Below are 56,979 nucleotides of genomic sequence, written 5' to 3'. Positions count from 1 at the left end.
AACAACCAAGGTCAGAACAACGTAGTGGTCCAATCCACCACTCGCTTCTGATCCAGATCGGGCCTTGGCAACAAGGCCCTTTTTATTTCCAGTGTCCAACAGGTCATACGATCATGCGCCTCGTTGCCTTCTGCCTGCTGTTAGCACTCACCGGCCCGACCTGGGCAGGGCAAATGGCCGTGGTCATGCCCGGCGGTGGGTTGATCTACAAAAAGGTCGAGAGCATCCGCGAGCGCAAGTTCGCCAACCTGGTGGAACAGAAAACCGATTTCAGCTGCGGGGCCGCCGCACTGGCGACCATCCTGCGCCAAGCCTATTGGATGGACGTGGATGAAGATCACGTCATCAAAGGCATGCTGGCCAACGCCGACCAGGATCTGGTGCGTACCCAGGGCTTTTCCATGCTCGACATGAAGCGCTACCTGGAAAGCATCCACATGCGCGCCAGGGGCTACCGGATCACTCCGGAAGTGCTGATCACGGTCAAAGTGCCGGTCGTCGTGCTGCTCGATATTCGCGGCTACAAGCACTTCGTGGTGTTGCAGCGCGCCGACAAAGACTGGGTGTATATCGGCGATCCCGTGCTGGGTCACAAGCGTTATGCCAAGGACGATTTCATCAAGGGCTGGAACGGCATCGTATTCGCCGTACTGGGTGAAGGCTACGACAAGGCCAACGTCTTGCTCGACCCACCCACGCCACTGACTGCCAAGAACAAGCTGAACGAGTTCAGCCCGGTGCGCGACAGCGAATTGATGGACTTCGGTTTTATCCAGAGCGACTTCTTCTAGATAGAAGCGCAATAAGGGGTAGGAAGCTCCAGGAGCAAACGATGAATACTCTCCGTTGGCTGACAGTCATGTGCCTGGCAGCCTCAGCACCTGTTTATGCTTCATCGGCGTTCAAGCCGATTGAACTCAAGGATTCGGAAATGGCCGAGTTGCGCGGCCGCTATGTGATGCCGGGGCGGATTGTCAGCTTTGGCATTGTGATGAGCAGTACCTGGACTAACGCCGCCGGTGCCACCGTGACCGGCACTGCCAACATGCAAGTCAACTCCACCACCATCACGCCGCAATTTTACGTGCAGATTACCGGCAGCGATGGCAACGGCACGACCCAGCAGCCTACCGGCACCGGCACCGTCGTCGGCGGCTCCGGCCTCGGCACCGGCCAGGGCGTGGTTCAAAGCGTGCGCGCGGCGGGTGATGGCAACACAGCCACCAACGGCGTTGACATCAACGTCACCAAAGACGGCTTGACTCCGGCCAACTATGTGCAGTCAGGCCAGGCGTTACTGGCCGGCCAGCCGATTACCGGCAGCACTGCCGCTGGCCAGGTCACAGTGAGCGCCAAGAACGGCGGCCTGCAGATGGCGCTGCTGGCCAGCAACAATCAAGGCAACGTCGTGCAGCAAATTGGCGGCGGCAACGTCCTGCAAGGCACGGTCATCCAAGGGAACAGCAACTTCGTGAACAATCTGACCCAACTCAATGTAGTGATGGGAAACAGTGGTCTGAACAATATCACGCAAAATCTTAACCTAGATCAACTCAAAGGCCTTCGCCCTTCCGGTTATTGAACTACGCTGAGCCACGACACTTACGCATTAGGAATGGGACGGCTTATTTCATGCATCGATCGTTATCGTTACGTGCCGTGATTTGTTTGAGTACGCTCCTGCCGGCGTCCGCGCTATATGCCGCACCGGACACCGATATTGAAACCTTGAAACAGGAACTTCTGGAGCTCAAGCAACGTTATGAAGTGCAGCAAAAAGCACTGGCAGTATTGGAGCAACGCGTTCGACAAGTAGAAGACCAACCCGCAACACCCGCGCCTAGACGCTTGGTCAAGTCGCCTGCCGACTTGAGAAAAGGCGGCACCACCGTGGCCGGCAACGCGCCTGGGGTGGGCGCGGCGGCGGCATCGGGCGGCGCCGGCGGTGGCAGCTCCTATGGGCAAAGCCTGAAGGATGACTCGGCGCCGGCACAAAGCGTGAGCAACTTGTACAACGAGGCCAGTGGCTTCTTCGGCAATGGCAAGTTCAGCTTTGAAACCGGCGTCACCTATGCCCGCTATGACGCACGCCAGTTATCCCTTAACGGCTTTCTGGCACTGGACTCGATCTTCCTCGGTAATATCAACCTGGACCGAATCAAGTCCGACAGTTGGACCCTGGACCTGACCGGGCGCTACAACGTGGACAACCGCTGGCAGTTCGATGTGAACGTGCCGGTGGTGTATCGCGAGTCGACGTACCAGTCCGGCGGTGCCGGCGGCAGCGCCAACACCACATCGGAAGGCTCGGTTACCCGAGACCCAACCATCGGCGATGTGAACTTCGGCATTGCGTATAAATTTCTCGACGAAAGCGCCAGCCTGCCGGATGCGGTGGTGTCGTTTCGGGTCAAGGCGCCTACCGGCAAAGATCCTTATGGCATCAAGCTGATCGAATCGCCGACCAACACCAACCTCGCCGTGCCGGAAACCCTGCCGACCGGTAACGGCGTGTGGTCGGTGACGCCGGGTATCTCCCTGGTCAAGACCTTCGACCCGGCGGTGCTGTTCGGTTCGCTGTCCTACACCCATAACTTCGAGGATTCGTTCAGCGACATCAGCCCCAACGTCAACCAGAAAATCCCCGGCAAGGTCAGTCTGGGCGACAGCTTCCAGTTAGGGGTCGGTGTCGCCTTCGCCCTCAACGAGAAAATGAGTATGTCGTTCTCGGTGTCCGACCTCGTGCAACGCAAGAGCAAGGTCAAGCAAAGCGGCGCGGATTGGCAATCGGTGGTCTCCAGCGACGCCAACGCCGGCTATTTCAACGTGGGCATGACCATCGCGGCGTCGGATAACCTGACGATCGTGCCGAACCTGGCCATTGGCATGACGGATGATGCGCCGGACTTCACCTTCAGCCTGAAATTCCCGTACTACTTCTAAACCGCGCACAAGGAAAAGCCCCGCAACGATAAGGGTCGTTGCGGGGCTTTTCGGTTTACCCGCCCTAGCGGATCTGGTGTTTGTGCAACAACCGGTAGAACGTCGGCCGGGAAATCCCCAGCACACGGGCCGCGACACTCAGGTTGTCGCTGTGCCGGTTGAGCACATCGCACAGCGCCTGGCGTTCGGCGCGGTGTTTGTAATCTTCCAGTGTAGCCATCGGCGACGAAATTGCCTGCTGACCTTGCAAACCCAGATCAACGGCTTCGATTTGCCGCCCTTCGGCCAGTACCAGGCCCCGACGCACACGGTTGGCCAGCTCACGCACATTGCCCGGCCAAGGGTGGTGCCCCATGGCCACCAGCGCGTCTTCGCTGAAACTGCGCGGACGGCGCCCGGTTTCCTGGCTGTAGAAGCGCGCAAAGTGGTTGGCCAGCATGGCAACGTCGCCGTGGCGCTCGCGCAACGGCGCAGTGACCACTTGCAGTACATTCAAACGGTAATACAAGTCTTCACGAAACGTACCCTTTGCCACGGCGGCTTCCAGGTCGACGTGAGTCGCCGCCAGCACCCGCACATCCACCGGGATGGGCTGGCTGCCGCCGACACGCTCGATCTGTTTTTCCTGGAGGAATCGCAGCAGGTTGGCCTGCAGCTCCATCGGCAAATCGCCGATCTCATCAAGAAACAATGTGCCGCCATTGGCCGCCTCGATCCGCCCGACCTTACGCTGATGGGCGCCAGTAAATGCGCCCTTTTCGTGGCCAAACAGTTCGGATTGGATCAGGTGTTCGGGGATCGCGCCGCAGTTGATCGCAACAAACGGTTTGGCATGGCGCTGGGATTGGCGGTGCAGGGTTTTGGCCACCAGCTCTTTGCCAGTGCCGCTGTCGCCGCGGATCAGCACCGGGGACTCGGTGGGCGCCAGCTTGGATAACAACTTGCGCAGCTCGCGGATCGGTCGGCTGTCGCCCAGCAGCTCATGTTCGGGCTCGTCCACCGCGGTATAGCCCTTGCCCCGCAGCCTTGCCATGCCAAAGGCGCGGCCAAGGGTGACCTGCACCCGGGACACATCAAACGGCAAGGTATGGAAGTCAAAAAACCATTCGCAGACAAAATCCCCGACGTTCTGCAGCCGCAACACATCCTGGGTGAGCACCGCGATCCACTCAGTGCCGCTGCGGCTGATCAGCTCCTTGACGGCTTCGGGCCGCTCCAGGTGGTACGGCTGCAAACGCAGCAACCCCACATCGCAGGATCGATCACCCACGGCCGCCAACGTACAGCTGTCCACTTCCCATCCCGCCGCACGTAAGCCTGGCATCAGCTCATGGCAATCATCACAGGGGTCGACCACGAGCAAGCGGCGTTGCGCAGGTGTACCAATCATGACTATTCCTTGGCGCCAGAATTGCTAAAGTTATTTATAAACAACGATTTGCGATGTTTGTAAGTTACAGTATCAAAATCTTGACAGTTGCCTTGTATCGTTTTGCTATATGTCTTGGCAAAAAGCCACTCCACCGTCACTTCCCACAAAAAAAGCCGTTCCCGCTGAGTACCGTATTCGGCTTTCAAAACAGCCGCTTACATGATGCTAATCACGGAAAGTTGAAATTTGTTGCTCTAACATGTGACCCGTACCCCGTCATCGCGCATCAGTACAAGTAACTTGCCGCACGGTCAGCCCAACCGACGGCACTCACTTGATTGGGCATTTAGAGAGAAGACCTACATGAACGCCCCGCTCCGCATCAACGAAGCTCTTTTGATCGCAGACCGTGCTTTCCGGCCCTTCCAGTGCGTGGCCTGGCATGATGGCAACGGTGCCCTCAGCCTGAGCGTCATCGACCGCACCAATACCCGTATCGGCACTAAACAGCTGTCATCGAGTACCTATACCGATCCGGCGCAACTAGAAGACTTGTTGTTGCAGGCGCGCGCCGAGCTCGATAAAGATGGCCACCAGTTGCAGTCCTGGGCCATGCCGAAGTAATTCGAAACTGCAACTGGCGAGCACTGCGTTGTAAACGGCAGGGCTCGCCAGTTCAGTATTAAAACGCCGATGCTCTAACTTGGCGTATCGAACACGGTGTGTGGCACTTTGAGAATAAACCGCTCGATCGCTTGCGCCGCACCGTCCTCGAGATTGCTGCCGGTGACGACATCGGCTTGGCGCTTGACGGTTTCTTCAGCCTGGCCCATGGCAATCGACAACCCGGCCACATGAAACATCGCCGGGTCGTTGCCACCATCGCCGATGACCGCCGTCTGTGCCAACGGCACCCCGAGGTGCGCGGCCAAGGTTTTCAAGGCCTCGCCTTTGTTGGCCTTCATGGCGGTTACATCCAGGTAGATCGGTTGCGAACGCGACACTTGGGCCAAGCCCTGCACCTTGGGCTGCAATTGCGCTTCCAGCTCCACCAGCAATTGCGTGTTGCGACTGGCGGCGACGATCTTGTCGACCCGATCCAGGTAAGGTTCGAAACTCTCCACCACCAACGGCCCATACCCCAGGCCAGCGGTTTCAACCGCGACCATCGGCCCAGGCGGATCGCGCCGCAGCCATTCGCCGTCGGCAAACAGCCAGACCTCCACGTCCGGCTCCCCGGAAAACAGCGCCAATGTCACCAGCGCCGCCTCTGCCGGCAGGCGGTGCGCCACCAGCACAGTTCCGTCAGGGTTGACCAGCGTGCCGCCATTGAAGCCCGCCACCGGCACCTCGATGCCAAACGCTTGGATCATCTGCAACATGGCCTTGGGCGGACGCCCGCTGGCAAGGCTGAACAACACGCCCGCTTCACGCAAAGCGCGAACCGTTGAAAGGGTGCGCTGGGTCGGGGTGTGATCCGGACGCAATAAAGTGCCGTCCATATCACTCAATACAAACCGGATGGGATGATTCGTTGCATCACTCATCCGAGCGAGTGCCAGGCGCGGCCATCGCGGGCCAGCAACGCATCGGCCGCTGCAGGGCCATCTTCACCGGCCTTGTAGGCCTGAATCCCGTCGTCTTCCTTCCACGCATCGAGAAACGGCTGCACCGCACGCCAGCCGTTTTCGATGTTGTCGGCGCGCTGGAACAGGGTCTGATCGCCGGTCATGCAGTCGTAGATCAAGGTTTCGTAACCCGTCGACGGCTGCATTTCGAAGAAGTCTTCGTAGGCAAACCCCAACTCAATGTTAGCCATGTCCAAGGTCGGCCCTGGCCTTTTCGCCAGCAGGTCGAACCACATGCCTTCGTTGGGCTGGATCTGGATCTTAAGGAAAGTGGGTTTGAGTTCACTCACCTCGGTGTCGCGGAACTGCGCATAGGGCGCGGGTTTGAAGCAGATCACGATCTCGGTATCGCGAATGCTCATGCGCTTGCCGGTGCGCAGGTAGAACGGCACGCCTACCCAGCGCCAGTTGTCGATCATCACTTTCAGGGCGACGAACGTCTCAGTGCTGCTGTCGGGCGCGACATTGGCTTCTTCACGGTAGCCGGGCACCTGCTTGCCGCCAATCTCACCGGCAGCGTACTGCCCACGCACCGAATTAGCCCGCGCATCCGCTGCGGACCAGGGACGCACGGCACCGATCACCTTGGCCTTTTCACCCCGCACTGCGTCGGCGCCAAACGCCGCCGGCGGCTCCATGGCGACCATCGCCAGCAGTTGAAACAGGTGGTTTGGCACCATGTCGCGCAGAGTCCCGGTTTTTTCGAAGAAATTACCCCGGGTTTCCACGCCGACGGTTTCGGCGGCGGTGATTTGTACGTGGTCGATGTAATGGTTGTTCCAGAACGCTTCGAACAACACGTTGGAGAAACGGCTGATCAGGATGTTCTGTACCGTTTCCTTGCCCAGATAGTGGTCGATGCGATAGATCTGCTTCTCGCTCATCACCTTGAGCAAACAGGCGTTCAACGCTTCGGCGGTGGCCAGATCGGAACCGAACGGCTTTTCGATCACCACGCGGCGGAAGTGATCGTCGGTTTCCGTCAACAGACCGGCACTGCCCAGGCGCTGCACCACTTCACCGAAGAAGCGCGGCGCGGTGGCCAGGTAGAACACCGCATTGCCGGTGCCGCTGTCGGTGATTTTCTTGGCGATGTCGGCGTAGGTGCCGTCGTCGAGGAAATCACCCTCGACGTAGCTGATACCGTTGGCCAACTGCGCCCACAGCTGTGGGTCCAGTGCGTTGCCGGCATTGCCCTTGACCTTGCTCGCGGCTTCGGTGCGAATGAAGTCCTCGAGTTTCTTGGCAAAGTCGGCATCGCTGATAGCGTTGTGATCAACGCCGACAATGCGCAGGCCATTGCCCAGCAGCCCGTCACGACTCAGGTTGTACAACGCCGGCATGAGCAGGCGTTTGACCAGGTCGCCATGGGCGCCAAACAGAAACAGCGTAGTGGGGGGCGCGGGTTCGGCCTTGGATTTCTTGCCGTTGGCGGTCATTTTTTGGAAGTCTCTACGTGACCACCGAAGCCAAAGCGCATGGCAGACAACATCTTGTCACCGTAGGTGCTCTGCTGGCGCGAGCGGAAACGCGCAAACAAAGACGTGGACAACACCGGCACCGGCACGGCTTGTTCCATGGCCGCTTCGATGGTCCAGCGGCCTTCACCGCTGTCGGCAACCGAGCCGGAGTAGCCGTCGAGTTTAGGGTCGGTGGCCAAGGCGTCGGCGGTCAGGTCCAGCAGCCAGGATGACACCACGCTGCCACGGCGCCAGACTTCGGCGATATCGGCAACATTCAGGTCAAAGCGCTGGTCTTCTGCCAGGTTTTCCGAGTTTTTGGTCTTGAGGATGTCAAAACCTTCGGCAAACGCCTGCATCATCCCGTACTCGATGCCGTTGTGAATCATCTTCACGAAGTGCCCCGAACCCGCAGGGCCAGCATGAATATAACCGTGCTCGGCGCGGGGGTCAGCGACGGCGGAGCGGTCCTTGGTGCGTGGGATGGAACCCAGGCCCGGCGCCAGGCTGGCGAAGATCGGGTCAAGGCGCTGCACGGTCTCGGTGTCGCCACCGATCATCATGCAGTAGCCACGCTCCAGGCCCCATACGCCACCCGAGGTGCCGACGTCGACATAGTGCAGGCCTTTTTCCGACAGGGCCTTGGCGCGACGCACGTCGTCCTTGTAGTTGGTGTTGCCGCCGTCGATGATCACGTCACCATCGTCCAACAGCTCGCTCAACTCATTGATAGTGTTTTCGGTGGGGTCGCCTGCCGGCAGCATCACCCACACGGCGCGAGGCTTTTGCAGCCCGGCAACCAGCGCCTTCAAATCGGCGACGCCGGTGGCGCCCTCTTCGCTCAGGCCTTTGACAAATGCTTCGTTACGGTCGTAAACAACGGTGGTATGCCCGTTGAGCATCAGGCGCCGTGCAATATTACCGCCCATGCGGCCTAGTCCAATAATCCCCAGTTGCATGTGCTGATGCTCCTAACTACTAAAAAATGTGTGGCATAGTTTATAGCGCAACGAGGCTAATGAGGGTTAGTCCAGAGCGGATCGGTGTAGTTTCATGACAAAAAAGTAGCCAGCATTTCACCATCACCCCCGCAAAAGTCACACGACCACTAAAAATATAAAAGTTCCATTGATACTGAAAAGAATTCAGAATTGCTTCCGACTGATGCCGAGAATCTTGAATCATGCGTTCTGGCACCGCGATCTACCGGCTATTTGCGAGGTAAGCAATGAGCACAGCACAGATGACCCGCCCGCCACAGACCCTCTACGTCAGCATCCGTCGTGACGAGTTACGCCAATTGAAGGCCGAACGCGACCAACTGCAACAGGAAGTCTTGCGCCTGCGCTCACACCTGCAAGGCCAGTTGGATCAGCCTTCCAGCCCACAGCCCGCCCTCTGCTGAGTGACGTTGTAAGGTAATCCTTACAAAAAACTCACGAATTTTTCACATTCCCGTCACGATACTCCCGCCCGAAGGGCCGCCTCACACAAGGGCGGCCTCTGTTGCGTGCGTCCCTGCGCATCAGCTGAAAAATTATCGGGTTGGAGCGCTGGATGGCGATGTTCAAACGCAGCACTACGTCTGCGAAAGGTTTTGATTGGGCCGGCTTGGGTTGGCTGTTCCTGTTTTTCTGGTACTTCTCGGGTATTACCCAACTGCTGATTCAACTGACCGGCACTTCCGGTTTCAGTGGCTTTCGCCAAGCCTTCTTCATGAGCGCGCTGTGGTTGGCGCCTATGTTGCTGTTCGCGCGCCATACACGCCTGCTCGCCGCAGTGATTGGTGTGGTGCTGTGGGCTTGCTCCATGGCCAGCCTGGGTTATTTCTTCATCTATCAGCAGGAATTCTCCCAGAGCGTCATCTTCATCATGTTCGAGTCGAACATTTCTGAAGCGGGCGAATACGCCACGCAATATTTCGCCTGGTGGATCGTGCTGGCGTTCATTGCGCACACCGCCTTCGCCATCTTCCTGTGGACGCGCTTGCGCCCGGTTTACCTGCCTCGCGGTCAGTCGATACTGGCCGCGGTAGCCATTGTGCTGGCCGTCGTCGGCTACCCGCTGGTCAAGCAGATCGCCACGAGCGAAACCATGGAGCTGGCCATCGACCGCTTCGAAACCCGCATCGAGCCAGCTGTACCGTGGCAGATGATCGTCGCCTACCGCCGCTACACCGAGCAACTGGACAACATGCAAGGCATGCTGACCAGCGCCAGCCAGATCCCGCCGTTGAAAAACCTCAAGGACAGCATGGCCGGCCAGCCTTCGACCCTGGTGCTGGTGATCGGCGAGTCCACCAACCGTCAGCGCATGAGCCTCTATGGCTACCCGCGCAGTACCACGCCGGAACTGGACAAATTGCGTGACCAGTTGGCGGTGTTCGACAACGTCATTACCCCTCGCCCCTACACGATTGAAGCGCTGCAACAGGTACTGACCTTCGCCGACGAAGAGAACCCGGACCTCTACCTCAAGACGCCGTCGATTGTCAGCGTGATGAAACAGGCCGGTTACAAGACCTTCTGGATCACCAACCAGCAGACCATGACCAAGCGCAACACCATGCTCACGACCTTTTCCGAACAGGCCGACGAGCAGGTCTACCTGAACAACAACCGCAACCAGAACGCCCGCCAATACGACGGCGACGTGCTGGCGCCCTTCGCCAAGGCCCTGGCCGACACCGCCGAGCGCAAGCTCATCGTGGTCCACCTGCTGGGCACGCACATGAGCTACCAGTACCGCTATCCGCCAACCTTCGAGAAGTTCACCGATCGCCAGGGCGTTCCGGACGCTATCAGCGATGCTCAATTGCCGATCTACAACAGCTACGACAACGCGGTGCTGTACAACGACTTCGTGGTATCGAGCCTGATCAAGGACTACGCCAAGACCGACCCCAACGGTTTCCTGCTGTACCTGTCGGACCACGGTGAAGACGTGTTCGACTCCGCAGGCCACAGCACCCTGGGCCGTAACGAAGGCAAGCCGACAGCGCCGATGTACACCATCCCATTCATGGCCTACGCCTCACCGAAATGGCGCGAAAGCCACGACTGGAAATTTGCCGGCGACCTGCAACGGCCCTACAGCAGCTCGCAGCTGATCCACACCTGGGCTGACTTGGCCGGCCTGAGTTTCGATGAGCTGGACCACAGCAAAAGCCTGGTCAGCGACAGCTTCAAACCGCGCCCGTTGTTGATCGGCAACCCCTACGAGCGCCAGCAGAAAGCCCTGATCGACTTCAGCCTGATCAAACCGAAGACGGCCGACACTCCCAACGTGGTGCTCAAGTAAACAGGCTTCACAATAGAAAGTTAACAATCGTTCTCGTTTAAACCTAAAGTTCCGCGCCTCCTTTCGTCTTTGAGCCAAGGCCTTCTCTTACTGAGAAGGTCGCAAAGACGACAAGGAGTCTTCCGCGATGTTCGCGCCCTTTACCCGCTCCATGACCTTTACCCTCAGCCTGTTCAGCCTGGCGCTGAGCCCGGACCTGCTGGCTGAAACCGACCCCGAACAGATGCCGCCCCCCACGCTGGAGCTAGGCAGCACCAACATCACCGCCGAAGGCCTGGGTGCCAATACCGAACACACCGGGGCCTACACCACCGGCGCGATGAGCACCGCTACCCGGCTGAACCTGTCGATCAAGGAAACCCCTCAATCCATTTCGGTGGTCACCCGCCAGCAGATGGACGATTTCAACCTCAATACCCTGACCGACGCCTTGCGCCAGACCACCGGCGTGACGGTTCAGCATCTGGATTCGGACCGGGCCAGTTATTCCTCCAGGGGTTATTCGATCAATAACTTCCAGGTGGATGGCATGCTCAATACGTTCGGGCGCATGAAGTCCGACTCGGACACCATCATCTACGACCGTATCGAAGTAGTACGCGGCGCCACCGGGCTAACGACCGGTGCCGGCGATCCCTCCGCCACCGTCAACATGGTCCGCAAACGCCCGACCACGCAGTGGCAAGCCAAGACCGGCGTCAGCGGCTCCAGCCATGACAACTACTACAGCTACCTGGACGTGGGCGGCCCACTGGCCTTTGACGGACGCCTGCGCGGGCGCACGGTGATGGCTTACCGTGACAGCCAATCCTTTCGCGACAACTACGCGCTGCAACGGGAAGTGGGCTACGGCATTCTGGAAGCCGACCTGACGGACGACACCGTGGTAGCCGTAGGCTTCGACTACCAGAACAAACACGTACAAGGCACTTCCTGGGGCACCCTGCCCTACTGGAACAGCGACGGTAGCAAGGCCACTCTCTCGCGCTCGGCCAACCTCGCCGCCGACTGGAGTTCCTGGCCACTGAAGGACAAGACCACCTTCGCCTCCATCGACCACAACCTGTCGACGGACTGGCGCCTGAAAGCCGCCTACACCCATCGGCAAAGCGATACCGACGGCAAGGTATATTACGGCGGCGCCGGTTTTCCGAATGCAGATGGCAGCGGCATGACGGCCTGGACCAACCAGATGGTCGGCACCTCGAAAATGGATGCGGTGGACTTTAACCTGGCGGGTGCCTATTCGCTGTTGGGGCGCGAACATGAGTTGATGGTGGGTTATGGCGAATCCGAGCAGCGCGACACGTCCCCCTTCCAACGTTTTGTAACGCCCCAAGGCTACGAAACCATCGAAGACTGGAAGCACATGGGCGGCATCAGCAAATTCGCCGACCGCACCACCGGCCTCAAGGGTGAACACAGCAGCAAAAAACAGAAGGCCGGCTACCTCGCCACACGTTTGAGCCTGACCGAAAAGTGGCACGCAGTACTGGGCAGCCGATATGGCAGTTGGGAAACCGAAAGCGTCTCTCCCAAATACAACCTCGATAACCAGTTGACCGCCTCAACCAAATCCAGCCAGACCCACACGGATATGTGGACACCTTACGCAGGCCTGCTCTACGACCTGACGCCGGAATACACGGTGTACGCCAGCTACACCGATATCTTCAACCCGCAGGACGAGCGGGACGCCAGCAAAAAATATCTCGAACCGGTGGTCGGCAGTAACTATGAAATCGGCCTCAAGGGCAGCCTGCTCAATGAGCGTTTGAACCTGTCCACCGCGTATTTCTGGAGCACCCAGGATAACGTCGCAGAACTCGACAATGCGGCCCCGCCAGACCCGGTCACCCGCGAGCAGTTCTACAAATCCGGCGGCAAAGGCAACAAGGTGCAAGGCTTTGAAGTGGAGGTATCGGGCGAAATCATGCCGGACTGGAACCTCACGGCGGGCTACACCTACACCCATTCGCTCAACGGCGATAAGCAGCGCAACAACACCGACCAGCCGATGAACATGCTGAAGATGTCGACCGCCTATCGCCTGCCAGGTGCATGGCGCGGGTTGACGGTGGGCGGCGCAGTCAATTGGCAGAGCGACTTCTACGACTTCGCCGAGCGGCCGATCGGCGGTCGGGACCAGGATGGCTACCTGCTCACCGAATCCACCAAGATCAGCCAGCAGGCCTACACCGTGGTCAACCTGATGTCGCGTTACTCGTTCGACGAACATGTTTCGGCGTCGGTTAACGTCAACAACCTGTTCGATAAAAAATATTATGAACGCGTCGGCTTTTATAACGGTGTGTACTGGGGAGACCCTCGTTCGATCACCTTGGCACTGGACTGGAAACTCTAACCACCCGGCTCTCAAAGTTTGCGAGAGGGCTAACTTGGCGCCATTGAATGGCGCCTTTTTTGCCTGTGACTTATTACAACGGCTTATTCCAAAACAACATACGCCCATGGGCCGGATCAAATACCGAGTCGTCAAAACCGTACTTGCGGTACGCCGCTTGCGCCACAGCATTGCCCTCGAGCACTTCCAAAGTGATCTTGCAGCAGCCACGCTGACGGGCGATTTCCTCGACCTTCTGCAGCATTTTCTGGCTCAGCCCCAGGCCCCGAAACTGATTCATCACGGCCACATCGTGGACATTGACCAGCGGGCGGCAGGCGAAGGTGGAAAACCCTTCAAAGCAATTGACCAACCCCGCAGGCTCGCCGCCCACGAATGCCAAGACACTGAACGCATGCGGGCGCTTGGCCAGTTCAGCCGGCAGTTGTTGCAGCAGGTCGGCTGGCAGGCTGTGGCCGCCACCCATAGGGTCTTCAGCGTAATGATTGAGCACCAGGGCGATGGCCTCGGCATGCACAGGATTGGTGTAGCTGGCTTGCAGCACCAGGATGTCAGGGGTGTCCATTTCCTTCCTCGATAACGACAAACAAGGGAATCAGCTCCCTCTGAGGAGGACGATTGTAAGCGTGGAGCAGGCGCTAGATGAAGGAGATTAGCTACAAAAAGCTGCCGGAAAGCGCGAAGGTTTTCCGCATCGAAAGCCGCTATAGGCCTTGCACGAGGCTTTTTCCTACACCCCAAAGCGCTGCAATTGCATCTCCTGCAAGCGGCTCAAGGTTCGCCTGAAAGGGAATTCCAGATAGCCTTCGGTATAGAGGCTTTCCAACGGCACTTTAGCCTCGATGAACAGTGGCACCTTGCGGTCATAGCATTCATCCACCAGGGCGATAAAGCGCCGCACGCTGTCATCGTGTACTGACAACTCGGGCAATTCGCGATCACCGGCCGCCACCCGCTGGACACCGTCCTCGGTGCCTCGGGCGATCCGCCCCGGACGCTTTTGCGCACTCAGGTTGGGAACCTCACCCAGCAGGATCGCCTTGAAACGATCACACAGCAGCATGAAATCCATCGCCGCCAAAGGTTGCTCGCACAAGTCGGCATACCGGCACCACAGCACCGTGTCGCTGGCCTGCACCGCCACAATGCAGCGATGACCGACACTGACCACCCCGTGGCGCACCGCTTGGCCCTCGCTCAATTGCTTGAACACCGCGGCCAGTGCATCCGGTTGATCGACCCAATAGCGCTGCACGCCGACACCCGGGTGCAAGCGATGGTCTTCGCCACCGTCTACGGCCACCACTTGCATGTGCTGCTTGATCGCCGCAATGCCCGGCAGGAAGCGCTCGCGATTGAAGCCGCCGGCATAGAGCTGCTCGGGCGGTTGATTGGACGTGCAGACCATCACCACGCCCTCTTCGAACATCACCTGGAACAAGCGGCCGAGGATGATTGCGTCACCGATGTCATTGACGAACAACTCGTCAAAGCACAGCACGCGCACCTCTTGGGCCAACTCACGGGCCAACGCTTGCAACGGATCATGGGTGCCGGTGAGCTGGAACGAACGCTGGTGTACCCAGCCCATGAAGTGATGAAAATGCTGGCGCCGCGCAGGCACGCGCAAGCTCAGGTAAAACTGGTCCATCAGCCAGGTTTTGCCCCGGCCCACCGGGCCCCAGAGGTAAACCCCGAGGATCGGCGAGCGCCCCAGGTGCAAGGCCTGGTGGCAGGCCTGCAGGGCATCCACCGCGCGGCGCTGGGCATCGTCGGCGACGAAGCCCAACTGGGCAGTGGCGTATTGATAAGCAGCGAGAGGCGAGTCGAAAGTCATGCGCGCCATTATGACTTACAAGGAGATATCCAACCGTGAAATCTTGCCCTGTTCATTCAAGCGAAAGGTATAGCGCAGCTCCAGCGGGCTACCGGGGAAGTTCCCGGAAACCACATTGTTGACCAATACCTTGCCGGTACGATGCTGCACGTTAAGTACTTCGACCCTGGGCTGATAACGCTGCGCGGTGTCTTCCATCCAACGTGCGATGGCAGCGGTGCCGACCTGGTGCGTGCCTTCATCGAACACGTTGGCGTCGTCGGCAAAACAGTGGGCGACGGTCGAGGTGTCGCGGGCATTGGTTGCCGCAATATAGGCCGCGATGGCCGGGGCCAGTTCTGCGAGGGACATGTCACAGCTCCTTTGTGGTGATTTATGACGCGATGCTAAACCAAGGCTGTGTCAGTTTTTGTCAGGAGTAAACGGCGAGGATTGCTGCTGCTCCATCAACTTGCGCCAGGCCCGCAGCCAGTCACTGCGGCGCCCCGGATAACGCTCGCCGCGGGCCTCGGCGGCCGCCACGCGGTCGGTGCGAAAGGTGCGATACGCACCGCGCAGTTCGCACCAGGCCACAATCACCCGCACCTCATTGAGAAAGCCCAGCGCCAGGGGCCAGATCAGCCGTTGGCTCTGAGTCTGGCTCGCATCGGCGTAATCGACGTGCAATTTGGCCTGATTGCGAATGGCTTCGCGAAACACATTGAGCGGTACGCGGTTTTCCGGGTAGCCGAACCCTGGCGGGCCAGGTAGCAGTGTCGGGTTGCGTAACGCTTCCTGGGCGGCGGGGTCCAGCACGTCGGCAATTTTCGCCAAGGCATTGGCCGCAGCATGGCTCAAGACGTCGTCGCCACGCTGATCCACATAGCGCAGACCGAGTACGATGGCTTCGGTTTCCTCGGCGTTGAGCATCAATGGCGGCAGAAACAGCCCGCTGCGCAGCACATACCCTACCCCGGCCTCGCCAAAAATCGGCGCCCCCAGCGCGGTCAATTCGGCGATGTCGCGATACAGCGTGCGCTCGGACACCTCCAACTGTGCCGCCAGCACGGCGGCGGTCACCGGACGCTTCTTGCCCCGCAGGGCCTGGAGCAAAGTCAGTAGACGAGTGGTACGCGACACATTGAGCCCACCAAAAAAGGAAAGTAGGCAGCTTATCAGAGCACCCTGTCAGAAAATGTCAGCAGCCGCTCGGCCGCCAATTATCCGCGGCGAAAAAAACGGCCTGCTGGCCGTTTTTTTAATTACGGGGTTTACGCAAGGCTCTTGCTGACCACCTCGAACACATCGCTCGACAGCTCACCGCAGGCACGAATACGCTCCAGCTCCGCCTTCATCAGCGCCTGCCGCGCGCTGTCGTATTTACGCCAGCGGGTCAACGGCGCCAACTGGCGCGAGGCGATCTGCGGGTTGAAGCCGTTCAACTGAATCACCAGGTCCGCCAGGAAGCGATAGCCCGAACCGTCCGCAGCGTGGAAGTTGATCAGGTTCTGCCCGGCAAACGCGCCCACCAGCGCGCGCACTTTGTTCGGGTTCTTGATAGTGAACGCCGGATGCTCCATCAACGCCTTGACCCGTGCCAGCCCGCCCGGCAACACGCTGCCGGCCTGCACGCTGAACCACTGGTCCATGACCAGCGGGTTGTCCTTGAAGTTTTCGGCAAACGTCGCCAGGGCCTTGGCTTTTTCCGCCTCGAACGGCGAATTCACCAACACGGCCAATGCGGTCAGGCGTTCGGTCATGTTGTCGCTGGTGTCGAACTGGTCCAACGTTGCCGCCAGCACTTGCGGCTTACCGCTGAGCATCAGGTACGACAGCGCAATGTTCTGCAAGGCACGCCGGGCAAAGTGCTCGGCAGCCGCCACATACGGGGTTTGCTTGGACAGTTCGCGATTGGCCTGGTAGCGCAGCCACAAACCGTCGAACAACTGGTCGGCCAGTTGCTTGCGGGCGAATTCACGGGCGGCGTGAATGGCGTCGACATCGGCCACTTCGCTGATTTCCGTCAGGTAGGCCTCACCCGGCAACGAGAGCATTTCGGCGACCATCGCCTGGTCCAGGCTTTCATCGCTCAATACCGTGCGCAATGCGTCGATCAGGCGTTGATCCAGCTTCAGCGGCTGACCCGCTTGATACTGGCCAATCAGCTCCTGCAACACCTGCACCGACAATTGCTGGCCGGCATCCCAGCGATTGAAGCCGTCGCTGTCGTGCTGCATCAGAAACATCAGCTGATCACGGGTGTATGGGAAGCTCAGCTTCACCGGCGCCGAGAAACCGCGCAGCAGCGAAGGCAGTGGTTGTTCGACGATATCGACGAAGGTGAAGGTCTGCTCGGCCTCGGTCACCGAAATCACGCGAGACGTGCCGGCAGCGCTTGCCTCACCGGCCAGGCGCAACGCTATAGCGGCGCCCTTGGCGTCCAGCAGGCCCAATTCCACCGGAATTACGAATGGCAGCTTCTCCACCTTGTCCGGCGTTTCCGGGCAGCTCTGGCGGAACGTCAGGCTGTAGGTTTTGGCTGCCGCATCGTAGGACTCGCTCACCGCCAAGCGTGGCGTACCGGCCTGGCTGTACCAACGCTTGAACTGGCTGAGGTCGGCGCCGTTGGCGTCTTCCATGGCCTTGATGAAGTCGTCGCAGGTCACGGCCTGACCGTCATGGCGCTCGAAATAAAGGTCGCTGCCTTTGCGGAAGCCTTCGGCGCCGAGCAACGTGTGGATCATACCGACCACTTCCGAGCCCTTTTCGTACACGGTTAGGGTGTAGAAGTTGGAAATCTCGATAAAGCTATCCGGGCGCACGGCGTGGGCCATGGGGCCGGCGTCTTCGGCGAACTGGTGAGTGCGCAGGTATGCCACATCCTGGATGCGTTTGACCGTGGCCGAGTTCATGTCCGCAGAGAAGCACGAGTCGCGGAACACGGTGAAACCTTCCTTGAGCGACAGTTGGAACCAGTCGCGACAGGTCACGCGGTTGCCCGACCAGTTGTGGAAGTACTCATGGGCGACGATCGCCTCGACCCGCTGGTGGGCGGCGTCGGTGGCGGTTTCGGCGCGTGCCAGCACGGCGCTGGAGTTGAAGATATTGAGGCCCTTGTTCTCCATGGCGCCCATGTTGAAGTCGTTGACGGCGACGACCATGAAGATGTCGAGGTCGTACTCCCGGCCGTAGGTCTCTTCATCCCAGCGCATGGATTTTTTCAAGCTGATCATGGCGTGCTGGCACTTGTCGATATTTTCCGGCTCGACATAGATACGCAGCGCCACGGTACGGCTGGTCATGGTGGTGAAGCTGTCTTCGACACACCACAAATCACCGGCCACCAGCGCGAACAGGTACGCCGGCTTCTTGAACGGGTCTTCCCAGGTGGCCCAGTGCCGGCCGTCTTCGCCAGGACCGCTGGCAATCGGGTTGCCGTTGGACAGCAGCACGGGGTAGCTGTGTTGCTCGGCGATCACGGTGGTGGTGAAGGTACTCATCACGTCCGGACGGTCGAGGTAGTAAGTGATCTTGCGGAACCCCTCGGCCTCGCACTGGGTGCAGAACATGCCGCCGGACTTGTACAAGCCTTCGAGGGCGGTGTTGGTTTCCGGGTGGATCTTGACGGTGGTGTCGAGGGTGAAGGCCTCACTCGTGGGCTGCACGGTCAGGTGGCTGTCGGTCAACTGATAGTCAGCGTCCGTCAATTCCTGGTCAGCCAGGTTCACGCTCAACAGCTCGAGCTGCTGGCCGTCCAGCACCAACGGCGGCAAGCCGGCGCCACGCTCGGGGTTGCGGCGCATCACCAACTGCGCGTGGACCAGGCTGTGGTCCTCGAACAACTCGAAGGTCAGGTGCGTCTCGTCGATCAGGTAGTCCGGCGCCTGATAGTCCTTCAGGTAAATCATCTTCGGTTGTTCGGTGCGCATGGGTGGCATCCTTTTACTGATGCACGGCGAGCTGGTAGGCCGTGTACTTACGAATATTGATGACGCCGGTGTCGAAGATCAGGTATTGGCCCTTGATCCCCAGCAGCGTGCCTTCGGCAATCGGGTTCTTGTCCAGGTTGAAGCTGACGATCTTGGTCGGATACTGCTCGATCGGGTAACGGATTTCGATCGGTTCAATGTCGGCAATCGTTTGGATGGCTTGCAGGCCAAAGCGTTCCTGCAAACTCACCAGGCCGTCGGCGCAAGACGCAAACAGCTCATCGCGCACCTGCTTGAGGTCGACCGATTGCGCATCGCCCTTGAGCAAGGCACGCCAGTTGGTCTTGTCGGCCACCTGGCTGCGGAACAGGTCTTCGACAAAACCGGACTGCTGGCGCGTGGAAACACGCACAATCGGCAGCGCCTGGCTGGCGCCCTGGTCCAGCCAACGCGTGGGCAATTGGGTGGCGCGGGTGATGCCGACCTTGATCCCCGACGAGTTGGCCAGGTAAACCACATGGTCGGTCATGCAGAACTGCTCGCCCCACGCAGGATCACGGCAGGTACCCGCGGCGTAATGACAACGCTCGGGGCTCATGATGCACAGGTCGCACTGGGCCAGCTTGGTCATGCATGGGTAGCAATAACCCTGGCTGAAGCTGGTCTTGGTCTTGCGGCCGCAATGGCTGCAATGGATCGCACCGAGGTATTCCAGGCGCACATGGGTGCCGATCAACGGGTTGACCGGCACCTCGGTATCGCCCAGACGAAACGCGTATTGAACAGTCGGCTCACCGAGTTGCGCCGACATTTTGCTGACTGCACCGCGACCAATTTCAATCAATGGATCGCATCCGACTTAAACAGGATGTTCGGCACCGTGATCGACTTCGATTCACACTCCTGCGTTCCCATGTAGCCGGTGCGCTGGTCTTCCGGCAGGTTCTGGATTTCCCAGGCGATCATCGCTTGCAGCGACAGCTCGCGCTGTTCGGCGGTGAGCTTGCGGCCGTCGGACCATTTGCCGATTTCCACGGCGAGCTTGAGGCTCTGGTAGATGTCCGGGGTGATGTTTTCGATCATTTCAGCAAAAGAGGACATTCAGGCTCTTCCTTAACGAATAGTGGATTTGCGACGACTGTATAAACCGCCCAACAAGCCGGTCAGGCAACCGATGGCCAGGCCGCCGACATGGGCGGCGTTGGCGATTTCGCCGAAACCGATCATCGAGACCAGCCCCGACAGGCACAGCACCAGCCACACCAGCATCATCACCAATACCCCACGGGGCAGGCGATAGGCCGGGTTGGGCGAGAGGAGTTGATAGATCCAGCAGTGTCCCAGCAACCCATACAACACGCCGGACAAGCCACCAAACAGACCCGGGCCGCCATAGGTGTATTGAGCGAAGTTGGAGGCCAGGCTGAACAACAGCGTCAGGCCCAGCAGGTTGATACTGCCCTGGCGCGCTTCAATACGTCGCCCCAGCTCCCAGTACCACATGCCATTCATGGCCAGGTGCAGGATGCCGAAGTGGATCAACATCGGCGTGACCAGCCGCCACCACTGGCCCGAGGCCAAGGTATCGGCCAGCGGGGTGAACTGGATGTACTCACCCATCACCCGGAACGGCAGGAAGGTCAGCCAGCTCATGGCTTGCAGGTTTTCACCGAGCAAGGTCACCGCGCCGACGATCAGGCTCGCCAGCAGCACCAGCGCCGTCACCGGGCTGTGGCGTACTTGCTGGACAAAACTTGGGCGCGTGACGGGCGCCTGCTCGGGAATATCCAGTTGCTGGTCCGGATCGCCGGCCGGAAAACGTTGATACAAGACGCGCACGTCGTCACTGATGGTCGCGGGCACCCACAACACCTGCTCGCCCGCTTCTTCACTGACGCGATGGGGCACCTGCATGCGTTGCAACAGTTTGACGAAACCGCCCAGGTCGACGCTCAGCGGCAAGCGTAATACGGGCACGGCACTCATGTAATTACCTCGGGTCGCTCAACGTCGACCCATACGAATTTATGCGGATCGAGGCGGGTTTCCTGATCCAGTCGATACGCCACCAGCTTGCCGTACAGCACCGCGCTGTAGTCCAGGCAGGCCAGGTTCGGACGGATCGGCGCCGGTTTGCCGCTGCGCCAGTAATGCCCGACGAACAGCACAGGCTCGTCGACGCCGTAGCGCAGCAGGGAATTCTTTTCAGACGACGACAACGGTGTCCGCGCCACCGGCTCCGGCAATGCGTCGGGCTGGAACACGATGTCGCCGTAGGTTTTCGGGTCTTCTTCCCAGAACTTGGTGCGAAAGAACGAACGCGTCAGGCCATCGCCGCCGGTCAGGGTCAAACCGTCCGGCAGACGCATGTCGGTGCCGCGCAGCAGGCGATCAAAGGCATTGCAGGCGAAACTGCCCGGTACGGCGGCGGCCTGCAGGAAATGCTGATCGATACAGCCGTCGGGAAAAGTCGCGCGCAGCGGCTGGATAAACCCGTCATCCCAGCACGCATGCACCACGCGGAAACGTCCGGCGTCGACAAACAGCGGCATGTCATAGAACCAGCCAAGGAAGTCGTGCCAGTCGCCCGGGTGATGCTCGAATTGGGTCAGGGTCTCGTGGATCAACCGCTCGTGCCGTGGCGTGTGTTCGCGCACGAACTGCTTGCCACTGCCCGGCGGCGCAGGCGTGGCCCAGCCCAGGGCATTGAACTCGTGGTTGCCCATGATGCATAACGCCTGCCCGGCCTCGGCCATGTCATGGACGATATGCAGCGCCTCGCGAATCCGCGGGCCACGGTCGATGATGTCGCCGAGGAACACCGCCATGCGTGATGGATGGCGCCAGGTGCCAGCGTGCTTGTGGTAACCCAACTGGTCGAGCAAGTGCTCAAGGGTGTGGGCGCAACCGTGCACATCGCCAATCAGGTCGTAGCTACGCGCGGGATCGAGCATCAGTCGCCTCCACCCCCCAAGCGGCTGCCCCAGCCCAACTTGGTGCGGCACACTTCATAGTAGTTGTGGTCCAGCGGATGGATCAGCCGCAGCTTCTGCGCCTTTTTACTCACGGTGATGGTGTCACCGGGGGCGCAGGTGAAGTGGTTCTGCCCGTCACAGGAGACTTGCGGGTAAATCTGCATGTCTTTGGAAACCACGATTTTCAGCTCACTGTTGCCGTCGACCACGATAGGCCTGCTGGACAACATATGGGGGTACATCGGCACAATCACAATGGCATCAAGCTTGGGGTGCATGATCGGGCCACCCGCCGACAGCGCATAGGCGGTGGAGCCGGTGGGCGTGGCGACGATCAGGCCATCGGCCTTTTGGCTACACACGAACTGGCCGTCGATATACAACTCGAATTCGATCATCCGCGTGGATTTGCCGGGGTGCAGCACCACATCGTTGAGGGCATCGCCCTGGCCAATGGCTTCGCCGTGGCGACGCACTTCGGCCTGCAGCAGGAAACGGTTCTCCACCAGATAATGGCCGTCGAGCACCTTGGCCACTTCGACTTCCAGCTCATCGGGACGAATATCGGTCAAGAACCCCAGGCTGCCACGGTTAATCCCCAGCACCGGCACGTTATGCCGCGCCAGCGCCCGTGCGGCGCCGAGCAGGCTGCCGTCGCCGCCGACCACAATCACCATGTCACACACTTCACCGAGCATCTTGCGCGACGAGGTTTGCAGGCCATGGCCCGGGAGGATTTCGGCGATGGTGTCTTCGAGGATCACATGCAGGTGGCGCTCGAGCAGAAACTTTTTCAGCCGGCGGACGGTGTCCAGCACCTGGGTACTGCCCAGGCGACCGATAATGCCGATATTGCGAAATTGCTCCATGGGGCTCCTGCGGGATTGGGGTGTGGCAAAAAAGAACGATTATGGGCGAAAGGCCGCGTCAGGCAAAATCCTTTGTCGCCGTGAAGCCTTGATGACAACGCTTCTCAGCCACCCGACCTTGCGTAAAAGGCTATGCTCGGACCATGACCGTCTTCCCCGACTTGCACAACCTGCCCCGCCAACTGCGCCATCCCGAGGTGCGCGACTTGGCGTGGGTGATGCTCGCCCCGCCCATGCTCGCGCAAACGCCGTGGCCGCAACGCCATCCGCTGGCCGGCAGCGACTGGGTACAGGCGCCCGACCGTCTCGAGCACTGGCTGCGGCACTTGGACCAGGACAGCAGCCCCCTGCAGCATTGGTTGAATCTGGCACGCACCCGGCGCCTGGGCCTTTATTACGAACGCCTGTGGCAGTTCGCAGTGCAGCATGCGCCGGGCGTGGAACTGTTGGCCGCCAACCTGCCGATCCGCCGCGCCGGGCATACTCTGGGTGAACTGGACATGCTCCTGCGCGACCGCGACGGCGTGCATCACCTGGAACTGGCGATCAAACTCTACCTCGGTCCGCAGGACGGCAACGGCCAGGACACCGCACGGTGGCTGGGGCCGGGTTGTCATGATCGGCTGGATCGCAAGCTGGCGCACCTGGCCCAGCATCAGCTGCCGATTTCGGCACGCCCGGAGAGCCACGAGGCGTTAGCGGCGCTGGGCATCGAGCAGTTCGATGCGCACTTGTGGCTCGGCGGCTATTTGCTCTATCCCTGGCCTGGCCAGGCGGAACCGCCCCACGGCGCTCACCCAGAGCATTTGCGTGGGCGCTGGCTGCATCAGCGTGATTGGCGGGACTTTGTCAGCGCCAGTGCGCCCGGTCGCTGGCAGCCCCTGCCCCGGCATGCGTGGCTGGCGCCAGCGCATTATCTGGCAGAAGCGGTGTGGAGCGAACAACAGATGCAAGGATGGCTGGCGGACCTGGCGCCAATGGCCCCTGCTCAGTTGCTGGTGCGGCTGGTTCAGAACGGCGAGGACTGGGAGGAAGCTGAGCGGTTGTTTTTGGTGGCGGATCTTTGGCCGAATGTGCCGGGCGCTTCCTGACCGGCAAGGAGCCGCCTCACCGACGCCATGGCTCAGCCCTCGTTGAGGAATATCTGTTGCGGCAACGTGAAGCTGCGCAGCTTGAGCAACGCCAACGGTCCCGCATCCAGTTCGGTGCGCAGGTGCCACGTCAGGTTCAAACCGTCAGGCGCCTTGAGGGCCAGGCGGTAGCGGCTGTTGCCGTCGTCCAACGGCGTGACCTGGGCGTTCTCCAGCAGGCGGATCAGGCCCCAGGTGCCGGGGTAATCGCCGAATAACCGCTCGCCGGCATGCACGCTGGTCCAGCTCAGGCTCACGCCGGGATAGTCGCTGCGACCCGGCCAGTTGAAACGCTGCCAGCTTTCTTTCTGGTTGAAGTACTGGTGTCGGTCGCCGTTGAGGATGAAGGTGGTTTGCACCACGTCGCGCACGGGTTTGCCTTGCAGTTCAAAGCTCAGCCCCATGCCGCCGTCGGCCAGCAGACGCGAGATGAAGGCCAGATCGCTCTCGCCATACTGCATGACCTGTTCGCGCTTGGGGTATTCACGCACCAGGCTGAAAAGGAAGTCCTGGCCGAGTAGGGTTTCGGCGGCGAGGTCATGTTCGGTGCTGGTGAACGCTATGCGATAGGTGAAGGGTTGGCTCAGGTGTTCCAGGCCCTCGAAGGCCAATACGTCAAGACGAGCCTCGACGTTGCGCACGCTCAGGGTGTGTCGACTGTGGTCGAAGAAAACGCTCGGTAATACGCTGGAAGTCATCCCTTTACTCCTGAACGCGAGAGGATTCAGAGAGTAAATATTTGTTATCGGTGATTGATGTCGGAAAATTCGACTTTACAAGAGTGACGCTTCCCGATCCGGCGTTAGAGCCTAAAAACTATCGATATGTCGATAATCCAAATAGAGGCGCTGAGCCAGCTCTCGTGCCCTCCCCAACCGAATCGGCCCGCGTTCGATGTCGACCAGTAACCCCGGGCAATCCAGCGCTGGCAACGTGACAATCTCCTTGAGCCGCCCATCGGTCATTACCAGCAACCGCTGCTGCTCGGTGGGGTAGCGTTTTCTGCGCGCCGCCAGCCATTGTGCCGCCTCGCTCAGCGCGGCCAACAGCGGCGTACCGCCGCCCGCGCCGAGCTGATCCAGCCAACCCGTCAGGCTCTTCGCGGCTTTCAGGCCCTGCACCTGCCACTTCGGCGACTGTCCGCTCGCCGTCAGCAATGCCATGCGCGCCCGCTGCCGGTAGGCGTCATCCAACAGTTGGGCCAATAGCCCTTTGGCATCGGTCAACGCACGATGCCGTCGGGTGGACGCCGACGCGTCGACAATCACCAACCATAACTCTTGGGCCGAGCGGCTGCGCAGGTGCAAGCGCAGATCCTCACGACACTGCGGCCGCCCCCCGAGCAAGGTGCCCGGCCAGTTGATCGCGCCGTGCTGTGCGCTGCGCGGTTTGCCGTGCCTGCCTTTATCCAGTCGCCCCGCCTTGGGCCGGGCATCCGCCCCCGCGTCAGGTCGGGGGCGGATGCCTAGGGCTTTTTTGGCCAGGCGGGCACGTCTCGGCGAGCGCCCGTGGGCAAGGCCGGCGCAGGCATATCGCCCCACTGGCCTTGGCCGGGTGAGGTGTCGGACGCTTGGGGCGCCTGGCCCTCAGGGTTGGGTGGGCTTGCCGGTGGGGACTGCGCCTGGCGACGATGGCGCAAGGCAAACTCGGCCACGGCTTCGATATCTTCCTCGGCGATGGCCGTCGCGCCGCGCCAGGCGGCATGCGCTCTGGCGCCACGCAACCAGACAAGGTCGGCGCGCAAACCATCCACGCCCGCGGCAAAGCAGCGCTCGGTGATCTGTGCCAACGCCGCGTCATCCAATGCAATGCTGTCGAGGCAGGCCCGCGCCTGGGTGCAGCGTTCGCGCAATGCCGACTGCGGCTGCGCCCACTGCGCGCAGAACGCTGCGGGGTCGCTGTCGAAGTCCAGGCGTCGGCGGATGATCTGCCCACGCTCGGCCGGTACGGTTTGCCCGCTCAAGGCCACGTTGAAACCGAAGCGATCAAGCAACTGCGGGCGCAATTCCCCCTCCTCCGGGTTCATCGTGCCGATCAGCACAAAGCGCGCCGAATGCCGGTGGGAAATGCCGTCACGCTCGATCAGGTTGGTACCGCTGGCGGCCACGTCCAGCAGCAGGTCCACCAAGTGATCAGGCAACAAGTTGACCTCGTCGACATACAACACGCCGCCGTCAGCCTTGGCCAGCACGCCGGGTGAAAACTGCGCGCGGCCTTCGCCCAATGCGGCATCCAGATCCAGGGTGCCCACCAGTCGTTCTTCGGTGGCGCCCAACGGCAAGGTGACGAATTGACCGCTGGCCAACAGGTCTGCCAACCCACGCGCCAGGGTGGACTTGGCCATGCCGCGCGGGCCTTCGATCAGCACACCGCCGATCTTGGGGTCGATGGCGGTCAGGCACAGCGCCAGCTTCAGGTCGTCGGCACCGACCACGGCCGACAGCGGAAAATGGGGTATCTCAGTCATCAGCTGTCTTCTTCTATATCCAGCAACAGGTTTTCCAACGCCTCGCGATACGCCCCCGGCGCCTGCCACATGCCGCGCTGTTGGGCCTCGAGCATGCGCTCGGTCATATCCCGCAGGGCATCGGGATTGTGCTGTTGCACAAAGGCGCGGGTGTCAGGGTCGAGCAGATAGGCGTCGGCGAGCAAGGCGTATTGATGATCGTCGATCAGCGCGGTAGTGGCGTCGAACGCGAAGAGATTGTCCACGGTCGCCGCCATCTCGAATGCGCCTTTATAGCCATGGCGTTTCACGCCTTCGATCCACTTGGGGTTGGCGGCGCGGGAACGGATCACCCGGTTCAGCTCTTCCTTCAAGGTGCGGATTTTCGGCAAGTCCGGCTGGCTATGGTCGCCATGGTAGCTGGCAGCCTTGTCGCCGCTCAGGGTTTCCACGGCGGCGAGCATGCCGCCCTGGAATTGGTAGTAATCGTTGGAGTCGAGCAGGTCGTGCTCGCGATTGTCCTGGTTTTGCAGCACCGCCTGCACCTGGCTCAGGCGCTGGGCGAATTGCCCGCGGGCGGCGGTGCCCTCGTCGGCACCACCATAGGCGTAGCCACCCCAGTTCAGGTAGACCTCGGCCAATTCCTCGCGGCTCTGCCACAGGCGACCATCGATCGCGCCCTGCACCCCCGCACCGTAGGCGCCGGGCTTGGCGCCGAAAATACGCCAACCGGCCTGTTTCGCCGCTGCGGCTTCGTCCAGGCCAGACTCAAGCAGAGCCTGGCGCTCGCTGCGGACCTTGGCGGCCAGCGGGTTCATGTCGTCGGGCTCGTCCAGCGCCGCCACCGCCTGTACCGCTGCATCGAACAGGCGGATCAGGTTGGCAAAGGCATCCCGGAAGAACCCGGACACGCGCAAGGTCACGTCGACACGCGGGCGGTCCAGCAAACTGATCGGCAGGATTTCGAAGTCGTCCACCCGCTGGCTGCCCGTGGCCCACACCGGGCGCACACCCATCAGGGCCATGGCCTGGGCGATATCGTCGCCGCCGGTGCGCATGGTGGCGGTGCCCCACACCGACAAGCCGAGCTGGCGCAGGTGGTCGCCGTGGTCTTGCAGGTGCCGCTCCAGAATCAGGTTGGCCGATTGGAAACCGATGCGCCAAGCAGTAGTGGTCGGCAGGTTGCGCACGTCGACGCTGAAAAAATTGCGCCCGGTGGGCAGCACATCCAGGCGCCCCCGGCTCGGCGCGCCGCTTGGGCCGGCCGGTACAAAGCGGCCGCCCAGGGCGTCGAGCAAGCCGCGCATTTCCGCCGGGCCGCACGCATCCAGGCGCGGCGCCACGACACTGCGCAGGCTTTCGATGACCGACTTGACGTCCTCCCAGCCGGGCACTTCCAACTGTTCCAGCGGCCCTTCCAGCGCGCGCTCGATCAACCACGCAGCGTACAGTTCCAGGCGCTCGCGGGTATCACCGGCCGTGCGCCACAGTTGGGGATCGATCCTTTGCAAAACCTCTGGACGGCGACCGGTCCAAGGCTCGGCCAGGGCGCAGTCCAGCGGATCGAACGCCAGTTCGAAGGCCTTGGCCAACACCCGCAACAGGCTCGATTGCGCGCCTCGACCGTCGCCACGGGGGATACGCAGCAACGCGAGCAACGTGTCGATGCGCAAGCGGCCCTGGGGCGACTCGCCGAAGATATGCAGGCCGTCGCGGATCTGCGATTCCTTCAAGTCACACAGGTAGGTATCCAGGCGCGGCAGCCAGATGGCCGCGTCGGCATCGCTGTCCAGCTCAAGTTCCTGGTCGATGCGGGTTTCGCGCACCAGCTTGAGGATGTCCTTTTGCAGCTCGCGGGCGCGGCGCGGGTCGAGCAGTTGCGCTTCGTAGTATTCGTCCGCCAACAGCTCCAGGTCGCGCAGCGGCCCGTAGGTTTCGGCACGGGTCAGCGGCGGCATCAAGTGATCGATGATCACCGCCTGGGTGCGGCGTTTGGCCTGGGCGCCCTCGCCCGGGTCGTTGACGATAAACGGGTAGATATTCGGCAGCGGCCCGAGCAGCGCGTCGGGCCAGCAATTTTCCGACAACCCGACGCCCTTGCCCGGTAGCCATTCCAGGTTGCCGTGCTTGCCGACGTGGATCACGCCGTGGGCGCCGTAGGTGTGGCGTAACCAGAAATAGAACGCCAGGTAGGCGTGGGGCGGCACCAGGTCCGGGTCGTGGTACACCGCACTGGCGTCCACTTGGTAACCGCGGGCCGGCTGGATGCCGATAAACGTCAAGCCCAGGCGCAGGCCGGCGATCATCAGGCGGCCGTCGCGGCACATCGGGTCGTTGTGGGGCGTGCCCCAGCGTTCCAGCACCGCCTGGCGGTTGGCTTCGGGCAGGCGCTTGAACATCGCCTCGTAGTCGTCCAGGCCCAGGCTTTGGTGGCACGGGCGCAGGTCGAGGTTGTCCAGGTCGTTGGTGACGCCACCGAGCAGTTCGTGGATCAACGCGGTGCCGCTTTCCGGCAGGATTTCGGGCAGCGGATAACCCTCGGCCTGCAAGGCCCGCAGGATATTCAGCGCCGCCGCCGGCGTGTCCAGGCCCACACCGTTACCAATGCGACCGTCGCGCGTTGGGTAGTTGGCGAGGATCAGAGCGATGCGCTTGTCGGCATTCGGCACCCGCGCCAGTTCGACCCAACGGCGCGCCAGTTCAGCGACAAAGTCCATGCGCTCCGGCGCTGCGCGATAGCACACCACGTCCGACTGGCTGCGCTCGCTGCGCCAGGCCAGGTCCTTGAAGCTGATCGGCCGGCTGATGATGCGACCATCCAGTTCCGGCAAGGCAATGTGCATCGCCAGGTCACGCGGGCCGAGGCCTTGTTCACTGGCCTGCCAGCCGGGTTGATTGTCTTGGGCACAAATCGCCTGAATCACCGGGATATTGCGGCGAAACGGGCGCAAATGTGGCGCCTCTGGGCTGGATTGGGCAAAGCCGGTGGTGTTGAGAATCACCGATGCCTGCACTTCATCCAGCCAATCCTCGACCGCCGTCAGGCAGCCGGGCTCCTTCAGACTGGCCACCGCCATCGGCAACGGATTCAGGCCCGCCGCCTGCAGGCGCTGGCAGAACACATCGATAAAACCGGTGTTGGCCGCTTGCAGATGGGAGCGGTAGAACAGCACGGCCGCCACCGGGAACTCGGGATTCCAGTCCAACTGCCAGTCGCTGAGGCACGCATTGGCCTTGTGCGGGTGATAAATCGCGCTGCGCGCCAGGGTTTTCGGCTCGGCCCAGGCATAGTCGCGGCCCAGATAGCCGCTGGCCAGGCAGCGATAAAAATCCAGCGCGTTGCCCAGGCCGCCCTGGCGCAGGAACTGCCACAGGCGCTCACGCGCTGCGGCATCCACGGTGCTGAGGCCGCTGAGCTCCGGGTCCGCGCGATCATCCCCCGGCACCAGGATCAGCGTGACCCCGCGCTCGGCCAACGCCACCAGACGCTCGATGCCGTAACGCCAATAGCCGATCCCGCCGTGCAGGGAAATCAGGATGACCTTGGCGTGGCGCAGCACCTCGTCGACGTACAAGTCCACCGAGGCATGGTTCTGCACCTGCATCGGGTTGGCCAGGCGAAAGCTGGGGTAGTCCTCGGGCAATTGCTGGGCCGCTTCAGCGAGCAGCGCCAGGCTGGAGTCGCCACTGCACAGGATCACCAGCTCGGCGGGGGTTTGTCCAAGGTCGGCAATATTGTCGTCCGCGACGAAACCGCCGGGCTGGGTCCTGAGCAAGTGCATGGGTTAAACGCTGAGGGCGGCGCGCAATTGCGCTTCGAGGCCCGCCGCATCCAGCTCCTGGCCGATCAGCACCAGGCGCGTGATGCGCGCTTCGTCGGCGCTCCAGGCGCGGTCGAAGTGCTTGTCGAAGCGCGTGCCCACGCCCTGGATCAGCAGGCGCATCGGCTTGTTCGGGATCGCCGCAAAGCCTTTGACGCGCAAGATGCCGTGCTGCACCACCAGTTGGGTCAGGGCGTCGAGCAGCAGGGCTTCGTCGGACTGGGGCAGGTCGATGGAAATGGAGTCGAACGCATCGTGATCATGATCGTCTTCACCTTCGTGATGATGATCGTGATGGCTGTGGCGAGCGTCGATGTGCGCTTCGGAGCCGGCGCCCAGGCCGATCAACACGTCCAGCGGCACACGACCGCTGCTGGCTTCGATGATCTTCACCGCCGGCGGCAACTCTTCGGCGACTTCCAGGCGCACGCGGGCCAGGTCTTCGGGGTTGATCAGGTCGCACTTGTTGAGGATCACCAGGTCGGCGCTGGCCAGTTGGTCGGCGAACAGCTCATGCAGCGGTGATTCGTGGTCCAGGTTCGGGTCGAGTTTGCGCTGGGCGTCGACCTGGTCCGGGAACGCGGCGAAGGTGCCGGCCGCCACGGCGGGGCTGTCGACCACGGTGATCACCGCGTCGACTGTACAGGCGCTGCGGATTTCCGGCCACTGGAACGCCTGCACCAAGGGCTTTGGCAGGGCCAGGCCGGAGGTTTCGATGAGGATATGGTCGAGGTCGCCGCGACGGGCGACCAGTTCGCGCATCACCGGGAAAAACTCTTCCTGCACGGTGCAGCACAGGCAGCCGTTGGCCAGCTCATACACGCGACCGTTGGCTTCTTCCTCGGTGCAACCGATGGAGCACTGCTTGAGGATTTCACCGTCGATGCCCAGCTCGCCGAACTCGTTGACGATCACCGCAATGCGACGGCCCTGGGCGTTATCGAGCATATGGCGCAGCAAGGTGGTTTTGCCCGAGCCGAGAAAGCCGGTAACGATGGTGACGGGGAGTTTGGCCAGTGTTTTCATCGGATGCCCTTGGGGGCGGGCATACGGGACGATAGGCCCTGCGCAGCGCACAGCAGCAGATTTCGTCACCGGATCACCCCGCCCGGTTGAATTGAAAAATCGGTGACGAGGCAGGTCTCCTGGCTTGGGGCTTGCGGGTCTTGCGACCGGCGCTGGCTGCGCCTTCCCGCCTTGATGGCAGTGGCGTGGCAGTCAGATAAACCCTTCACAGTTGCGGGGGCAGCCGCGGCTTGAACCGCGTTCCCTTCTTAGCTTCGGCCTGGGCCGAAGAACCTCGAAGGTGCAAGGCTACAGGTGCTCGGTCAATTTGACTACCGTCGCCCTGCATGCTTTCCTACTCACCTTGTTTCGGGTGCCCTTCACAGGGTGAAACGGGAAACCGGTGCGTCATAGCGATATGACCAGTCCGGTGCTGCCCCCGCAACGGTAAGCGAGCGAAGCGTCACGGCCACTGTGCTTTGTGCATGGGAAGGCGATGCTTTCAGGACTCAGTTCAAGAGCCCCCTCGCAAGCCCGGAGACCGGCCCGAAAAAATCATCCAACAAACCCGCGGTGGGCGGGCGCTGTTTGAATCCTGCGTGCCTGGCTCGCGGGGTTTTCATGCGCTCGTGTCACCCTGAAACCCTGAAGGGACGCGCCATGTCGATCATCAGCAGCACCTCGCATACCGCTAGCAGTACCGCCACCCTGAGCCAACGCCTGAGCGCCGCCATCGGCGCGTCGATCCTCGGCGCGTGCCTGGTGTATTTCGCCGGGTTCTCGCATATCGAAGCGGTACACAACGCCGCCCACGATACCCGCCACAGCGCCGCGTTCCCGTGCCATTGAGACCTGCCAACATGATTAAGCGTATTGCACAAACCGCAGGTTTCAGCGGGCTGCTGGCCGCCCTGTTGCTGACTCTGCTGCAAAGTTTTTGGGTCGCCCCGCTGATCATGCAGGCGGAAACCTTTGAAAAAGCCCCGGCCGCGACGGAAGTGGTGCATGAGCACGCCGCCGGTACAACCGCGCACACTCATGACGCCGAAGCCTGGGAGCCGGAAGACGGCTGGCAGCGCGTGCTGTCCACCACCGGCGGCAACCTGGTGGTGGCGGTCGGTTTCGCGCTGATGCTCGCCGGTCTCTACACCCTGCGCGCGCCGACCCGCACGGCTCAAGGGTTGCTGTGGGGCCTGGCCGGCTACGCGACCTTTGTTCTGGCGCCAACCCTGGGCCTGCCACCGGAATTGCCGGGCACTGCCGCCGCCGACCTGGCGCAACGGCAGATCTGGTGGATCGGCACTGCGGCCTCAACCGCAGCCGGTATCGCGCTGCTGGTATTCGGAGGCAACTGGCTGCTCAAAGCGCTGGGCGCGGCGATCCTCGTGGTACCTCATGTGATTGGCGCACCGCAACCTGAAGTGCATTCGATGCTGGCCCCTGAGGCCCTCGAAGCGCAGTTCAAGATTGCCTCGCAACTGACCAACGTCGTGTTCTGGCTGGCGCTGGGCCTAATCAGCGCCTGGCTGTTTCGCCGCAATCGCGACGATCGATACTCGGCATGAACCTGGTGGTCGGCCTGGGCTGCCAGCGCGGCTGCGCGCTGCAAGCCCTGCTCGACCTGCTGGACGCCGCCCTCGCCGAGGGCGGTATCGAGCGCCACCGCATCACGGCGCTGGCCAGCATTGATCGCAAGCAGGACGAGCCGGGCTTGTTAGCTCTGGCGCAAGTCCTGAACCTGCCACTGCAGTGCTTCAGCGCCGCGCAACTGGCAGCGTATGAAGGTCGCCTGAGCCATAGATCTGCCGTCGCCTTTGCCCATACCGGTTGTTACGGCATCGCCGAAAGCGCGGCCCTGGCCCTGGCCGAACAGCTCAGCGGCGCCCCTGCCCGCTTACTGATCCCGCGCAAAAAATCCGCCCGAGCCACGTTGGCATTGGCCTGCGCCGACTGAAATCGCGATAATCGCCGCTTCCGATCATGAGCAATCTTCATGCTCGCCCGCTTTTCCACAGGAATTCTCCATGACCGTCTACTTCATCGGCGCCGGCCCCGGCGACCCGGAATTGATCACCGTCAAAGGCCAGCGGCTGATCCGCAGTTGCCCGGTGATCATCTATGCGGGGTCGCTGGTGCCGGCGGCGGTACTGGAAGGCCATCAGGCCGAACAGGTGGTCAACAGCGCCGAACTGCACCTGGAACAGATTATCGACGTGATCAAGGCCGCCGATGCCAAGGGCCAGGATGTGGCGCGGGTCCACTCCGGCGATCCAAGCCTGTATGGGGCGATTGGCGAACAGATCCGGCAGTTGCGCGAGTTGGGCATTGCGTTCCAGATCATCCCCGGGGTCACCGCCGTAGCGGCCTGCGCAGCGCTGCTGGAGACCGAACTGACGCTGCCGGACATCGCCCAGAGCGTGATCCTCACCCGGTATGCGGACAAAACCCGCATGCCTGCCGGTGAAGACTTCGACAGCCTGGCCCGTCATGGCACAACCATGGCGATTCACCTGGGGGTCAATCATTTGGAGAAGATCGTTGCCGAACTGCTGCCGCACTACGGCGCGGATTGCCCGATTGCCGTGGTACACCGTGCGACCTGGCCGGATCAGGATTGGGCCGTCGGCACCTTGGCGGACATCGCCGAAAAGGTCGCGGCCAAGGGCTTCAGGCGCACGGCGCTGATTGTGGTGGGTCGGGTGCTGGCCAGTGACAGTTTCAGCGCGTCGTCGCTGTATCGGGCCGGGCATGCGCACTTGTACCGACCTTAATCCAAAACATCATGAGTTGTTATCAACACACTGTTTTAAATAAATAAATACAAAAATTTGTGGGAGGGGGCTTGCCCCCGATAGCGGTGTATCAGTCGATTAATAAGGAGACTGACAGGATGCTATCGGGGGCAAGCCCCCTCCCACACTTAATCTTTAGCGTTAGACAAAAGTCGTAACCAACTGAAATTAAATAAAAAACGGCGCTCACGGGGCGCCGTTTTTTAGTTCGCAGTGAACACCTGACTCAGTAGTAGGCGTTTTCTTTCTGCGTGTGGTCAGTCACATCACGTACACCCGTGAGCTCCGGAATGCGCTCGAGCAAGGTGCGCTCGATGCCTTCACGCAGGGTCACGTCCGCCTGGCCGCAGCCCTGGCAGCCGCCGCCGAACTTCAATACGGCGATACCGTCCTCCACCACGTCGATCAAGCTGACCTGCCCGCCGTGGCTGGCCAGGCCAGGGTTGATCTCGGTCTGCAGGTAGTAATTGATACGCTCGTTGACCGGGCTGTCGGCGTTGACGTTCGGCACCTTGGCGTTCGGTGCCTTGATGGTCAATTGGCCGCCCATGCGGTCGGTCGCGTAGTCGACCACCGCGTCGTCGAGGAACGCTTCGCTGAAGGCATCGATATACGCGGTGAAGCTTTTCAGCCCCAGCGCGGTGTCTTCCGGCTTCTCTTCGCCTGGCTTGCAGTAGGCGATGCACGTCTCGGCGTACTGGGTGCCAGGCTGGGTGATAAAGACGCGGATGCCGATACCCGGGGTGTTCTGCTTGGACAGCAGGTCAGCCAGGTAATCGTGGGCGGCGTCGGTAATGGTTATGGCAGTCATGGAAACTCCTCACAGGCTTGCTGGCAGTTTACGCCAAAATATTACGCAGATACAAAGCCCCAGTAATTTTGTCGGAAAAGCCTCGCCATCGTCGTCAGAGGTTTTCATAGCGGTTCATATCCAGCACACCCTCTTCCACCGGCGTAGTTTCGCGGATGTAGGTCGACAGATCGTGGAAGTACTCCCAGAACTGCGGATGACTGCGGCGCACACCCCAACGATCGACGATTTTCTCGAAGTGCTGGGCGTCCCGGGCACTTTCCATCGCCGCGACAAACGCCGGCACCTGCTCGGCCGGGATATTGAACATGAAGTTCGGATAACTGCTCAGCACGCCGGGGTAGACCGTCAACGTGTCCAGGCCCGGTTGATAGCGAGAAGCCTCACCCAGCATGAACGCGACATTACTGTGGGCACGGTTGCGCAGCAGGCTGTAGACCTCACGATGACCGGTGCGGGTTTCGACGCGCAGCATGGTTGCTTCCGGCAATTGGTCGATAACCTTGAGCCCCGCCGCCGGGCGTGATGTCAGGCGACTCAGGGCCTGCTCGGCATCGCGCAGCACCGGCTCGAGGCTCGGCCGCGAGCAATAGGCGCCGACACAGCGATTGATCGGGTCCGGGCTGGCATTGAGGTCGCCATAACGGGCCAGCAACTGGTTGACGAAATCGCGTTTCGGGTCCGTTTCATTCAGCTTCAGACCGGTGGGTTTATCGTCGTCGATCGACTCATAGTCCATCCACAACTTGACCTTGCCGCCGTTCTGATACCAATCGTCGAGGAAATCCTCCCGCGAATTGGCCGGCATCAGGCGCAGGAAGTTCTGTTCCGCGCCATTGCGGATCAGGTCGAAGTACAAGCGGGTCTGGGCCTGATGGGAGACGTTGCCGAACACGTCAAAGTTGACCACCAATTGGTAGTAGGTGCGCTCCAGCAACGGATAATCGAACAACCACAGCGTCTGCGGGACTTCACCGATCAGGCCTTTGTTGACCGACGCGCTGTCGAAGTGACGGAAGATACTCAACAACGCATTGTCATTGCCGACCCACAGCGTCGACCAACCGGGCGCAGGCAACTCGCCATAGCGGTACCGACGCAGCGCTTCGTACTCGTTGCGCTTGTCACGGTACTTGAGCCACAGGCTGAGCACGCTGCCCACGTCGTCGTTCTGCCCGGGCATTGCCAACAACGGCGTGGCCCGACCGCGATAGAGCGGATCGGTGATGTACAGGTCGTGTTCGGGGGCCTGGAACAGTGCCCAGAAATTGTCGCGGATCACGTCCGTGGCGATCTGGCCCCGGCACACCGGGCCGCGGATGAAGGTGCGGACAAAGTACTCGGCGTTATCGAGCATGAACTGGTAGCGCGCCTGGGCCGGAATCGCCTCGAACGTCTCGAACGGGTTGGCACGACGGCCAGGGCCGTAGCCCGGCAAGGCGGTGACCTGCCAGTCGCCGCTGTAGAACAAGGCTTTGACCCGTTCCATTTTCGCCGCGCTGAGCGGGTACGTGATGTGGGTCTTATGGACGATCACCCCTTGTATCGGCCACAGCCGGTAGTAGATCCGGGTACCGGGATCGTCGTTGGGGCGACGGGTATTGATCAGGTCGATCGGCTGACCACTGGGGGTGCGCGAACGGACCCACTGGAAGAAATGCCCCGGCTCACCGCCTTCGAAATACAGGTGGGCGATAAACAGGTGTTCAAACAGCCAGCGGGCGACCAGGCTTTCGCGGGCGCCGGGGGCGTTGAACAGGTTTTCCCACTGCAGCACCTGCGCGGCTTCCAGGGCGCTTGGCGCCACGCCCTGTTGGTCAATCGGCGCACCGGAGGCCAGCCAGCGTCGCAGGGTCTGGTACTGCTGGTCGCTCAAACCGGTCACGGCCAGCGGCATGCCTTCATTGGGGTGCGCGTCGGCGTAAGCGTCGAACTCCCCTGGTAGCGGGCACATGTTCTCGCGGTTCAGGCCCAGCACGATGTCGTCCGGCAGCTTGCCGTTGGGCTGCAACGGCGTGCGGCGGTGGCCCAGTTCGAGCATGCGCGCCATCAGCGCGGCCTGGCTGCCTTGGGCGTCGAGCACGGAACTGAAGCCTTCGTGCCGCCAGGCGGCCTTGCCGAACGCGTCGTAGAACAGGCGCGTCGGCTTGGTCGCCTGGCTGCGATCACCATCGTAGACCAGCACCTTGGTCGCCCCCCGCGCTGCGCCCTCGCCGCTGCCCAGGTTCAACTGGCAGGCCGAGTCGTAGCAGGCATGGCACGCTACGCATTTCTCAGTGAAGATCGGTTGGATATCACGGGTGTAGGAAATCGCCGGAGCGGAATCTTGGGCCTGTGCGGTGCTGCCAATCAGCAACAGAATGAAGCTGATGATGATGCGATACGGCATGAGCCTGGTCCCAATATATAAAGCCAAAATAGAAAACCCGGCGGATTCTACCGGTCTAACACTGACATCAACATGAACGATATTCATGCAAAACCTGCACATGCTCCAAATCCACACAGGTTTGCTATGATCCACGCCCTCCGTAATGCCTGACCAGAGTAGTCCCATGTCCGATCGTAGCGCTCGTCTGCAAGCCCTTCACCAAGCCCTCAAGGAACGTATCCTGATCCTCGATGGCGGCATGGGCACTATGATCCAAAGCTATAAGCTGGAGGAAGAAGACTATCGTGGTAAACGCTTCGCCGACTGGCCCAGCGACGTCAAGGGCAACAACGACCTGTTGCTGCTCAGCCGCCCGGACGTCATCGCCTCCATCGAGAAGGCGTACCTGGATGCCGGCGCCGACATCCTCGAAACCAACACGTTCAATGCCACCCAAGTGTCCCAGGCCGATTACGGCATGGAGTCGCTCGCCTACGAGCTGAACGTAGAGGGCGCCCGTGTGGCGCGCAAGGTGGCCGACGCCAAGACCCTGGAGACCCCGGACAAACCGCGTTTCGTCGCCGGCGTGCTCGGCCCGACCAGCCGTACCTGCTCGCTGTCGCCGGATGTGAACAACCCCGGCTACCGCAACGTGACCTTCGATGAACTGGTGGAGAACTATACCGAGGCCACCAAGGGCCTGATCGAAGGCGGTGCGGACATGATTCTCATCGAAACCATTTTCGACACCCTCAACGCCAAGGCTGCGATCTTTGCCGTGCAGGGCGTGTTCGAGGAACTGGGCTTCGAACTGCCGATCATGATCTCCGGCACCATCACCGACGCCTCCGGCCGTACCCTGTCGGGCCAGACCACCGAAGCGTTCTGGAACTCGGTCCGCCACGCCAAGCCGATTTCCGTGGGCCTCAACTGCGCCCTGGGCGCCAGCGAGTTGCGTCCATACCTCGAAGAGCTGTCGAACAAAGCCAACACTTATGTGTCCGCGCACCCCAACGCCGGCCTGCCCAACGAATTCGGCGAGTACGACGAATTGCCGGCACAAACCGCCAACGTCATCGAGGAATTCGCCCAGAGCGGTTTCCTGAACATTGTCGGCGGCTGCTGCGGCACCACGCCGGGGCATATCGAAGCCATCGCCAACGCCGTGGCCGGTTACGCGCCGCGCCAGATCCCGGACATTCCCAAGGCCTGCCGCTTGTCGGGCCTGGAGCCGTTCACCATCGATCGCCAGTCGCTGTTCGTCAACGTCGGCGAACGCACCAACATCACCGGCTCCGCGCGTTTCGCCCGGCTGATCCGCGAAGACAACTACACCGAAGCCCTCGAAGTCGCCCTGCAGCAGGTGGAAGCCGGCGCCCAGGTGATCGACATCAACATGGACGAAGGCATGCTCGATTCGAAGAAGGCCATGGTGACCTTCCTCAATCTGATTGCCGGCGAGCCGGACATCTCCCGCGTGCCGATCATGATCGACTCTTCCAAGTGGGAAGTGATCGAAGCCGGCCTCAAGTGCATCCAGGGCAAGGGTATCGTCAACTCCATCAGCATGAAGGAAGGCGTCGAGCAGTTCATCCATCACGCCAAGCTGTGCAAACGCTATGGTGCGGCCGTGGTGGTGATGGCCTTCGACGAAGCCGGCCAGGCCGACACCGAAACGCGCAAGAAAGAGATCTGCAAACGCTCCTACGACATCCTGGTCAATGAAGTCGGTTTCCCGCCGGAAGACATCATCTTCGACCCGAACATCTTCGCGGTCGCCACCGGTATCGAAGAGCACAACAACTACGCGGTCGACTTCATCAACGCCTGCGCCTACATCCGCGACGAGCTGCCGTATGCACTGACGTCGGGTGGCGTGTCCAACGTGTCGTTCTCGTTCCGCGGCAACAACCCGGTGCGCGAGGCGATCCACTCGGTGTTCCTGCTGTACGCGATCCGCAACGGCCTGACCATGGGCATCGTCAACGCCGGCCAGTTGGAGATCTACGACCAGATCCCGGCCGAACTGCGCGATGCAGTGGAAGACGTGGTGCTCAACCGTACCCCGGACGGCACCGACGCCCTGCTCGCCATCGCCGACAAGTACAAGGGCGACGGCAGCGTCAAAGAAGCCGAAACCGAGGAATGGCGCGGCTGGCCAGTCAACAAGCGTCTGGAACACGCGCTGGTCAAGGGCATCACCACGCACATTGTTGAAGACACCGAAGAATCCCGGCAGTCGTTCGCGCGCCCGATCGAAGTGATCGAAGGCCCGCTGATGTCCGGCATGAACATCGTCGGCGACCTGTTTGGCGCCGGCAAAATGTTCCTGCCCCAGGTGGTCAAGTCCGCACGCGTCATGAAACAGGCCGTGGCCCACCTGATCCCGTTCATCGAGCTGGAGAAAGGCGACAAGCCGGAAGCCAAGGGCAAGATCCTGATGGCCACGGTGAAGGGCGACGTGCATGACATCGGCAAGAACATCGTCGGCGTGGTGCTGGGGTGCAACGGCTATGACATCGTCGATCTGGGCGTGATGGTGCCTGCGGAGAAGATCCTGCAGGTGGCCAAGGAACAGAAGTGCGACATCATCGGGCTGTCCGGCCTGATTACGCCGTCCCTCGACGAGATGGTCCACGTCGCCCGCGAAATGCAGCGCCAGGACTTCCACCTGCCGTTGATGATCGGCGGCGCCACCACCTCCAAGGCGCACACGGCGGTGAAGATCGAGCCCAAGTACAGCAACGATGCGGTGATCTATGTGACCGACGCCTCGCGCGCGGTGGGCGTGGCCACGCAACTGCTGTCCAAGGAGTTGAAGGCCGGTTTCGTCGAGAAGACCCGCCTGGAATACATCGAAGTCCGCGAGCGCACCTCGAACCGCAGCGCGCGCACCGAACGCCTGAGCTACCCGGCGGCGATCGCCAAGAAGCCGCAATTCGACTGGAGCACTTACACGCCGGTCACGCCGACCTTTACCGGCGCCAAGGTGCTGGACAACATCGACCTCAAGGTGCTGGCCGAATACATCGACTGGACCCCGTTCTTTATCTCCTGGGACCTGGCCGGCAAGTTCCCGCGCATCCTCACCGATGAAGTGGTGGGTGAAGCCGCCACCGCGCTGTATGCCGATGCCCAGGAAATGCTCGCCAAGCTGATCGACGAGAAGCTGATCAGCGCTCGCGCGGTGTTTGGCTTCTGGCCAGCCAACCAGGTGAAGGACGACGACCTGGAAGTCTACGGCGAAGACGGCAAGCCCCTGGCAACCTTGCACCACCTGCGCCAGCAGATCATCAAGACCGACGGCAAGCCGAACTTCTCCCTTGCCGACTTTGTCGCGCCTAAAGACAGCGGCATCACCGACTACGTGGGTGGTTTTATCACCACCGCCGGCATCGGCGCCGAGGAAGTGGCCAAGGCTTACCAGGACGCGGGCGACGACTACAACTCGATCATGGTCAAGGCCCTGGCCGACCGCCTGGCCGAAGCCTGCGCCGAATGGCTGCACCAGCAGGTGCGCAAAAACTACTGGGGTTATGCCAAGGACGAGCAACTGGATAACGAGGCGCTGATCAAAGAGCAGTACAGCGGCATCCGCCCTGCCCCCGGCTACCCGGCGTGCCCCGACCACACCGAGAAAGGCACCTTGTTCCAACTGCTGGACCCCGAGGCCCGCGAGATGCAGGCCGGTCGCAGCGGTGTATTCCTCACCGAACACTACGCGATGTTCCCGGCGGCAGCGGTCAGCGGTTGGTACTTCGCCCACCCGCAGGCGCAATACTTCGCCGTGGGCAAAGTCGACAAAGACCAGGTGGCGAGCTACACCGCACGCAAAGGCCAGGACCTGGCCGTGACCGAGCGCTGGTTGGCACCGAACCTGGGTTACGACAACTAAGCGCGCGCAGATTGTCTATGCTTGCCTCACACACCTTGTGTCGAGGCACGTATGGACGATCCAGCCAACAACAAGCCGCCTACCCTGTGGCAGATGCTGCACAGCGTCGTCGCCGCCGCCTTTGGCGTACAGAGCGGCAAGAACCGCGCCCGCGACTTTACCCATGGCAAGCCCAGCCACTTTGTGGTTCTGGGTATTCTGTTCACGGCGGTGTTTGCCTTGACCCTGTTCGGCATCGTCAAGCTGGTGTTGCTGCTGGCCGGGGTTTAGCGCAGCAGCAGTTGCATGCTGAAGGGATAGCGATAGGACGCGGGCTTGCCCACGGCGGACAGTGCACGAAAATTCACCGTCGGCGTGGGTCCCAACAATCGCCGCGCCTGGGCGGCATCGATCAGTTGGAATAACGCCTCACGGCGGTCGCGCCCGCCATAGGCGCCAATGTCCACGCCCTTGGCATCATCATGGATCAGCACCATCGCCCACCCGCCCACGGTGAAATGCCCGGCGACCAAGGACGACAACCGGCCGTTTAGACGCTCGCGCAAGATCTCCGGCGAGCTGTTGACCGCACTGAACAGCGCGTCCTTGCCGGGCAACCGCCCGCTGTCCTGGAACGCCTGCATGGCACCCAGCGCCATCTGATCGTTGGCCGACCACACCAGCGCCGTCTGCGGGTAGCGCTTGAACAGCTGCGTCGCTTGCTCAAAGGCGCGCTCGCGGCTCCACTCGCCATAGACCAACTGACGCAGGCGCACCTCGGGATGCTCGGCCAGTGCTCGGTGCATGCCTTGTTCTCGCAACAGGGCAACGGGGGTGGTCTTGATGCCGGAAAATGCCAACAGGTCGAGGGATTCGCCGGGCGCAACTCGACCGTGCTGGCGCAACATGTCCTTGAGCATCAAGTAGCCAGCCTGTTCGTCGTCGGCTACCAGGCTGCCAATCAAATTGATGCCATCGTGGGCACCCAACAAACGCACTTGGTCGGAGGTCAGCGCACTGGTCACCACCAGCAATTTGACGCCACTGCCCTGGGCCATGCGCAGAATCTGCGGTGCAACATACTGCTCATTCACCAGTACCAGGTAATCAGGCCGCTCGCTGCCTTGCAGCACCTCTCGGGCCTGGGTCAGCGTGTTGTGGGGATCGCGCTCGCCATAGCGCACACGCAAATCCAGGCCGAGGTCCTTGGCCGCGGCCTGCATGAACTGCGCATAGCTGACCCAAAAGGTTTCCGTCGACGTGCCCGGGTTGAGAAACACCACCGACGCCGCCTGGGCCATTCCGCAAAACGCCGGCACCAGCAACCACACGCACGTAAACAAAACCTTCAACATGGTTATTCAAGCCTTGAACATTGGCCGCCATGATACTGGCAATCAGACAGTCATTCGAGGCTCAGTCAACGCTCTTATTGATGGCCGACCCAAAACACCGCAGTCCCTACCACGAGAATGATCAGGAATAGAATGGCCCAGGCGTCCACAGTACTGTCGGGTTTACGGGCTTTTGTCGAATTGCTCATCGCATCGCCTCTTGTCGGTTTTATAGGTGATTGCATTCAGACTCGCCCACAGTAAAGTCGATGATTGCCCGCATGACAAATGTGGGTATGCTAAAAATCGTACCCATTAGTCGATTTGGTTCTTTGCATATACTCAAACATCACTTTTGCGCATAAACGCAAACTGGTATCGTGCCCCGGCTCCGTTGGGAGTGCGCGGCCGTGCGCGCAGATTTGCCGAGAACAGGACCTATATGTACGTATACGACGAATACGATCAGCGCATCATCGAGGACCGCGTCAAGCAGTTCCGTGATCAGACCCGACGCTACCTAGCAGGTGAACTGAGCGAAGAAGAGTTCCGCCCTCTGCGCCTGCAAAATGGCCTTTATGTGCAGCGCTTTGCGCCGATGCTGCGGGTGGCCGTGCCTTATGGCCAACTGACTTCGCGCCAGACGCGCATGATGGCCAAGATTGCCCGCGACTTCGACAAGGGCTACGCCCACATCAGTACCCGCCAGAACGTACAGTTCAACTGGCCGGCACTGGAAGATGTGCCAGACATCCTGGCTGAACTGGCCACCGTGCAGATGCACGCCATTCAGACCAGCGGTAACTGCCTGCGCAACGTGACCACCGACCAATTCGCCGGGGTTGCCGCCGACGAACTGATCGACCCGCGCCCCTGGTGTGAAATCGTCCGCCAATGGACCACGTTCCACCCCGAATTCGCTTACCTGCCGCGCAAGTTCAAGATCGCCATCAATGGCTCGACGTCGGACCGTGCGGCGATCGAAGTGCATGACATCGGCCTGGAGCCGGTCCACAACGCCGCCGGCGAGCTGGGCTTCCGTGTCTTGGTGGGTGGCGGCCTGGGGCGTACCCCGGTGGTCGGCGCGTTTATCAACGAGTTCCTGCCGTGGCAGGACCTGCTGAGCTACCTCGACGCGATCCTGCGGGTCTACAACCGCTACGGCCGTCGCGACAACAAGTACAAAGCCCGGATCAAGATCCTGGTCAAAGCGCTGACCCCTGAGGTGTTCGCCCAGAAAGTCGACGCCGAGATGGAACACCTGCGCGGCGGCCAGACCACCCTGACCGAAGCCGAAGTCCACCGTGTGGCCAAGCACTTCGTCGACCCCGAGTACAAGGCCCTGAGCAATCAGGACGCCGAACTCGCCGCGCTCGACCAGCAGCACCCAGGCTTCGCTCGCTGGCGTACACGCAACACCCTGGCGCACAAAAAGCCGGGCTATATCGCCGTGACCCTGTCGCTCAAGCCTACCGGTGTCGCCCCCGGCGATATCACCGACAAGCAGCTGGACGCCGTGGCCGACCTGGCCGAGCGCTACAGCTTCGGTCAACTGCGCACCTCCCACGAGCAGAACATCATTCTCGCGGACGTGGAGCAGAGCCAACTGTTCACCCTGTGGGGCGAACTGCGCGAAGGTGGTTTTGCCACGCCGAACATCGGCCTGCTGACCGACATCATCTGCTGCCCGGGCGGCGACTTCTGCTCCCTGGCCAACGCCAAGTCGATCCCGATTGCCGAATCGATCCAGCGCCGTTTCGACGACCTGGACTACCTGTTCGACATCGGCGAGCTGGACCTGAACATTTCCGGCTGCATGAACGCCTGTGGTCACCACCACGTCGGCCACATCGGCATCCTGGGCGTGGACAAGAAAGGCGAAGAATTCTACCAAGTGTCCCTGGGTGGCAGCGCCAGCCGCGATGCGAGCCTGGGCAAGATCCTCGGCCCATCCTTCGCCCAGGAAGCCATGCCCGAGGTGATCGGCAAACTGATCGATGTGTACATCGAGCAGCGCACCGAAGATGAGCGTTTCATCGACACCTACCAGCGCATCGGCATTGACCTGTTCAAGGAGCGCGTCTATGCAGCGAATCATTAAGAACAACGAAGTCGTCGACGAAACCTGGCACCTGCTGCCCAAGGACGCGACCTTCGACGGCATCTCCAACTGCGACGACCTGATCGTGCCGCTGGCCCTGTGGCGCGAGCACGGCCATGCGCTCAAGGCCCGCGACGGCGGCCTGGGCGTGTGGCTGGACGCCGATGAAGAAGCCGAAGAGATCGGTGACGACGTGGCTCACTTCCAGGTCATCGCCCTGAACTTCCCGGCCTTCACCGACGGGCGCAACTACTCCAACGCGCGCCTGCTGCGTGACCGCTACGGTTACAAGGGCGAATTGCGCGCGATTGGCGACGTGCTGCGCGACCAGCTGTTCTACCTGCACCGCTGCGGGTTCGATGCCTTCGCCTTGCGCGCCGACAAAGACCCGTATGAAGCGCTGGAGAGCCTCAAGGATTTCTCCGTGACGTACCAGGCTGCAACGGACGAACCGCTGCCGCTGTTCCGTCGGCGTTAAGCGTTAACGTCGTGAAAAGCCCTGGCATGCCAGGGCTTTTTTTATGCTTTGATTTTGATCGACGCCAGCACCTGTTTCTGCCCCATGGAACACGGCACACCTTCCGGCTGCGCCCGCACCGCCTCGATCACGCCCAGCAGCTGCGCCTTGCTGTGCGCCAGTTGCACCTGCATCCCTTCGATCTGCTGCACCTTACGCTCCAACGCCTCAATCAGTTCCTCGCGCTTGTGCTCGCCCGGGGCCGGCATCAATGCCTTGAGTTCCTGCAAGGTAAACCCGGCCTGTTGCGCGCTCTGGATCAGTTGCAGGGTTTGCAGCGCTTCGGGTGCATAACGCCGATAGCCGTTGGCCTGCCTCCCCACCTGGCTGATCAACCCTTCGGCTTCATAAAAGCGAATACGCGACGCCGCCAGCCCGCTCTGTTTTGCCAGTTCGCCAATATTCATCGTCACGCCTGCTTGACATTAAAGTTAACTTTAATCTTAGCCTGAGGCCTCACCCGCTCAGGAGTCAACCATGTCACCTTTCAAACCCCTGCAACTGCCCAACGGCCAAGTCCTTGCCAACCGTATCGCCAAGGCCGCGATGGAGGAAAACATGGCGGACGCCCAACAAGCGCCGTCCAGCGAATTGAAGCAGCTGTACCAGGCCTGGGCGGATGGCGAGCCTGGCTTGCTGCTGACGGGCAACGTGATGATCGACCGCCGCGCGATGACCGGCCCCGGCGGCGTGGTCCTTGAAGACGAGCAGCAGCTCGACAGCTTTCGCGAATGGGCGGCCATCGGGCGAAACAAGGGCGGGCACTTCTGGGTCCAGCTCAATCATCCGGGGCGCCAGACGCCGGCCAACCTGCGCCAGCAAGCCTTGGCGCCTTCCGCCGTAGCCCTCGACCTGGGTGGTTTTTCGAAAATGTTCGCCAAGCCCAAGGCCATGTCCGAAGACCAGATACAGAACGTGATCACGCGCTTTGCCACCAGCGCGCACCTGGCCGAGAAAGCGGGCTTTAGCGGCGTGCAGATCCACGGCGCGCATGGCTACTTGCTAAGCCAATTTCTCTCGCCCCTGAGCAACCGGCGCACCGATCACTGGGGCGGTTCCCTGCAAAACCGCGCGCGCTTGCTGCTTGAAGTGATCAAGGCCGTTCGTGCCAGTGTCAGCCCCTCGTTTTGCGTGGGGGTGAAACTCAACTCGGCAGACTTCCAGCGCGGCGGCTTCGACGCAGAGGATGCGCGCGCCGTGGTCGAGTTGTTGAATCCGCTACCCATCGACCTGCTGGAGCTGTCCGGCGGTAGCTATGAAGCACCGGCCATGCAAGGCGAAGCCCGGGACGGGCGGACCCTGGCCCGCGAAGCGTATTTCCTGGAAATGGCCCGCGAACTGGCGGCCATCGCCAAAATGCCCGTGATGGTGACCGGTGGCATTCGTCGCCTGCCGGTGGTGCAGCAAGTCCTCGACAGCGGCATCGCCATGGCCGGCATTGCCACCGCCCTGACCCTGGAACCGCAACTGATCAAACACTGGCGCGAAGGGCGCGACCTCAACCCGCAACTGAAACCGATCAGCTGGCAGCGCAAGCCTCTCGCCGCCCTCGCCACCCTGGCCGTGGTGCGTGACCAGATGCGCCGCCTGAGCCGCGGCCAGCGCCCCAATCGCAAAGTCGCGCCCTGCATGGCGCTGCTCCGCGACCAATGGTTTATCGCCCGGCGCACTCGCCAATACCGCACAACCATGACGCAATCTTCACATTAAGCACGGAGCATTCGCCGTGATCGAACTGTCCTCTATTGATCAGCCACTTTTAACCTCACTGACGATTGGAGTTCTTCATGGCGAAAATCAACTTGGCCCAGCAATTGGCGTCCACCCTTGAACAGGCGGGCATCAAGCGCATCTGGGGCCTGACCGGCGACAGCCTCAACGGCCTCACCGACGCCCTGCGCACCATGGACAGCATCGAATGGATGCATGTGCGCCACGAGGAAGTCGCCGCCTTCGCCGCCGGTGCCGAAGCCGCCGCCACCGGCGAGTTGACGGTGTGCGCCGGCAGCTGCGGGCCGGGCAATCTGCATTTGATCAACGGCCTGTTCGATTGCCATCGCAACCACGTGCCGGTGCTGGCCATCGCCGCACAAATCCCGTCTTCCGAAATCGGCCTGAACTACTTCCAGGAAACCCATCCCCAGGAACTGTTCAAGGAGTGCAGCCACTTTATCGAACTGGTGACCAACCCCGAGCAGATGCCCCAGGTGCTGCATCGGGCCATGCGCTCGGCGATCCTCAACCGCGGCGTGGCGGTAGTGGTGATCCCTGGGGATGTGTCGCTGCTGGAAGTGGAAGACACGCTCAAACCCTGGCCGCCCCTGCATGCGCCGCGCACCCTGCCGGCAGAACAGGACCTGCAACGCCTGCGCGAAATCCTTAACAGCAGCCAGAAAACCACCCTGTTGTGCGGCAGCGGTTGCGCCGGCGCCCATGCCCAAGTGGTGGCCCTGGCCGATGCCTTGGGCGCGCCGGTGGTAAACGCCTTGCGCGGCAAGGAGCATGTGGAATGGGACAACCCGTTCGACGTGGGCATGACCGGTCTGATCGGTTTCAGCTCCGGCTACCACGCCATGCTCAATTGCGACACGCTGATCATGCTCGGCACTGACTTCCCTTATCGCCAGTTCTACCCCACCGACGCGAAGATCATCCAAGTCGATCGCAACCCCCAGGCACTGGGCCGGCGCGCCACCCTGGACCTGGGCATCGCCGCTGACGTGAGCGAGACCCTCGATGCACTCCTGCCGCACCTGACCCGCAAGACCGACCGCAGCTTCCTCGAAACGTCCTTGGAGCACTACCAGAAAGCCCGCCAGGGCCTCGACGACCTGGCACAACCGTCAAAGGCCAACCGACCGATTCACCCGCAATACGTGGCGCGCTTGCTCAGCGAACTGGCCGACGACGACGCGATCTTCACCGCCGACGTGGGCTCGCCCACCGTATGGGCCGCACGCTACCTGAAGATGAATGGTAAGCGCCGCCTGATCGGCTCGTTCAACCACGGCTCGATGGCCAATGCCATGCCCCAGGCCATCGGCGCGCAGGCGGCCTTCCCTGGGCGGCAGGTCATTTCGATGTCCGGCGACGGCGGTTTTACCATGTTGATGGGGGATTTCATCTCGCTCGCGCAGTTGAAACTGCCGGTGAAAGTCATCGTGTTCGATAACGCGTCACTCGGTTTTGTCGCCATGGAAATGAAAGCTGCCGGCTACCTTGACACCGGCACCGCGCTAAAAAACCCGGATTTCGCGGCGATGTCCAATGCGATGGGCATCCTGGGCATTCGCGTGGAGCAATCCGAAGACCTCGAACCGGCCCTGCGTCGCGCCCTGGCCCATGATGGCCCGGTGCTGGTAGACGTGGTGACGGCGACCCAGGAACTGGTGATGCCACCCAGCATCAAGCTGGAGCAGGCCAAGGGTTTCAGTCTGTACATGCTCAAGGCAGTGATGAGCGGGCGCGGCGATGAAGTGATCGAGTTGGCGCGTACCCACTGGTTGCGCTGATGTGAACACAGGCTGACGGGCTGGCTCGCGATTGCGCTGCTTCAGTGAATGCATCTTCAACTGATACATCGCCATCGCGAGCCAGCCCGCTCCCACATCGGCGATCAGCCGTGCTGTTTTTCTACCCACTTGCCGTAGGCATCGATAAACGCCTGCAGAAACGGCTTGGTCTTCTCCGACAGTTTGCCGGCCTCATCAAACACACTGCCCGCGCCACCCAGATAGGCTTCAGGCTGCTGCATGCACGGCACATCGAGGAACACCAGGGACTGGCGCAGATGGTGGTTGGCGCCAAAGCCGCCAATCGCCCCCGGCGAGACACTGATGATCGCCCCCGGCTTGCCACTCCAGGCGCTTTGCCCATAAGGGCGCGAGCCCACATCGATGGCATTCTTCAGCGGGGCGGGCACGGAGCGGTTGTATTCCGGGGTCACGAACAGCACTGCGTCGGATGACCGCACTTGTTGACGGAAAGTACTGTAGGCTGCGGGCGGCGATGCCCCGTCGATGTCCTCGTTGTAGAGCGGCAAATCGCCAATTTCGACAATGTTCAATGTGAGGTTGGCGGGGGCCAGTTCGGCCAATGCCAGGGCGACCTTGCGGTTGATCGACTCTTTTCTCAAGCTGCCCACCAGGACGGCAATCGTGTAGACCTTGCTCATTGAGGTTTCCCGACGTCTGACTAAAGGAGTGTGTAGTTATAAAGACTTCGCGGCGTGTTCACCAGAAGGTTCTGATATCCACCCCGGCGTCTGCCTCGCGATCGCCTGCGTAGGAAGCGTCTGAAAACTTCAGCGAATAGTATTTTTTTTCCATAGGTAAACTACCCCGCTCCATGACGGTCTACAGAACCGCAAATCGAGTGTTTATCTCCAGAGGTTCTAAACAGATGGCAGCAGTACTTGTCGGACAGTTCCATGCCAGAGACGCGGAAGGTCGCGTTTATTCGGTGCATGAGTTCCAGGAATCCATCCCACCGTTAGACGGCCTGGCTGGCTCGGCGCCCACCACAACCTACAAGCTGGCCATTGGCGACCGTGTAGAAAAACTGGACGGCGATGAATTCAGATTGATTCAGTCGGGGACCATTATCGTCCGCGAATCGGAAACCATCCGCGCGCAATAAGTTTGATCCCCCCGAGCGTACCAGCTCAGTCCTGGCCATTGACGGCATTGACTGGGCCGGGCGATCACGGGCGGCGCACCTCCGTCACTTCAATCCCCGGGTCCCCTTCAGTCTGTTTGAGCGTGACCATCAGTCGCCCCTTCTCGCCCTCTACGACATACATCAAGCGCTTGTAGCCCGGCGTGCCATACGCGGGATACGCCACCACCTGCCTGACCAGCGTGATGCCCAATACCGCACCCACCTGCGCGCCCACCTGTTCCTGGGAACGGATGAACGCATCGAGTGCGAGGTTTTCGGGCGTAGTGTCGTCGGGATTGCTCAAGAGATAAGCGGCCACGCACCCCACGGTCACCAGGACCAGCAGTTGCCTGGCCGTTACCCCGAAAAGTTTCGTGGGCATCGGCATTTGAGACCAGACCTGTTTTTGTTGTAAGTGCCGGGTAACCGGCATTGGTCGTTGATGATCAGACGAGCCATTCTAGTGAGGTCTGGGCCGAACGCCAGATGCCGCAGTGTTTTTTCTGCGCGCCGGCTTGAACCATTGAATCCCCATCCCACTGCACATAGACTCCGGCCATGCGTTTACGTCATATCGAAGTGATTCAGGCCATCTTGCAGACCGGACACCTCGGCACGGCCGCCGAATGGTTGCAACTCCCCGTGGGCGATGTGGACGCAGCGCTCAAGGACGCCGAGCAGCAACTGGGCTTTATGTTGTTCGCCAGCGTGCGCGGACGCCTGCAGCCAACACGGGAAACCCTGGAGTTGCAGGCGCAAATCGCCCATGTGTATGAAGCGCTGGAGCCGCTGCAACGCCTGGCCAGCCGCCTGAAACACCATCACGCGCCAACCCTGCGCGCCCTGTGTACGCCGCCCCTGGCCAATCAACTGCTGCCACACAGCATTGCCGTGCTGCGCCGGCGCTTCCAGGACACGCCGTGCAACCTGTCGAGCCAGCCGACCCGCGAGATCGTCAGGAGCCTGTTGCTGCACGAGGCCGATGTGGGCCTGAGCCTGCATGACCCGGAACATCCGCAGATCCAAAGCAGCGTATTGGCCCAGGGCAAACTGCAATTGCTCGCGCCCCATGGCTGGCTCAAACCCAAGCAGAAGTACATCGCCCTGCAGGACCTGGCCGGGCAGTCGATGATCGGGCTGGAGGGCCAAGACCCGCTCAGTCGCCTGCTCGACGCCAAGCTGCAAGCCCTGCGCCCGTTGCCGGTGGTGCAGACACGGGTGCAGACCTACCAGATGATGCGCAGCATGGTGGAGGCCGGTGAAGGTTTGGCGATTGTCGACCCGTTCACCGCGTTCGGCGCCCGGGAGGCCGGGCTGGACGCGTGCCCGGTATCGCCGCCGATCATGGTCAGCCTGTATGCGCTGACCCTCAGGGACGGCGTGACGTCACCGGCATTGAATGCGCTGCTGGAGATTGTCACGCAGAAAGCTGAAGGCCTGCTGGCGAGCTGAACGCGTCAGACCGCTTCGACTTCCGTCTTGAACAAGCGATACCAGAAAATCGCCACCTCGCGGGTTTGCGGGTCGATCCCGCGATAGCGCAGGTGATCGATCCCGCCCATCACATACCCGCAACGCTCATACAGACGGCAGGCGCCGAGGTTGTTGTTCTGGGTCTCCAGCATCATGCCCGTCAGGTTTTTCTTGCGACTCCAGAACTGCGCCACGTCCAACAGCGCCTTGGCCACGCCATGACGGCGCGCGGGCAACGCCACGGCCAGCTCGTCAACGTGCGCGAAACCGTTCCAATTGGTACTCACCACGACATGCCCGACCGCTCGATCGTCGAGAAAGGCCATGAAGATCGCGCTGTCGGGCGCGTCGCGAAAACTGGCGAACTCCTCCGGGTCGATGCCGTAGCACTTACGATAGGGCAGGATGCGCTCCACGGGCCACTGTTCGACCCGCTTGCCCATCTCCGGCACGCCATAGGCGCTGACCTCAAAACTGAAATCATTGCCCCACACGTAAGCGTCGAAGCCCTCGTCGGCGACCCGCACACTGAGCCCTGGATACTTCGGGTTCATTACAGCTTGCATAAACATCCTTAACCCTTAATGCAATCGACGGTATAACAACGACCACTGCCGTCATCTTCGTGTTGCAACCCATGAACATCCGCGACAAAACCGGGGAAACTGCTATCGAACGTGCGGGCAAACGCCAGGTAGTCGATGATCGAACGCGTTGCCTCGGTAAAGCGCTCGCCCGGCATGATCAACGGAATGCCCGGCGGATAAGGCACCAGCATCACGGCGGCGATGCGCCCTGGCAAGGCATCAATGGGCACCGCCTCCACTTCCCCCCTGACCAATTGGTCATAGGCGTCGGCCGGTTTCATCGCGATTTCGGGCAAAACGGTGTACATCCGCTTGAGGTGTTTGGCGGTGGCGTTGCTACGGTAGCAGCTATGCAATTGATCGCACAGGTCGCGCAGCCCCAGCCCTTGATAGCGCGCCGGGCCCTGGGCGAATACCGAAGGCAGGCAACTGGCGAGGCTGACGTTGGCGTCGTAGTTGCGCTTGAATTCCAGCAACTCGGTGAGCAAGGTACTCCATTTGCCCTTGGTGATCCCCATGGAAAACAGCACGAGGAACGAATAAAGCCCGGTCTTTTCCACCACCAGACCACGCTCCCAGAGGAATTTGCTGACCACCGCAGCAGGAATCCCGCAGTCGCTCAACGCGCCGCCGGCATTGAGGCCGGGCATCACCAACGTGACTTTGATCGGGTCCAGCAGCACGTAATCTTCGACTATGTCACCAAAGCCATGCCAATCATCCTGCGGCTGCAACAGCCAATCTGCCGTGACGACCCGGTCGATGCCGGCCACGGACGGCGGCTGCCAGATGGAAAACCACCAATCCTCGGCGGCGATGTGCTGGCGCAGGTTGGCCAGGGCGCGGCGGAAACTCAAGGCTTCGTCGAACATTTCCTGCAAAAGAGAGCGCCCCGCCGGGCCTTCCATCATCGCCGAAGCCACATCCAGCGAGGCGATGATGCTGTATTGCGGCGAGGTAGAGATATGCATCATGAACGCTTCGTTGAACCGATCGCGATCCAACTGCCGCGCGCCGCCGTCCTGCACATGAATCATCGACGCCTGGCTGAACGCCGCCAGCAACTTGTGCGTGGAATGCGTGGTGAACACCAGCGGGCTGTCCGGCGTGCGTGAAGTACACATGCCATAGCGCCCGGCGAAGAATTCGTGGAACGCCGCGTAGGCGTACCAGGCTTCGTCAAAGTGCAGCACCTCGACACTGTTACCCAATTGCTGCTTGATCAGCTCGGCGTTGTAACACAGGCCGTCGTAGGTGGAGTTGGTGACCACCGCCAACTTCACTTTCGCCGGCCGGCCACGGGTCAGCGGGCTGGCCTCGATCTTGGCGCGGATCGACGCGGGGCTGAATTCGCTGAGGGGGATCGGGCCGATGATGCCCAGTTCATTACGCTCCGGGCACAGGTACAGCGGGATCGCGCCGGTCATGATGATCGAGTGCAACACCGACTTGTGGCAGTTGCGGTCGACCAGCACCAAGTCATCACGACCGACCATCGAGTGCCAGACGATCTTGTTGGCGGTCGAGGTGCCATTGATCACAAAGAAGGTGTGATCGGCGCCAAAATTACGCGCGGCGCGCGCTTCTGCTTCGGCCAGCGGCCCGGTGTGATCGAGCAGCGAGCCCAACTCCGGCACAGAAACGGACAGGTCGGAGCGCAGCGTATTTTCCCCGAAAAACTGATGAAACGCCTGCCCCACCGGGCTTTTGCGATAGGCCACGCCACCACCGTGACCGGGCGTGTGCCAGGAGTAATTGGAGTCGGCGGTGTGTTGAACCAGGGCTTTGAAGAAGGGCGGCAACAAGCCATCGAGGTAAGTGCGTGCCGCGCGGGCAACTTGTCTGGCAAGAAACGGCACAGTGTCTTCGAACAGGTAAAGAATCCCGCGCAGTTGGTTGAGTTCGCTCATCGCATCGGCGGGGGCGTTTTCCAGGGTGACTTGTTCACCCAAGGCAAAAATCGGCAGGTTCGGCGCCCTCAGACGCGCCAGTCGGATCAGTTCGACCATGTTTTGCAGCAGATGCGTGTTTTCCCCGGCGCCTTCGGCAGCGATCAACATGCATGCCAGGCCATGGTGGGTCGAGGCCACCAGCCGGCCTTCGGCGTAGTCCACCGCAGAAAAGATACCGAAGCCCTCTTGTTCCAGCTCTTGAGCGATACCTCGGACCCGGTCGCCGGCAACGGTATCGGCCTTGATGTCGCGATGCACGATAAGGATGGGGAACTTCAGGTCTTTGTACATGAGTGCTTTTAGTCCTGAGGGTGATGCACTCAGGGTAGAAGCTGTGAGCGGATGTAGCGAATGAAGATTTTGAAGGCAGCGACTCAACAATGTGGGAGGGAGCTTGCTCCCGATAGCGGCGTGCCAGTCGACATTGATGCCACAGATCCACCGCTATCGGGAGCAAGCCCCCTCCCACAGTGTTTGACTGCGCTCAGCCAGATTATTGCTGGGTCAGTTGGGTCCACAACGCCGGCGCGCCCGCCGACTTGGCAATCGCTTCCAGACGCGCCGCATGCTCAGCCAGGTCCTGCGCGCTGGCGCGGATGATCGGCGCCGGTTTGCGATCAGCCGGCAGACGACGGATTTCCGAAGGGCGATTGCCCGAACCTTCCGCCGAACCGGCACCGTCGGAGGCGTTGCCGGCCAGGGACAGGCTGGTCTGCCCGCCGGTCATGGTCAGGTAAACGTCGGCCAGGATCTCGGAGTCGAGCAACGCGCCGTGCAGCTCACGGCCGGAGTTGTCGACGCCATAGCGTTTGCACAAGGCATCCAGGCTGTTGCGCTGGCCCGGGTGACGTTCACGGGCCATCATCAAGGTGTCGAGGATCGAGCAGTGCCGGGAAATATCCGCGCGATCCGTCTGCCCCATCAGGGCAAATTCGTTATTGATGAAGCCGACGTCGAACGCCGCGTTATGGATGATCAACTGCGCGCCGTTGATGAACTCGAAGAACTCGTCGGCGACTTCCGCGAAGCGCGGCTTGCCCTTGAGGAATTCGTCGGTGATACCGTGGACGCCGATCGCGCCCTCGTCACTGTCCCGGTCCGGTTGCAGGTAGACGTGAAAGTGACGGCCGGTGAGACGACGGCCCATCAATTCGACGCAGCCGATTTCAATGATCCGGTGGCCATCGGTCACCGGCATGCCGGTGGTTTCGGTATCGAGTACAACAGATCGGATGGCCATCAGGGTTCAGCTCTCAACGGTGTGGTGTATTTCAAGGGGCGCAATCTTAACACGTCAGCCGGCATCAGCTCTGCTTGTAGCCCCGCACTTCGTCGACGCCACGGTTGGCCAACTGGTCGGCGCGCTCGTTGCCGTGATGGCCGATGTGCCCGCGCACCCATTTCCAGGTGATGTTATGGCGATTGCATTGCTCATCGAGCAATTGCCACAGGTCGGCGTTCTTGACCGGCTCCTTGGCCGCCGTCTTCCAGCCGCGCTTCTTCCAGTTGACCATCCACTCGTTGATGCCTTTCATCACATATTGCGAGTCGGTCACCAGCAGCACGTCGCAACGCCGCTTGAGCTCTTCCAGGCCGCGAATGGCGCCCATCAGCTCCATGCGGTTGTTGGTGGTGTTGGCTTCGCCGCCCCAGAGTTCCTTCTCCACGCCCTTGCACACCAGCAAGGCGCCCCAGCCGCCGGGGCCAGGGTTGCCTTTGCAGGCGCCATCGGTGAAGAGTTCAACGCTATCGGTCATCGGTTGCATCCATCAAAACGGGTCGCCGGGCATAGGCCGACAGCATCCCGAGGCCGAATGATTCGGCCTGAAATCAAAAAGAGGGTTCTACGGTTCGCTTTGCTTGCGGTTGACCTTGGCCATCGGCATCGGCACCAGCTTGCCCATGGGTTGGCGTAGCACCTGACGCACCGGCCGCAGCCCGACCACGATCTTGCGTGCAACCAGTAAATAGAAGCCGCCACCCGACAGTTGCCAGGCCCCCGCCCGACGCTCCCAGCCGGCCAGACGGCCCTGCCACTTGGTCGACGCGAGCGGCGGACGATAGCATCCGAAGCGGCGTTTCTCCAGTGCGAAGCCCAGCAGGTTCAGCCAGTCCCCCACTCGCGACGGTGAGATGCAACGGGCCTGGCGCAGGCCGTCATGGGCGAACACATGGCGCAGGCCCCAACTGCTCCAGGGGTTGATGCCGACAATCAGCAAATGGCCACCTGGGCGCACGCTGCTGGCAGCTTCGCGCAACAAACCGTGGGGTGACAGGCAGAAATCCAGGCCATGCTGCAGCACCACCACATCGGCAGCGTGCTCGCTCAACGGCCAGGCCTGCTCTTCGCAGACGATCTCCACCCCCGGCAACGGCGCGCCCAGGCGCACATTGCGCTGCACCTGCGGCGCGGACGGCGGCGTCTGGGCCGACGGCCCGTAATGCACCAGGTAACCGCCAAAGAACCGGCCCAGCTCGTCTTCGAGCATGCTCCGTTCTTCATCCAGCAAAAATTGCCCGATCGGCCCGGACAGCCAGTCACGGGCTGCGCTGATCAGGGCCAGCCATTCAGGATCGGCCTGGGCGAACGCTTTATCAGTCATTGCATTCTCCAACTCGCCTAGACGTTCTAAGATGCACCAATGTGTTCAGCTTGGCGAATCGAAGAATGATACAGATCAGTGCCCTGCCCGCCTTCACCGATAACTACATCTGGTTGTTACAGGAACCCCAAACCCGCCGCTGCGCCGTGGTCGACCCCGGCGATGCCGCCCCCGTGCTGGCCTGGCTCGAGCAGAACCCGGAGTGGACGCTCAGCGACATCCTCATCACCCACCATCACCATGATCATGTGGGCGGCGTCGAAGCGCTGAAACGTGTGACCGGTGCCAAGGTCTACGGCCCCGCCAGCGAAACGATCCCAGCGCGGGACGTCGCCCTGCAGGACAACGACCGCATCACCGTGCTGGGCTGGGACTTCGCCGTGTACGCCGTCCCCGGCCATACCCTCGGCCATCTCGCCTTCTATCACCAGGGCGTGCTGTTCTGCGGCGACACCCTCTTCGCCGCCGGTTGCGGTCGCCTGTTCGAAGGCACGCCAGCGCAAATGCACACCTCGCTGCAACGCCTGGCCGCCCTGCCGCCCGACACCCTGGTGTACTGCACCCACGAATACACGCAGAGTAATCTCAGGTTTGCCCACGCGGTGGAACCGGACAACGCCGATATCGCCGAACGGCTGGAAAGCGTCAACCAACTGCGCGCCCGTGGCGAGATCACGCTGCCTTCCAGCCTGGCCCTGGAAAAGCGCACCAACCCGTTCCTGCGTACCGCTGAAACATCCGTTAAACAAAAAGCTGACGAACGGAATGGCCGCGACAACCGCTCTGGAGCCGAGGTGTTTGCTAGCTTGAGGGCTTGGAAAGATAAGTTCTAACGTGACGCAATCT

The 56,979-nt window shown here is 61.2% G+C and carries 52 protein-coding genes and 2 riboswitches (1 of these 54 running past the window's edge); of the genes, 22 read left to right on the top strand and 30 right to left on the bottom strand.

The annotated features are described in order from the left end of the window. From U5A08_RS12740 to U5A08_RS12725, 4 genes are all read left to right on the top strand, one after another. Window positions 1–51 carry the 3' portion of an amyloid-like fimbrin subunit FapC gene (locus U5A08_RS12740; protein ID WP_108526584.1) on the top strand. The gene continues 654 nt to the left of window position 1, outside the view, so 51 of the gene's 705 nt are visible here — the last part of the coding sequence; its start codon lies beyond the left edge, outside the window; the stop codon is at window positions 49–51. A 62-nt stretch (window positions 52–113) separates the two neighbouring features. Then, a complete protein-coding gene (locus U5A08_RS12735) occupies window positions 114–791 on the top strand; it encodes a fibril amyloid maturation endopeptidase FapD (protein ID WP_253395293.1) in 678 nt (225 codons plus the stop codon). Window positions 792–832: 41 nt separating this feature from the next. Then, on the top strand, window positions 833–1,582 hold the full coding sequence (locus U5A08_RS12730) for a fibril amyloid subunit FapE (protein ID WP_253395291.1): 750 nt from the start codon (window positions 833–835) through the stop codon (window positions 1,580–1,582). Window positions 1,583–1,632: 50 nt separating this feature from the next. Further along, on the top strand, window positions 1,633–2,943 hold the full coding sequence (locus tag U5A08_RS12725) for a fibril amyloid transporter FapF (protein WP_253395290.1): 1,311 nt from the start codon (window positions 1,633–1,635) through the stop codon (window positions 2,941–2,943). Window positions 2,944–3,007: 64 nt separating this feature from the next. Here the strand turns inward: U5A08_RS12725 and U5A08_RS12720 are convergent, their stop codons facing one another. Beyond that, entirely contained in the window at window positions 3,008–4,333 is a 1,326-nt protein-coding gene (locus U5A08_RS12720; RefSeq protein ID WP_253395288.1) for a sigma-54 dependent transcriptional regulator, read from the bottom strand. Between the two features lie 345 nt (window positions 4,334–4,678). Here U5A08_RS12720 and U5A08_RS12715 point away from each other — a divergent pair, with 345 nt between their 5' ends. Next, window positions 4,679–4,939 (top strand): hypothetical protein, encoded by a 261-nt coding sequence (locus U5A08_RS12715; protein ID WP_253395286.1) that lies wholly within the window; start codon window positions 4,679–4,681, stop codon window positions 4,937–4,939. Between the two features lie 74 nt (window positions 4,940–5,013). On the opposite strand, the gene U5A08_RS12710 is transcribed toward U5A08_RS12715, so the two are convergent. The 3 genes from U5A08_RS12710 to gnd are packed head-to-tail and all read right to left on the bottom strand — an operon-like array spanning window position 5,014 to window position 8,362. Further along, window positions 5,014–5,862 (bottom strand): HAD family hydrolase, encoded by an 849-nt coding sequence (locus U5A08_RS12710; RefSeq protein WP_321851789.1) that lies wholly within the window; start codon window positions 5,860–5,862, stop codon window positions 5,014–5,016. Continuing rightward, on the bottom strand, window positions 5,859–7,382 hold the full coding sequence (zwf, locus tag U5A08_RS12705; RefSeq protein ID WP_321851788.1) for a glucose-6-phosphate dehydrogenase: 1,524 nt from the start codon (window positions 7,380–7,382) through the stop codon (window positions 5,859–5,861). Before zwf ends, U5A08_RS12710 begins: the two co-directional genes overlap by 4 nt. After that, window positions 7,379–8,362, bottom strand: coding sequence for a phosphogluconate dehydrogenase (NAD(+)-dependent, decarboxylating) (gnd, locus tag U5A08_RS12700; RefSeq protein ID WP_253395282.1), 984 nt, complete (start codon window positions 8,360–8,362; stop codon window positions 7,379–7,381). Before gnd ends, zwf begins: the two co-directional genes overlap by 4 nt. A 269-nt stretch (window positions 8,363–8,631) precedes the next feature. Between gnd and U5A08_RS12695 the strand changes: the two genes are divergently transcribed. The 3 genes from U5A08_RS12695 (at window position 8,632) to U5A08_RS12685 (ending at window position 13,068) form a co-directional block, all read left to right on the top strand. Beyond that, window positions 8,632–8,808 carry a DUF6026 family protein gene (locus tag U5A08_RS12695; protein ID WP_282598482.1) on the top strand — a complete coding sequence of 59 codons (177 nt, stop codon included), beginning with the start codon at window positions 8,632–8,634 and terminating at the stop codon, window positions 8,806–8,808. Window positions 8,809–8,960: 152 nt separating this feature from the next. Further along, a complete protein-coding gene (locus U5A08_RS12690; protein ID WP_321851786.1) occupies window positions 8,961–10,703 on the top strand; it encodes a phosphoethanolamine transferase CptA in 1,743 nt (580 codons plus the stop codon). Window positions 10,704–10,830: 127 nt separating this feature from the next. Next, window positions 10,831–13,068: a TonB-dependent siderophore receptor gene (locus tag U5A08_RS12685; RefSeq protein ID WP_321851784.1), complete on the top strand. Its 2,238-nt coding sequence runs from the start codon at window positions 10,831–10,833 to the stop codon at window positions 13,066–13,068. A gap of 73 nt (window positions 13,069–13,141) precedes the next feature. Here U5A08_RS12685 and U5A08_RS12680 read toward each other — a convergent pair whose 3' ends face one another. The 10 genes from U5A08_RS12680 to U5A08_RS12635 form a co-directional block, all read right to left on the bottom strand. Beyond that, complete coding sequence (locus U5A08_RS12680) at window positions 13,142–13,633, bottom strand: GNAT family N-acetyltransferase (RefSeq protein WP_247395738.1); 492 nt, start codon at window positions 13,631–13,633, stop codon at window positions 13,142–13,144. Window positions 13,634–13,798: 165 nt separating this feature from the next. Then, on the bottom strand, window positions 13,799–14,905 hold the full coding sequence (zapE, locus tag U5A08_RS12675; protein WP_253400381.1) for a cell division protein ZapE: 1,107 nt from the start codon (window positions 14,903–14,905) through the stop codon (window positions 13,799–13,801). Between the two features lie 15 nt (window positions 14,906–14,920). After that, window positions 14,921–15,256: a nuclear transport factor 2 family protein gene (locus U5A08_RS12670; RefSeq protein WP_321851783.1), complete on the bottom strand. Its 336-nt coding sequence runs from the start codon at window positions 15,254–15,256 to the stop codon at window positions 14,921–14,923. Window positions 15,257–15,307: 51 nt separating this feature from the next. Next, complete coding sequence (locus U5A08_RS12665; protein ID WP_247395734.1) at window positions 15,308–16,024, bottom strand: helix-turn-helix transcriptional regulator; 717 nt, start codon at window positions 16,022–16,024, stop codon at window positions 15,308–15,310. 131 nt (window positions 16,025–16,155) lie between these two features. Then, complete coding sequence (pepN, locus tag U5A08_RS12660; protein WP_321851782.1) at window positions 16,156–18,813, bottom strand: aminopeptidase N; 2,658 nt, start codon at window positions 18,811–18,813, stop codon at window positions 16,156–16,158. A 13-nt stretch (window positions 18,814–18,826) separates the two neighbouring features. After that, entirely contained in the window at window positions 18,827–19,657 is an 831-nt protein-coding gene (locus U5A08_RS12655) for a DUF2797 domain-containing protein (RefSeq protein WP_247395731.1), read from the bottom strand. Then, window positions 19,654–19,914 carry a YeaC family protein gene (locus U5A08_RS12650; protein WP_253395272.1) on the bottom strand — a complete coding sequence of 87 codons (261 nt, stop codon included), beginning with the start codon at window positions 19,912–19,914 and terminating at the stop codon, window positions 19,654–19,656. The genes U5A08_RS12655 and U5A08_RS12650 overlap by 4 nt, the downstream gene beginning before the upstream one ends. A 12-nt stretch (window positions 19,915–19,926) precedes the next feature. Next, on the bottom strand, window positions 19,927–20,799 hold the full coding sequence (locus U5A08_RS12645) for a rhomboid family intramembrane serine protease (protein ID WP_253395271.1): 873 nt from the start codon (window positions 20,797–20,799) through the stop codon (window positions 19,927–19,929). Then, window positions 20,796–21,767, bottom strand: a complete 972-nt coding sequence (locus U5A08_RS12640; RefSeq protein WP_253395270.1) for a metallophosphoesterase — start codon at window positions 21,765–21,767, stop codon at window positions 20,796–20,798. The genes U5A08_RS12645 and U5A08_RS12640 overlap by 4 nt, the downstream gene beginning before the upstream one ends. Further along, on the bottom strand, window positions 21,767–22,657 hold the full coding sequence (locus U5A08_RS12635; protein WP_003217892.1) for an NAD(+) kinase: 891 nt from the start codon (window positions 22,655–22,657) through the stop codon (window positions 21,767–21,769). The genes U5A08_RS12640 and U5A08_RS12635 overlap by 1 nt, the downstream gene beginning before the upstream one ends. Window positions 22,658–22,800: 143 nt before the next feature. Here U5A08_RS12635 and U5A08_RS12630 point away from each other — a divergent pair, with 143 nt between their 5' ends. Further along, a complete protein-coding gene (locus U5A08_RS12630; RefSeq protein ID WP_321851780.1) occupies window positions 22,801–23,748 on the top strand; it encodes a DUF1853 family protein in 948 nt (315 codons plus the stop codon). Window positions 23,749–23,780: 32 nt separating this feature from the next. Here U5A08_RS12630 and U5A08_RS12625 read toward each other — a convergent pair whose 3' ends face one another. The 5 genes from U5A08_RS12625 to cobW all read right to left on the bottom strand — a co-directional run bounded on the left by U5A08_RS12625 (window position 23,781) and on the right by cobW (window position 31,080). After that, entirely contained in the window at window positions 23,781–24,485 is a 705-nt protein-coding gene (locus U5A08_RS12625; protein WP_321851777.1) for a type VI secretion IcmF C-terminal domain-containing protein, read from the bottom strand. 111 nt (window positions 24,486–24,596) lie between these two features. Then, window positions 24,597–25,199 (bottom strand): vWA domain-containing protein, encoded by a 603-nt coding sequence (locus tag U5A08_RS12620; protein ID WP_253400380.1) that lies wholly within the window; start codon window positions 25,197–25,199, stop codon window positions 24,597–24,599. Window positions 25,200–25,252: 53 nt separating this feature from the next. Further along, window positions 25,253–26,254, bottom strand: a complete 1,002-nt coding sequence (locus U5A08_RS12615) for a magnesium chelatase ATPase subunit I (RefSeq protein WP_253395267.1) — start codon at window positions 26,252–26,254, stop codon at window positions 25,253–25,255. Beyond that, on the bottom strand, window positions 26,254–30,015 hold the full coding sequence (gene cobN, locus U5A08_RS12610) for a cobaltochelatase subunit CobN (RefSeq protein WP_321851775.1): 3,762 nt from the start codon (window positions 30,013–30,015) through the stop codon (window positions 26,254–26,256). Before cobN ends, U5A08_RS12615 begins: the two co-directional genes overlap by 1 nt. A gap of 3 nt (window positions 30,016–30,018) precedes the next feature. Then, on the bottom strand, window positions 30,019–31,080 hold the full coding sequence (gene cobW, locus U5A08_RS12605) for a cobalamin biosynthesis protein CobW (protein ID WP_301294970.1): 1,062 nt from the start codon (window positions 31,078–31,080) through the stop codon (window positions 30,019–30,021). Between the two features lie 92 nt (window positions 31,081–31,172). Beyond that, a riboswitch (cobalamin riboswitch) is annotated at window positions 31,173–31,372 on the bottom strand. A 41-nt stretch (window positions 31,373–31,413) separates the two neighbouring features. Continuing rightward, window positions 31,414–31,623, top strand: a riboswitch (cobalamin riboswitch). A gap of 96 nt (window positions 31,624–31,719) precedes the next feature. On the opposite strand from cobW, the gene U5A08_RS12600 reads away from it, so the two are divergent. The 4 genes from U5A08_RS12600 (at window position 31,720) to cobM (ending at window position 33,830) form a co-directional block, all read left to right on the top strand. Then, window positions 31,720–31,908: a CbtB domain-containing protein gene (locus U5A08_RS12600; protein WP_138815786.1), complete on the top strand. Its 189-nt coding sequence runs from the start codon at window positions 31,720–31,722 to the stop codon at window positions 31,906–31,908. An 11-nt stretch (window positions 31,909–31,919) separates the two neighbouring features. Next, window positions 31,920–32,624: a CbtA family protein gene (locus tag U5A08_RS12595; RefSeq protein WP_321851772.1), complete on the top strand. Its 705-nt coding sequence runs from the start codon at window positions 31,920–31,922 to the stop codon at window positions 32,622–32,624. After that, window positions 32,621–33,013 (top strand): cobalamin biosynthesis protein, encoded by a 393-nt coding sequence (locus tag U5A08_RS12590; protein WP_321851770.1) that lies wholly within the window; start codon window positions 32,621–32,623, stop codon window positions 33,011–33,013. Before U5A08_RS12595 ends, U5A08_RS12590 begins: the two co-directional genes overlap by 4 nt. A 70-nt stretch (window positions 33,014–33,083) precedes the next feature. After that, window positions 33,084–33,830: a precorrin-4 C(11)-methyltransferase gene (cobM, locus tag U5A08_RS12585; protein ID WP_247407561.1), complete on the top strand. Its 747-nt coding sequence runs from the start codon at window positions 33,084–33,086 to the stop codon at window positions 33,828–33,830. Between the two features lie 247 nt (window positions 33,831–34,077). Here cobM and nfuA read toward each other — a convergent pair whose 3' ends face one another. Together nfuA and U5A08_RS12575 are read right to left on the bottom strand one after the other, a co-directional pair. Further along, complete coding sequence (nfuA, locus tag U5A08_RS12580; protein ID WP_253395257.1) at window positions 34,078–34,662, bottom strand: Fe-S biogenesis protein NfuA; 585 nt, start codon at window positions 34,660–34,662, stop codon at window positions 34,078–34,080. A gap of 94 nt (window positions 34,663–34,756) precedes the next feature. Beyond that, a complete protein-coding gene (locus U5A08_RS12575) occupies window positions 34,757–37,051 on the bottom strand; it encodes a fatty acid cis/trans isomerase (RefSeq protein WP_253395256.1) in 2,295 nt (764 codons plus the stop codon). 166 nt (window positions 37,052–37,217) lie between these two features. Here U5A08_RS12575 and metH point away from each other — a divergent pair, with 166 nt between their 5' ends. Together metH and U5A08_RS12565 are read left to right on the top strand one after the other, a co-directional pair. After that, complete coding sequence (metH, locus tag U5A08_RS12570) at window positions 37,218–40,928, top strand: methionine synthase (RefSeq protein WP_321851769.1); 3,711 nt, start codon at window positions 37,218–37,220, stop codon at window positions 40,926–40,928. 51 nt (window positions 40,929–40,979) lie between these two features. Next, on the top strand, window positions 40,980–41,198 hold the full coding sequence (locus U5A08_RS12565; protein WP_247397725.1) for a DUF2970 domain-containing protein: 219 nt from the start codon (window positions 40,980–40,982) through the stop codon (window positions 41,196–41,198). Here the strand turns inward: U5A08_RS12565 and U5A08_RS12560 are convergent. Further along, window positions 41,195–42,262, bottom strand: coding sequence for an ABC transporter substrate-binding protein (locus U5A08_RS12560; protein WP_253395253.1), 1,068 nt, complete (start codon window positions 42,260–42,262; stop codon window positions 41,195–41,197). The genes U5A08_RS12565 and U5A08_RS12560 overlap by 4 nt on opposite strands. A 421-nt stretch (window positions 42,263–42,683) precedes the next feature. Between U5A08_RS12560 and U5A08_RS12555 the strand changes: the two genes are divergently transcribed. Then, window positions 42,684–44,342, top strand: coding sequence for a nitrite/sulfite reductase (locus tag U5A08_RS12555; RefSeq protein ID WP_253395250.1), 1,659 nt, complete (start codon window positions 42,684–42,686; stop codon window positions 44,340–44,342). Beyond that, on the top strand, window positions 44,326–44,820 hold the full coding sequence (locus U5A08_RS12550) for a DUF934 domain-containing protein (RefSeq protein ID WP_247397716.1): 495 nt from the start codon (window positions 44,326–44,328) through the stop codon (window positions 44,818–44,820). Before U5A08_RS12555 ends, U5A08_RS12550 begins: the two co-directional genes overlap by 17 nt. A 41-nt stretch (window positions 44,821–44,861) precedes the next feature. Here the strand turns inward: U5A08_RS12550 and U5A08_RS12545 are convergent, their stop codons facing one another. Continuing rightward, window positions 44,862–45,266, bottom strand: a complete 405-nt coding sequence (locus U5A08_RS12545) for a MerR family transcriptional regulator (protein WP_321851765.1) — start codon at window positions 45,264–45,266, stop codon at window positions 44,862–44,864. Window positions 45,267–45,336: 70 nt separating this feature from the next. Between U5A08_RS12545 and U5A08_RS12540 the strand changes: the two genes are divergently transcribed. Together U5A08_RS12540 and poxB are read left to right on the top strand one after the other, a co-directional pair. Further along, window positions 45,337–46,569, top strand: a complete 1,233-nt coding sequence (locus tag U5A08_RS12540; protein WP_321851764.1) for an NADH:flavin oxidoreductase/NADH oxidase family protein — start codon at window positions 45,337–45,339, stop codon at window positions 46,567–46,569. A gap of 77 nt (window positions 46,570–46,646) precedes the next feature. Beyond that, window positions 46,647–48,371 (top strand): ubiquinone-dependent pyruvate dehydrogenase, encoded by a 1,725-nt coding sequence (gene poxB, locus U5A08_RS12535; RefSeq protein WP_321851761.1) that lies wholly within the window; start codon window positions 46,647–46,649, stop codon window positions 48,369–48,371. 104 nt (window positions 48,372–48,475) lie between these two features. Here the strand turns inward: poxB and U5A08_RS12530 are convergent, their stop codons facing one another. Next, on the bottom strand, window positions 48,476–49,033 hold the full coding sequence (locus tag U5A08_RS12530) for an NADPH-dependent FMN reductase (RefSeq protein WP_247399385.1): 558 nt from the start codon (window positions 49,031–49,033) through the stop codon (window positions 48,476–48,478). Window positions 49,034–49,260: 227 nt separating this feature from the next. On the opposite strand from U5A08_RS12530, the gene U5A08_RS12525 reads away from it, so the two are divergent. Beyond that, window positions 49,261–49,497: a hypothetical protein gene (locus U5A08_RS12525; RefSeq protein ID WP_247399382.1), complete on the top strand. Its 237-nt coding sequence runs from the start codon at window positions 49,261–49,263 to the stop codon at window positions 49,495–49,497. Window positions 49,498–49,561: 64 nt separating this feature from the next. On the opposite strand, the gene U5A08_RS12520 is transcribed toward U5A08_RS12525, so the two are convergent. Continuing rightward, complete coding sequence (locus U5A08_RS12520) at window positions 49,562–49,906, bottom strand: hypothetical protein (protein ID WP_321851759.1); 345 nt, start codon at window positions 49,904–49,906, stop codon at window positions 49,562–49,564. Window positions 49,907–50,076: 170 nt separating this feature from the next. On the opposite strand from U5A08_RS12520, the gene U5A08_RS12515 reads away from it, so the two are divergent. Then, entirely contained in the window at window positions 50,077–50,970 is an 894-nt protein-coding gene (locus U5A08_RS12515) for a LysR substrate-binding domain-containing protein (RefSeq protein WP_253395241.1), read from the top strand. 5 nt (window positions 50,971–50,975) lie between these two features. On the opposite strand, the gene U5A08_RS12510 is transcribed toward U5A08_RS12515, so the two are convergent. The 5 genes from U5A08_RS12510 to U5A08_RS12490 all read right to left on the bottom strand — a co-directional run bounded on the left by U5A08_RS12510 (window position 50,976) and on the right by U5A08_RS12490 (window position 56,133). Further along, entirely contained in the window at window positions 50,976–51,545 is a 570-nt protein-coding gene (locus U5A08_RS12510) for a GNAT family N-acetyltransferase (protein ID WP_253400379.1), read from the bottom strand. Window positions 51,546–51,565: 20 nt separating this feature from the next. Continuing rightward, on the bottom strand, window positions 51,566–53,821 hold the full coding sequence (locus U5A08_RS12505; RefSeq protein ID WP_321851758.1) for an Orn/Lys/Arg family decarboxylase: 2,256 nt from the start codon (window positions 53,819–53,821) through the stop codon (window positions 51,566–51,568). A gap of 202 nt (window positions 53,822–54,023) precedes the next feature. Then, window positions 54,024–54,764, bottom strand: coding sequence for a DNA polymerase III subunit epsilon (dnaQ, locus tag U5A08_RS12500; protein WP_253400378.1), 741 nt, complete (start codon window positions 54,762–54,764; stop codon window positions 54,024–54,026). A gap of 70 nt (window positions 54,765–54,834) precedes the next feature. Next, window positions 54,835–55,287 (bottom strand): ribonuclease HI, encoded by a 453-nt coding sequence (rnhA, locus tag U5A08_RS12495; RefSeq protein ID WP_069075857.1) that lies wholly within the window; start codon window positions 55,285–55,287, stop codon window positions 54,835–54,837. 87 nt (window positions 55,288–55,374) lie between these two features. Next, entirely contained in the window at window positions 55,375–56,133 is a 759-nt protein-coding gene (locus U5A08_RS12490; RefSeq protein ID WP_247399351.1) for a class I SAM-dependent methyltransferase, read from the bottom strand. A gap of 65 nt (window positions 56,134–56,198) precedes the next feature. Between U5A08_RS12490 and gloB the strand changes: the two genes are divergently transcribed. Then, the gene (gene gloB, locus U5A08_RS12485) at window positions 56,199–56,966 is read left to right on the top strand and encodes a hydroxyacylglutathione hydrolase (protein WP_321851753.1); all 768 of its coding nucleotides are present in this window, start codon (window positions 56,199–56,201) and stop codon (window positions 56,964–56,966) included. Window positions 56,967–56,979 lie beyond the last annotated feature (13 nt).

Source organism: Pseudomonas paraveronii, assembly GCF_963681955.1.
Classification (GTDB): domain Bacteria; phylum Pseudomonadota; class Gammaproteobacteria; order Pseudomonadales; family Pseudomonadaceae; genus Aquipseudomonas; species Aquipseudomonas paraveronii.
Note: the sequence above shows the minus strand (reverse complement) of the source record. Positions and strands in the feature narration are given on the sequence as shown.

Excerpts from the sequence above, each read along its gene's own strand:
- pepN (WP_321851782.1), bottom strand. The coding sequence starts at position 18,813 with ATGCGCACCGAACAACCGAAGATGATTTACCTGAAGGACTATCAGGCG.
- U5A08_RS12515 (WP_253395241.1), top strand. The coding sequence starts at position 50,077 with ATGCGTTTACGTCATATCGAAGTGATTCAGGCCATCTTGCAGACCGGA.
- U5A08_RS12520 (WP_321851759.1), bottom strand. The coding sequence starts at position 49,906 with ATGCCGATGCCCACGAAACTTTTCGGGGTAACGGCCAGGCAACTGCTG.
- U5A08_RS12720 (WP_253395288.1), bottom strand. The coding sequence starts at position 4,333 with ATGATTGGTACACCTGCGCAACGCCGCTTGCTCGTGGTCGACCCCTGT.
- U5A08_RS12690 (WP_321851786.1), top strand. The coding sequence starts at position 8,961 with ATGGCGATGTTCAAACGCAGCACTACGTCTGCGAAAGGTTTTGATTGG.
- U5A08_RS12575 (WP_253395256.1), bottom strand. The coding sequence starts at position 37,051 with ATGCCGTATCGCATCATCATCAGCTTCATTCTGTTGCTGATTGGCAGC.
- U5A08_RS12595 (WP_321851772.1), top strand. The coding sequence starts at position 31,920 with ATGATTAAGCGTATTGCACAAACCGCAGGTTTCAGCGGGCTGCTGGCC.
- U5A08_RS12630 (WP_321851780.1), top strand. The coding sequence starts at position 22,801 with ATGACCGTCTTCCCCGACTTGCACAACCTGCCCCGCCAACTGCGCCAT.
- U5A08_RS12600 (WP_138815786.1), top strand. The coding sequence starts at position 31,720 with ATGTCGATCATCAGCAGCACCTCGCATACCGCTAGCAGTACCGCCACC.
- U5A08_RS12615 (WP_253395267.1), bottom strand. The coding sequence starts at position 26,254 with ATGACTGAGATACCCCATTTTCCGCTGTCGGCCGTGGTCGGTGCCGAC.
- cobM (WP_247407561.1), top strand. The coding sequence starts at position 33,084 with ATGACCGTCTACTTCATCGGCGCCGGCCCCGGCGACCCGGAATTGATC.
- cobW (WP_301294970.1), bottom strand. The coding sequence starts at position 31,080 with ATGAAAACACTGGCCAAACTCCCCGTCACCATCGTTACCGGCTTTCTC.
- U5A08_RS12730 (WP_253395291.1), top strand. The coding sequence starts at position 833 with ATGAATACTCTCCGTTGGCTGACAGTCATGTGCCTGGCAGCCTCAGCA.
- U5A08_RS12540 (WP_321851764.1), top strand. The coding sequence starts at position 45,337 with ATGTCACCTTTCAAACCCCTGCAACTGCCCAACGGCCAAGTCCTTGCC.
- zapE (WP_253400381.1), bottom strand. The coding sequence starts at position 14,905 with ATGACTTTCGACTCGCCTCTCGCTGCTTATCAATACGCCACTGCCCAG.
- rnhA (WP_069075857.1), bottom strand. The coding sequence starts at position 55,287 with ATGACCGATAGCGTTGAACTCTTCACCGATGGCGCCTGCAAAGGCAAC.
- U5A08_RS12715 (WP_253395286.1), top strand. The coding sequence starts at position 4,679 with ATGAACGCCCCGCTCCGCATCAACGAAGCTCTTTTGATCGCAGACCGT.
- U5A08_RS12545 (WP_321851765.1), bottom strand. The coding sequence starts at position 45,266 with ATGAATATTGGCGAACTGGCAAAACAGAGCGGGCTGGCGGCGTCGCGT.
- U5A08_RS12685 (WP_321851784.1), top strand. The coding sequence starts at position 10,831 with ATGTTCGCGCCCTTTACCCGCTCCATGACCTTTACCCTCAGCCTGTTC.
- U5A08_RS12670 (WP_321851783.1), bottom strand. The coding sequence starts at position 15,256 with ATGTCCCTCGCAGAACTGGCCCCGGCCATCGCGGCCTATATTGCGGCA.
- metH (WP_321851769.1), top strand. The coding sequence starts at position 37,218 with ATGTCCGATCGTAGCGCTCGTCTGCAAGCCCTTCACCAAGCCCTCAAG.
- U5A08_RS12680 (WP_247395738.1), bottom strand. The coding sequence starts at position 13,633 with ATGGACACCCCTGACATCCTGGTGCTGCAAGCCAGCTACACCAATCCT.
- zwf (WP_321851788.1), bottom strand. The coding sequence starts at position 7,382 with ATGACCGCCAACGGCAAGAAATCCAAGGCCGAACCCGCGCCCCCCACT.
- U5A08_RS12650 (WP_253395272.1), bottom strand. The coding sequence starts at position 19,914 with ATGTCCTCTTTTGCTGAAATGATCGAAAACATCACCCCGGACATCTAC.
- U5A08_RS12640 (WP_253395270.1), bottom strand. The coding sequence starts at position 21,767 with ATGCTCGATCCCGCGCGTAGCTACGACCTGATTGGCGATGTGCACGGT.
- U5A08_RS12725 (WP_253395290.1), top strand. The coding sequence starts at position 1,633 with ATGCATCGATCGTTATCGTTACGTGCCGTGATTTGTTTGAGTACGCTC.
- U5A08_RS12555 (WP_253395250.1), top strand. The coding sequence starts at position 42,684 with ATGTACGTATACGACGAATACGATCAGCGCATCATCGAGGACCGCGTC.
- U5A08_RS12735 (WP_253395293.1), top strand. The coding sequence starts at position 114 with ATGCGCCTCGTTGCCTTCTGCCTGCTGTTAGCACTCACCGGCCCGACC.
- cobN (WP_321851775.1), bottom strand. The coding sequence starts at position 30,015 with ATGCACTTGCTCAGGACCCAGCCCGGCGGTTTCGTCGCGGACGACAAT.
- U5A08_RS12530 (WP_247399385.1), bottom strand. The coding sequence starts at position 49,033 with ATGAGCAAGGTCTACACGATTGCCGTCCTGGTGGGCAGCTTGAGAAAA.
- U5A08_RS12550 (WP_247397716.1), top strand. The coding sequence starts at position 44,326 with ATGCAGCGAATCATTAAGAACAACGAAGTCGTCGACGAAACCTGGCAC.
- U5A08_RS12695 (WP_282598482.1), top strand. The coding sequence starts at position 8,632 with ATGAGCACAGCACAGATGACCCGCCCGCCACAGACCCTCTACGTCAGC.
- U5A08_RS12590 (WP_321851770.1), top strand. The coding sequence starts at position 32,621 with ATGAACCTGGTGGTCGGCCTGGGCTGCCAGCGCGGCTGCGCGCTGCAA.
- U5A08_RS12510 (WP_253400379.1), bottom strand. The coding sequence starts at position 51,545 with ATGAACCCGAAGTATCCAGGGCTCAGTGTGCGGGTCGCCGACGAGGGC.
- gloB (WP_321851753.1), top strand. The coding sequence starts at position 56,199 with ATGATACAGATCAGTGCCCTGCCCGCCTTCACCGATAACTACATCTGG.
- U5A08_RS12505 (WP_321851758.1), bottom strand. The coding sequence starts at position 53,821 with ATGTACAAAGACCTGAAGTTCCCCATCCTTATCGTGCATCGCGACATC.
- U5A08_RS12490 (WP_247399351.1), bottom strand. The coding sequence starts at position 56,133 with ATGACTGATAAAGCGTTCGCCCAGGCCGATCCTGAATGGCTGGCCCTG.
- U5A08_RS12710 (WP_321851789.1), bottom strand. The coding sequence starts at position 5,862 with ATGAGTGATGCAACGAATCATCCCATCCGGTTTGTATTGAGTGATATG.
- gnd (WP_253395282.1), bottom strand. The coding sequence starts at position 8,362 with ATGCAACTGGGGATTATTGGACTAGGCCGCATGGGCGGTAATATTGCA.
- poxB (WP_321851761.1), top strand. The coding sequence starts at position 46,647 with ATGGCGAAAATCAACTTGGCCCAGCAATTGGCGTCCACCCTTGAACAG.
- U5A08_RS12525 (WP_247399382.1), top strand. The coding sequence starts at position 49,261 with ATGGCAGCAGTACTTGTCGGACAGTTCCATGCCAGAGACGCGGAAGGT.
- U5A08_RS12560 (WP_253395253.1), bottom strand. The coding sequence starts at position 42,262 with ATGTTGAAGGTTTTGTTTACGTGCGTGTGGTTGCTGGTGCCGGCGTTT.
- nfuA (WP_253395257.1), bottom strand. The coding sequence starts at position 34,662 with ATGACTGCCATAACCATTACCGACGCCGCCCACGATTACCTGGCTGAC.
- U5A08_RS12645 (WP_253395271.1), bottom strand. The coding sequence starts at position 20,799 with ATGAGTGCCGTGCCCGTATTACGCTTGCCGCTGAGCGTCGACCTGGGC.
- U5A08_RS12565 (WP_247397725.1), top strand. The coding sequence starts at position 40,980 with ATGGACGATCCAGCCAACAACAAGCCGCCTACCCTGTGGCAGATGCTG.
- U5A08_RS12635 (WP_003217892.1), bottom strand. The coding sequence starts at position 22,657 with ATGGAGCAATTTCGCAATATCGGCATTATCGGTCGCCTGGGCAGTACC.
- U5A08_RS12625 (WP_321851777.1), bottom strand. The coding sequence starts at position 24,485 with ATGACTTCCAGCGTATTACCGAGCGTTTTCTTCGACCACAGTCGACAC.